Below are 57,671 nucleotides of genomic sequence, written 5' to 3' on the forward strand. Positions count from 1 at the left end.
TCAACAGGTGATGTATTTCGTTATAACATTAAGAATGAGACTGCTCTTGGAATGTTAGCTAAGTCTTATATGGATAAAGGAGAATTGGTGCCAGACCAAGTTACCATTGATATGCTTAATAAGGAAGTTGAAAAAAATGCCGATGCAAAAGGTTTTATTTTCGATGGTTTTCCAAGAACCAATGCACAAGCAAAAGCATTAGATAACTTAATGGAATCTAAAGATTCTCAAATTAATGCGATGGTAGCACTTGAGGTAGAGGATGAAGTATTAGTTGGTAGATTGTTAGAGCGTGGTAAAACAAGTGGAAGGGCTGATGATGCTGATGAGAGTATTATTAGAAATAGAATAAAGGAATACTACGACAAAACTGCAATTCTTAAAGACTACTATTCAGATCAAGACAAGTATTTTGGCGTTGATGGTGTTGGAAGTATTGAAGAAATTACTGTAAGGTTAAGTGGCGTTATAGATAAATTGTAGCCTGATGGATTTCATCACTCCAATAGGAGCTTTGATTTGGATTGTATTATCAATTCTATTTTTTCTATTGCCAATATTGGCATTAATAAGCATTTTGAGAAATAAGTTTCCGGATAATGATAAACTTATTTGGGTAATCGTAGTTTTGCTACTTCCATATTTTGGTTCAATTTTATACTTTATTATTGGTCGCAATAAGAAAATTCGGTAAACTTTAACTCCAACAAATAATTTAAATTTCCACTATCGTGGGATACTGACATGACAGAAGGAAATTTTGTAGACTACGTTAAAATGCATGTGGCCTCAGGTAATGGAGGCAAGGGATCTGCACATTTACATCGCGAAAAATATATTCAAAAAGGCGGGCCTGATGGTGGTGATGGTGGCCGTGGTGGTCATATAATAATTAAAGGCAATGCAAACCTCTGGACATTAATTCACTTAAAGTTTAAACGTCATATCAAAGCAGGTCATGGTGCACATGGTAGTTCAGGTAGAAGTACTGGAGCAGATGGTGAAGATGCAATTATAGAAGTGCCATTAGGAACCGTTGTTCGTGATACTGAAACTAATGACATACTTTTTGAAATTACCGAAGATGGCGAAGAGAAGATTGTCGCAGAAGGAGGTAAAGGTGGACGCGGAAACTGGCATTTTAAGAGCTCTACAAATCAAACGCCTCGTTATGCACAGCCTGGTATTCCTCTTGAAGAAAAGGAAATTACTTTAGAGCTGAAAGTCCTCGCAGATGTTGGGCTAGTTGGATTTCCTAATGCAGGTAAATCTACGCTATTGTCTGTATTAACTTCAGCAAAACCAAAAATTGCTGATTATGAGTTTACTACATTAAAACCAAATCTAGGTATTGTAAAATATCGCGATTATCAATCATTTGTTATGGCTGATATTCCTGGTATAATTGAAGGTGCGGCAGAAGGTAAAGGTCTTGGTTATTACTTTTTGAGACATATAGAGCGAAATTCAATATTATTATTCTTAATTCCTGCTGATGCTAAAGACATTGTAGAGCAGTATAACATATTGGTAGATGAATTAAGAAGATATAATCCCGAAATGTTGGACAAAGAGAGATTTGTTGTAATTTCAAAATCTGATATGTTAGATGATGAATTGAAGTCTGAAATTTCTACTATTTTAGATGAAGATCTGGAGGCTGATTATATGTTTATTTCTTCAGTAGCCCAACAAGGTCTAACAGAATTAAAAGATAAACTCTGGCAAATGTTAAATGAATAATTGTTAATTATTATGAAGGCTTACATAAAAAGTATTGTCGAATATAATAACAACAAGCTTAGCAGGAGCTTTGCTTTTTTCATTCAATTTTTAATTGTCCTTTCTGTCATAACATTTTCAATTGAGACCGTACCCAATTTAAAGCCTCAAACACGAGTAATATTAAATTCAATTGAGATATTTTGTGTTACCATTTTTACGATAGAATATATTGCAAGAATTTATGTGGCAGATAAAAAATTTAAATTCATTTTTAGTTTTTTTGGCTTAATTGACCTCTTTGCCATACTTCCTTTTTATTTATCCTTTGGTGTGGATTTAAGATCACTTAGAGTTTTAAGAATGTTCAGATTATTTAGACTCTTAAAATTAGTAAGGTATAATAAGGCTATGCGCCATTTTACAAAAGCAATGCTAATGGCAAAAGAGCAAATCATCCTTTTTATGGCCATAACATTGGTGCTAATCTATTTTGCTGCTGTAGGAATCTATTATTTTGAAAACGAAGCACAACCAGAACATTTCTCCTCCATTTTTGATAGTCTATGGTGGTCAATAATTACGCTTACAACTGTAGGTTATGGTGATGTTTATCCCGTAACTATGGGTGGGCGAATCTTCACTTTTTTTATACTTTTAATTGGTTTGGGAATTGTGGCAATTCCAACAGGTATAATATCTTCTTCTCTTACCAAAGTGTTTGATTTAACTGATGATGAAGAATAGTTAAAACACTTTAGTGCACTGTGCTTTTTTAGTATCTTTAAAAGAAAAATGAAAGTTTTTAAGTATCTGATTCTTTTTATAGTGGCAGTTTCCTGTGGGCCATTAGTATCATATGACTATGAAGAATCAACGGATTTTTCCAAATATAAAAGCTATAATTATTTTGATGATATGGAAACTGGTCTAAGTTTTTTTGATCAAAAACGAATGATAAGAGCAATTGATTCTCAACTCACAAAATTGGGTTTGGAGCGTAAGTACAATGCAGATTTTTATATAGATATAAGTTGTAAAGATGCACAGAATAGAACTAACTCGAGCTTTGGTATTGGTGTAGGAGGAACAGGCGGTAACGTTGGAGGTGCAATATCTGTTGGTGTACCTGTTACAAACAATTTGCGATCAAGAGAAGTGGTCATAGAATTTATTGATTTGAAACAGACCGAAAAATTAATATGGAAGGCAATTACCGAATCATATTATAAACCTAATGACACACCAGAAAATAGAGAGGAGCATTTCAATACAGTTGCTGAAAGAATTTTTAAAAGGTATCCACCGAAAAAATAAGTTAATCTACTGTTAATCAAAATAAACAGGGCGTATTTGTTGTTATATTTAATAAAACTAAGACTTCCAAAATATGACAACCAAGATCCATTCTATTGTATTTCTCATTATTTTTTCAATTTCAAATGTAACTGCTCAGATGGTTGTTAAACCGCCAAGAGGCTATTCTAATGATATTGGTAATATGATATCGATGCTTGATAATCTTAAGAGCAGGGTAGAAAGACACGTTGTTAATTTAGACCAACAAGGAACTGATTTTTTACTAGATGATAACGCAAATTCTCCGGGTGCTATAATTTATCATTTAGCTGCAACAGAGGCTTACTATCAAGTCTATACTTTTGAAGGTAGAGGCTTTAATGCAGAAGAAAAGGCTAAGTGGGAAACCGCATTAAATCTAGGTGTAAAAGCTCGAGAAGAATTTAAAAATAAACCCATAGATTATTACCTAAAAATATATGATGAAGTAAGGTCCAAAACCAAAAAACTTTTAAAAGAAAAGGATGATATTTGGTTTAAGAAAAAAAATGGCAATATGAGTAATCATTGGGCTTGGTTCCATGTTATGGAACATCAAGCAAATCATATGGGTCAACTCGCTCTTATAACAAAACGTATTTAATTAATCTTAATTCTTACACCGTCACTATGGCTGCTAAACTCTGGTGCATACATAGATTGAATTCTGCTAATTCCATTACTCATGTTACCTGCATTATTAACTCTTAAGTCGTACTCAAAAACAAATATGCCTTTAGGTAAATAATCAATAAAGAAATTGGTAGAAGCGTCTTTGGTACTTTCATAATATCCAAGTCCATCTTGCCATTTATATTGTGATAATACATTGATTGGCTCTAGGCCTGATGCTCTCATATCCTTTAGATGGATAAATTCCATTGAACGGTCAGTACTTAACTCTATACGAACGCGCACAAGGTCACCAACTTTTAATTCGGTACTATCCGTTATTTCTGATATTTCTTCACCTATATCTCTATTTGTTTTTAGAAATAGTTTTTTACTTAACTTTAAAGGAGATTCTGACGTGGTGATTTTATCTAAGTCTTCAAAATATTGCCAATACATTGCTCCCCAAGCTATACCATCGCCTTTTTTCGATACCGTAACGTAAGCCATTTTTTGAGTGATTTCTGGCCCAGACCATGATGTTTTATAATAACCCGTACCTGCTTCTAATTTCACGTCCTCAAGGGTTCTAGGTGAAATAGTCTCATTACCAACCTTTACATCCACCATGTCAGTGACATCTAACCAAGAACTGCCTTGCAACAATAAAGCATACACTGCTTCAGTGGTTGCTTTGGTAGTTTTCCACTGGTTAGTTTGTTTGTTTTTGAGTAACCAAATCTTCAGATTGTCAATTGTAGTAATATCATTATCAATTTCACTAAACGCTTCAATTAATAAGGCCTGTGTCTCAATAGGTGCCTGATACCAGTGCCAAGAATTGGTATTTTCTTTCCAGTACATGCCTAATTCATCAGAAGTAATACTGTTTTCTTTTAATGATTTCAATATGGCATTGCTAGTTTTTGAATCCTCCATTCTATGCATAGTTAAAGCCATTAATCCTTTAGCATATAATGATCGTTTTAACCAATACTTTTTTATTTGACCTTTATAATAAGAGATGATGTCTTTTACTTCGTTTGATGAAGGTGCCTCAGGATAAAAACTACGTACATACAAGTAATGTAGTTGCATGTAGGACAAATGGTCCTTTGATAAATCTATATTACTATTATACTTTTTAAGGTTTTTATACTCTTTTACAAATTCTGCATCTAAATATCTTAATGCCTTCATCACCATATCATGGTTGTCATGTTGTGTTAAGTTTACATTGAGTTGCTTTAGATGCCCAAATCCTGCTAATATATGCTGTGTTATATAGCGATTGTCTCTGCCACCATTAAACCAAGGCCAGGCTCCACTAGCAGATTGGTTGTTCTGTAACTTAAGTTTAGCAGATTGTAATTCGTTATTCATTTTATTCAAATCAAATAGCAATCCGATACGTTTCTTTTGCTCAGTTTCAGTTTGAGCATCTCTTAGCCAAGGTGTTTCTTGGATAAGAATATTTTTGAGCTCTTTGTTATTTTCTAAATTAGAAAGCAAGGCATCTGAGGATTTCCATTGATTAAAAACGGCTTCTATTTTTGTGTTAGATTGTACAATATGTTGTGCCAGTGCATTGGCATAATAGCGAGAAAACGTTTGTTCATTGCAGTCGTAAGGATATTCCATTAAATAGGGCAGTGCTTGTACAGCATACCAAGCTGGATTTGAAGTCATCTCTAAGGTTAACTTATAGTTGCTCAATGTCTTTGAGGTATAATCCTTAAGCTTGTCTAGAGTGAATGTTTTGCTTTGATTAGATCTTACCCACATTGGTAAGGTTTCTGTCACCAGCATTCGGTTGCTTAAAACGGGTAATGCATTTTGTTCACCATCACTAAATTCACCTGTTGTAGCTATGACCTTGTATTGAACTGCTTGAATATTTTCAGGAATAAACAATGTCCATGATACATTTGTATTACCCTTTGGGTCTACAGCAAAATTCTGATCAGTTAATTCTGTCATAACCGTGAAGTTGCGACCAGATTCACCTTTTAGTAATGTCGTTAAGAATTTTCCAGTTACAGGATCTGTCAGTTCTAAACGTACCATTCCTGTAAGCTCTTTCTCTGTGAGATTTGCAATTTTACTACCTATCGTTATTTCATCACCTTCTCGTAAAAATCGAGGTGCGTTAGGTATAACCATAAGTTCTTTTTGTGTAACCGTTTCCATTTGGGTTACGGTGCTTTCTAAGTTTTTAGTGTGTGCTAATAATTGCAATTTCCATTTAGTCAATGCCTCTGGTGCTTTAAAACTAAAATTCACATTTCCTTCGTTATCAGTCTTTAGCTGTGGAAAGAAAAAAGCTGTCTCATTCAAGTTTTTACGGATTTGGACTGTGGTTAAATCAGAATCCAGATCTTTTTTTGTATTTGAATCTAATTCTTGAATATTTGCATTGCCTGTGACGTTATATCCACCAACAACAACCTCTTCAAGATCCGCTTCATCTTCTGTTGCTATAAACGCATCAGAAACTACTGGTGCGACAAGTGCTTCGGGATAATCACCATCACGAGCCCGCATTTTTCTCATGGCATATCCAACATTTCCAAAATAAAAACCAAACCAATTTAACTTGTCATATAATTGTGGTGAAACGCCAGTTATACCATTAAATCTATTATGCAAATCAAAGGGTGTAACACCAAAACTATTTCTAGAATTTTTGTTTATTCTACTATAATATATTGGGTTATGAATTGGGTTGAAATACCAATTGTGTGGCGCAAATTCATCTAAAGATGCATCATACATGCTCGCGAGTAATTCAGCCGAGACCTTATCGCCTTTTGGACCTTTAATAGTGAAGCTCCAGGTTTCATCTTGTCCAGGTTGCAATTTGTCCCTAAAGGATTCTGTAATTATTTCTAGGTCTGAACTTCGATAAGGTACATTTACTCTATATGTGCGCGAGATATATTCGTTTGCAAATGCAAAACTGCAATGCACATCAAATCCACCAATGTCATCAGCCAAAACTGGAATACTGATACTTTCTTTTGAATTATTGAGTTCAATTAAATGCGTTACGATTATTTTCTTGTCTTTTTCTACTTCAACGGTAACCGAAATACCTTTTGCGCTAGACCCTAATGATAATTGAGCAACTTCGTTAGGTGCATATGATAGTTGGTTTAATTGACCCTCAAATAATTGATTGTCTGCTATGGTTTTGTCTTTGTCACTGTATACTGAAACAAAAACTTCGTCTTTAACACTCTGGCTAAACTTATCTTTACTTTCTGCAATAACAATGTATTTACCCGAATCCCATTTTCTTAATTTTTTTAAAGTGATGGACTTGTCTTTTTCTGTGTTGAATGTGGTGTTAAAAACTTCTTCTCCTTTGGTCCAGTTTTTAATATCATGTTCGTTATTGTAAGGATCATTGGGGAATATTTTTTTGAAATCTTCTTTTGAAATTACCTGAAAATCTGGAGCAGACCAAGGTCTACTGCGTAAAACGCTTTGAGGTGATTTTAATTTATATACTTTTAAGGTTCCTGTTGTAAAGATGGATTCACCATTAAGATTTTTGGAATCAATAGTTAGGTCTATTTCTTTTTTAGATTTCTCAATAGCTTCTGGTGAAATTATATTCAGAGTCATTGCGTGATAACCAACATTTACAATTGTGGTTGTACTTCTGGTTTCACCATTGATATCAGTTATATCGGCAGTAACTTCATAGTTAAAAATTGGAAGGTTATCTTTAGAAACAGTTTCATCTGGTATTGCCTTGAATGTAATTTCAAAGTCACCTTTTGAATCCGTTTTAGTTTCACCATAGGTTATTTCCTGTGGTTCAGAATTAAAATAAGGCCCTCTCCAATAATACCATCTTGGATATTGTATCATTCGTTTTACTCTATACACAACCTTGGCATCTGTTATATTACTTCCTGCAAATGCAATAGCTTTACCATTTACTGTAATACTATCGTTTACTTTAAAGGTGTCCGTAACTGGATTGAATTCTGGTTTGAACTTTGGCCGTTTGTATTCTTCAACAGAGAAACTTTGGTAGCCTCTGCCTAATTTATTAGAAAATGTTCTTATGCTATACTGTCCCGTTAATCCAGAATTTGGTAAAATAAATTCACCCTCTACAGACCCAAATTCATTAGTTGTTAATTCTAATACACTTAGTTTTTCTCCATTAACATTTTGTAATGTAATGGTAATAGATTCACCATCAACAACTGATGTTTTTTCGTTTTTTCTTTGTGAAACTATACCTTTAAAATAAACAGTTTGACCTGGTCTATATATACTTCTATCAGTGAATAAATAAGTTTGATAATCTATATCCTTTCTATTGTTTTCTCTATACTTTTTAGATAAATAATATTCACCAAAGTAAGCTGTTTCATCACCATTGTTCACTTTTATGGTGATATTTCTCTTGGCATTGTTGCCTTTTTCAAGTATAAACTTCCCATTCAGGTCTGTTGTAAATGATTTATTCCGAATATTACCATTATAGTTGATTGAATAGGATAGTTTAATGTTGGCATTATCAATTGGGTTCCCATTATTTCTGTCAATCAATTGATAGTAATGAATATCTTCCGTAGTACTTTCAATAAGTGCAAAATTTGAAACTTGTAAATGAGTTGTTGCAAATACATTTTCTTTAGAATTTGTTTTTGCTTCAATAATATATAAGCCGTTATAAAGTTTAGGTAATACAATTTCTGTACTGTGCTCCTGATAGTCTCCAATTGACTTTAAGGTACTTTCAAATGATTTTAGAGCCTTTAGTTTTTTAATATATTTCGCTTTGTCTTTTGGGTTGTAAATACTCTCAAAATCTACAAGTTGTTTTTGGGTTACTTTATAAATATTAAATGTGAGTGTATCTAAATTTTTATAATTAACCAATAAGCGAGATGGCAAACCATTAGGAATAAATTTTTCGGTTTGAAGTCTGACATTGGTCTGTTTAATGCGTTGCATTAAAACTTCACACTTTTTTGCACCGTCGCTTTTTGGAAATGCAAACACTACAGATTTACAAAGCTCAAAAGCCTCTTTTAGATACCACTGATATTGTAAATTTGAATTACTCTCTGCTGTGTTAGAAGTGTATTTTAATCCAAGCCCTCTTTTTATTTTTGCAATTTCATAATTATATAATGCTGATAATTCTGAAGCTTTCAAAGCTTCTGCATTCGATTCAAGTGCGTTGATTAGTAGGCCCTCCTTTTCATTATATGTCGCATTGTTAGTAACAAAATGAAGTCGCTCTATGTTATTGTAGACAAATGCTTTTGACTCTTTGTTTTTAATGTGAAACTTCAATAAGTTTTGATATATCTTCAGAGCATTTAATTGTAAAGACAGGGTATCTTTTGCGCCTAATTCTGCATTGATAAATTCTTCGCTTTTAGATAAATATTCAACATTGTCAATTGAAAATTTATAAGATGGTTTAGTTATAGAATTTTCATCTGTTTTATAGAATTCTAGTGCATTATGATTGATTAAATCAAAAAGCGTTGGTCTATAATCTTTAGAACCTTTTGACTCAACAAGTAAAGTTCTGTATTTGTCTAGTGGTTCTTGCTGTAAGATCAAACCATTTTTTAACGAACTTTGATAGTAGGTGTGAATTTCATTGAAAAGTGTTTGTAGATCCCATGTTCTAAAATCATCACTTACCTTTACTGAAGTTGTAGTTCTATTGTAAAATTGATACCTGTTTTGCTTAAAGTATTGCCAATAAAGCGTAGCAATCATATTTTCTAAAATACGCTTATCTATTACATTATTTGAGTTCTCAATTTCTTGCTTAAAAAGATTTATAATATTTAGCTGGGCTTCCTCTTCAAGAATCAGCATGTACTTGCTTTTATATAGTAATGCTTTAATTCGTTCTTGAGATAGGCCATCTTTCACAGCTGAATTGTAAATTTCATCTACTAGTTCTGATGCACTTTTGGTGAGCCCCTTTTCCTCAAGTTTAGTGACTTCTTTCCATTGCTTATCATTGTTGTTTTGTGCATTTGTAAAAGTAGCGAAGCATATCAGCATTATAATTGAAATAAAATTTTTCATGTAAGATTAAATTTTCAATAAATACCTTCAAAAGGCATTCCAAAAACAATGAAAAATAGTAAAACTACCTTTTCATTGAGGGAAGTTAAGCAATTTGCTAGTGAAACGAAACGTTAAGTTTATATGATTTTACGACTGATACTTTAATTGTATTTTTGTTATTGAAAGCCAGTTTGCTATGTTAAAATATATATGGATACTTTTCATTTCTTCAATATGCTTTTCACAAAGTTCTATAGACAAAGCAGAGATGTATATTTCATCAAAAAAGTTTGTTAGTGCCCAAAGCGAAATGCAAAATTATCTTGTGACTAACCCAGATCATGATAAGGCGATTGAACTTTTAGGTGATGCTTATGGTCATCAAAGAAAATGGGATAAAGCCATTGAACAATACAAAACTTTAAAGGAGAAAAATCCCAATAATGCGAATTATCACTATAAATATGGTGGAGCCCTTGGGATGAAGGCCAGAAGTATTAGCAAGATTAAAGCACTTGGGATTATTGGAGATGTGAAGCGTTCTTTTTTAACTGCAGCTCAGTTAGATCCTAAACATATAGATACGCGTTGGGCTTTAGTTGATCTATATGTGTCATTACCTGGCATAATAGGCGGAAGTTATTCTAAGGCCTTGAATTATGCTGATGAACTTGAAAAATTGTCTAAAGTAGATGGTTATTTGGCCAAAGGCTATGTTTACGAATATGATGACGAACCAGAATTAGCCGAAAAATATTATAGATTGGCAATAAAAGTTGGTGGCTCTGTAACCTGTTATGAAAAACTCACTAGCTTTTATGACAAGCAAAAGCAACCTGATAAGGCTATAGGGACATTAGAGGCTTCTCAACAAAAGAATCAACGTAATGCTATCCATTATCAAATAGGAAAGGTTTGTGCGGATTATAATATTCAATTAGAAAAAGGGGAAAAGTGTCTTAATGCTTATTTGGCGAATTATTCAGCCAAAGATGGTGTGCCCAAAGAGTGGGCCTATTATCGTTTGGCACAGATTTATAGACATAAAAAAGAAAAATCAAAAGCATTACTCTGGATCAATAAAGCGATCACTGGCTTACCAAAAATTGATGTGTTTAAGGAAGAAAAAGCCTTAATATCAAGACTTTAGATTTAATATATAAATATTATTTATAGATATTATCATTAGTAATAATAATACTAAATATTTGTTAAATGCGTAAAAATGATAGTATTACTATTATATTTGCGTTCAAATATCTTAATAATGATAAATCTACTTTCAAATTTAAAAATTCAGGTTCCTGACAAGATCTATATAAAAGATCCTGAGTCTTCTGATTTAGGAAAACGGATCATTCAGCATAGTATATTATTAATTGAAGAAATTGGCTTCGATAGTTTTACATTTAAAAAGCTCGGTGCTAAAATCGGTTCTAATGAAAGTTCTATCTATCGCTATTTTGAAAGTAAGCATAAGTTATTGCTTTATCTAACATCATGGTATTGGGCATGGATAGAATACCAATTGGTCTTTGCTACATTTAATATGCCAGATAAAAAGGAGCAACTCTTCAAAGCAATTGATGTGGTCACTAAAACTATTGAAGAAGATGTTGAATTTTCTCACATCAATGAGGTAGTGCTAAACAAAATTATCATTAACGAGTATTCAAAATCTTACTTAACTAAAGAAGTGGATAGTGAAAACAAAGAAGGTTATTTTGTTGTATATAAAAGACTCATTAAGAGATTGAGTGATATGATTTCTAATGTAAACAAGGATTACAAATACGCGTTGAGTTTGGCAAGTACTATAGTTGAAGGTGCACTTCACCAACATTTTCTAAAAGAACATTTTAGTTCAATAACGGATTGTAACAAGGATATTACACCAACAGAGTACTTTAAGGAATTAACCACTAAAGCTATTTCAAAATAAAATGAATAACAATAAAGAAATAATGTCTCCTTTGCAAAGGCTAGTAGGCCTATTGCGTTTAGAGAAGAAAGATTTATTACAGGTATTATACTACGCGATATTTTCTGGTCTATTGGCATTGACACTTCCATTGGGAATACAAGCAATTATTAATCTTATTCAAGGAGCTCAAGTGTCTACATCTTGGATTGTTCTGGTAATTCTAGTTACAACTGGTGTTGCTTTTGTAGGTGTATTACAGCTTATGCAAATTAGAATAATTGAAACCATTCAACAACGCATATTTACAAGAGCTTCATTTGAGTTTACGTATCGTTTCCCTAAAATTAAAATGAATGAATTACGTAATTATTATCCGCCTGAGTTGGCAAACCGTTTTTTTGATACATTAAATATTCAAAAGGGCCTTGCCAAAATATTGGTAGATATTCCTTCAGCAGTTTTACAGATAATATTTGCGTTAATACTGCTATCGTTTTATCACCCATTTTTTATTGCATTTGGCATTCTATTACTGATTCTTATTTATATAGTATTTAAGTTCACTGCGCAAAAGGGTATGGATACCAGTTTACAGGAGTCTAAGCATAAGTATAAAGTAGCGCATTGGATACAGGAGGTTGCGAGAGCTGTAGTAAGTTTTAAATTGTCGGGTAAAACGAGCTTGGCTATAAACAAAAATGATGAACTGGTTAAAGATTATTTAGAGGCGCGCGAAAGTCACTTTAGGATACTTGTGATTCAGTTTGTTCAAATGATTGGGTTCAAAGTTGTTGTAACTGCAGGGCTTTTACTTATCGGTGGATTATTAGTACTTAACCAAGAGATGAATATAGGTCAGTTTGTCGCTGCTGAAATCATTATTTTATTAGTAATTAATTCTGTAGAAAAACTAATTCTTGGCTTAGAGTCCTTTTACGATGTACTTACATCATTGGAAAAAATGGGACAGGTCGTTGATAAGGACTTAGAAATGCAGGATGGTGATAAACCTGAATTTAAAGAAAACTTCAGATTAGAATTAGACAATGTAGATTATAGAGTACCGCAAAAAGATAGGAATATACTTAAGAATATATCTTTAAAAATTGAGCCTAAGAGTCGCATATTGGTCCGTGGTGAAAGTGGTTCTGGTAAATCAAGTCTCTTAAGATTAATTGCTGGAGTTATTGAGCCTACACGTGGCAGTGTTTTTATAGATGATTACTCTTTGAAAAACATCAATCTAAATCACTACAGGTCTAAATTAGGATTATCTCTTGCAGATGAAACACCATTTGAGGGAACCATTAGAGAAAATATCACTTTTGGTAATGTAGATATCTCAGATGAGCAACTTCTATGGGCAATAGAAAAAGTTGGTTTAAATCAATTCATCAAAGAGAGTCCTAAGGGGTTAAATACAGTTCTATATCCTGAAGGAAAACAAATATCATTTACAGTTGCTAAAAAGATTGTATTAGCTAGAGCAATAGTCAGTAAACCCAAACTTTTGATTCTAGAAGATCCACTAGAGCATTTTGAGCCAGCAGAAGTGGATAGAATTATACAATTTTTAACGGATAGTTCTAACCCTTGGGCGTTAGTTGTTGTTAGTATTAGCAATGACTGGTCTAAAAACTGTACACAGGTTATTACACTTAAAAAAGGTGAAATTATTTAAAAAGAAAAGCAATGTTAAATATATCTCATAATCAACTTAATAAAACAGTTGATATTACTAAATCTAAATCAGGTAAACGTGTATTCCACGGTAAGTATTACAAGTACTTCAATAGGTTTTTAGGCGTGTTTGCCATTTTTGGAATTATTATTCTTTTTTTACCATGGACTCAGAATATTACTGGTAGAGGTGAAGTAACAACATTAACTCCAGATCAACGACCACAAACAATACAATCTCCAATTCCTGGAAGTATTAAGAAATGGTTTGTGATAGAGGGTGAGTACGTTAAAAAAGGAGATACTTTATTGCAGATAGAAGAAATTAAAAGCGAGTATTTCGATCCTAATTTAGTGCAACGCACATCCCAACAAAGAGATGCAAAGGCATTTGCAGTTAAATCATATGAGCAAAAGGTAAAAGCCCAAGATGTAAGAATAGGAGCCCTTAGAAATGAGCGTATGCTCAAGTTAGAACAAGCTCAGAATAAATTAATTCAATCCAGATTAAAGGTTGAGGCAGACAGTATTGATTTAGAAGCAGCAAAAATTAATTTAACTATTGCACAGACTAAGTATAACCGTGCCGATTCTTTATTTCAAGATGGTTTTACGGCTTTAAAAAAGGTTGAAGATGCTAGAGTGAAATTACAAGAAACGCAGGCAAAAAGGATTTCGCAAGAGGCAAAGTTATTGGCAAGTAAAAATGAAGTAATTAATTCACAGGTCGAAATTTCAAGAGTTAGGGCTGAATATGCGGATAAGATATCCAAAGCAGAAAGTGATAAGTTTTCTGCACAATCAAGCCAGTTTAACTCTGAGGCACAAGTACAGAAATTAGAAAATGAAGTGTCTAATTATACCATTAGAAATAGTTTAATGTTTATGACGGCACCTTACGATGGCTATATACAGACTGCGTTAAGAGGTGGTGTGGGACAAACCTTTAAGGAAGGTGAAGAACTTGTTGGTATAATTCCAGCGGAAGTAGACCTGGCAGTTGAAACATTTGTTGAGCCTATTGATTTGCCATTGATACATAAAGGAGAAAAAGTGAGAATACAATTTGATGGGTGGCCTGCAATAGTATTTAGCGGATGGCCAAACGTGTCATATGGTACTTATGGTGGTGAAGTTGTTGCCGTTGAGCGATTTATTAGTCCAAACGGAAGATTTAGAGTTTTGCTAAAACCAGATCCTGAGGACCATCCATGGCCAAAAGACGTACGTGCAGGTTCTGGTGCATTTACCATGGCATTGTTAGATGATGTGCCGATTTGGTTTGAGCTTTGGAGACAACTAAATGGTTTTCCGCCAAACTATTATCAACCAATTGAAGATTCAAAAACTAAAAAGAAATAAACATGCGATTTAGATTATTTATCATTTTTGTTTGTTTCGGTTTTTTAAGCAGTGCACAGACAGAAGAACTATCAAATGTATTGCGTTTTGACGAGTATTTGGGCTATGTAAAAAAATTTCATCCTATTGTGAAACAGGCAGAACTTGTTATAGATGAGAGTCAAGCAAAGCTTATGAAATCTCGCGGCGCCTTTGACCCTAAATTCGAAGTAGACTATGATCGTAAGAAGTTTAAGGGCACGGAATATTTTGATAGGCTTAATGGAACTTTTAAAATACCCACTTGGTTTGGGGTTGAACTAAAAGCTGCCTTTGAGGAAAATACTGGTGAATTTTTGAATCCTGAAGCCTTTGTGCCAGATGATGGACTTTACAGTGCTGGAGTTGCTGTTCCCTTAGGAAGAGGATTATTGATAAATGATAGAATGGCATCTTTAAAACAAGCTAAATTATTTAGAGAACAGGCAAATGCAGATAGAGATATTTTTGTCAATAATATCCTTTTTGAAGCATCATTGGTTTATTTTAATTGGCTGAAGGCATACAATGAACTAAGGCTTTTTAAAAACTTTTTGGTTAATGCAGAGTTGAGGTATCGTGGTATACTTCGTGGTGTAGAATTGGGAGAAAATGCACAAATTGATGCTACAGAAGCTCGTATTGCACTTAATAATCGAAAATTGAGCTTGGAGCAATCAAAGGTTAAGTTGATGAAAGCCACTTTAGAATTATCTACTTTTTTATGGTTAGAAAATAACACACCAGTAGAGTTACAGCCAAATGTGATTCCAGATATTAATACGGAACCTATTGTAGATGCAACATTCAATATCAATCAATTGCAAGAGGATGAAGCAATTATTGAAGCACATCCTAAAATTATATCGTTAGATTATAAAATTCAAGGTTTGGAGGTAGATACAAGACTAAAAGCGAATCGGTTATTACCAAGAATTGATGTCGAGTATAACTTTCTCACTGAGGTGCCAGAAGTGGCAAGAAGTTTAAATACTGCAGAATACAAAGGTGGACTCAACATTAGTTTTCCGTTGTTCTTAAGAAAAGAGCGAGGAGATTTAAAACTTGCAAGGATTAAACTATCTGATACTGAATTTGAGAGAGATGCAACGCGTGTAAATATTCAGAATAAAATTGATGCCTTAAAGCAAGAACTCAATTCTTACGTAGTACAGAATGAAATTACCAATCAAATGGTAACTGATTATGAAAGAATGCTAGAAGCAGAAGAACGTAAATTTCAATTAGGAGAAAGTTCATTGTTTTTAGTCAATTCACGCGAATCCAAGTTAATAGATGGGCAGTTAAAAGCGATATCAATTCAGAACAAATTTTTTAATACAAAAGCAAAGCTATTTAATAGTCTAGCGGTCAATCCAGATTTGTAAAAAGATAGTTTGTAATTAAGTTCATTGTTATTTGGAAATTGTACCATGTAGTTTGATATTTGTTACATGAATGTACATTTTATTGCTATTGGAGGTGCTGCAATGCATAACCTAGCCTTGGCTTTACACAATAAGGGTTATAATGTCACAGGAAGTGATGATACAATTTTTGATCCCTCTAGATCTAGGTTAGAGGCGAAGGGATTATTACCCGAAGAATTTGGTTGGTTTCCGGAAAAAGTATCCTCTAACTTGGATGCGATTGTGCTGGGAATGCATGCAAAAGCAGATAACCCTGAACTTCTAAAAGCTCAAGAGTTAGGCCTTAAAATTTACAGTTATCCAGAATTTCTATACGAGCAATCCAAGCACAAAACACGAGTAGTGATTGGCGGAAGCCATGGTAAAACGACGATTACATCCATGATTTTGCATGTTATGCACTATCATGATAGAGATGTAGATTATATGGTTGGTGCGCAGTTAGAAGGTTTTGATGTAATGGTTAAACTCACAGAAGACAATGACTTTATTGTTTTAGAAGGTGATGAATATCTGAGTTCTCCAATAGACAGGCGACCGAAATTTCATTTGTATAAACCTAACATTGCATTGCTAAGCGGTATAGCTTGGGATCATATCAATGTATTTCCAACATATGAGAATTACGTGGAGCAGTTTAGCATTTTTGTAGACTCAATTGTAACGGGAGGAAGTATCAATTATAATGAAGAAGATGAAGAAGTAAAGCGTGTTGTATTGGCATCAGAAAATCAAATACGCAAGTTACCGTATAGAACACCAGATTATTCTGTGGAAGACGGTGTTACTTTATTAGAAACACCAGAAGGGCCAATGCCAATTGAAGTCTTTGGTGCACATAACCTAAACAACCTTGCAGGTGCCAAATGGATTTGCCAGCATATGGGTATAGATGAAGATGACTTTTATGAAGCCATATCTACTTTCAAAGGTGCTAGTAAACGCTTAGAGAAAATTGCCGAAAGCTCAAATAGTGTGGCATACAAAGATTTTGCACATTCACCAAGTAAGGTAGAGGCTACAACTAAAGCTGTTAAAAGTCAATATAGCGATAGAGAACTAATAGCATGCCTAGAACTTCATACCTATAGTAGTTTAAATGCAGAATTTTTAAAAGAATACAAAGGTGCCCTTGATGCTGCGGATGTAGCAGTAGTATTTTATTCACCACATGCGGTTGAAATTAAAAAGTTGGAAGAAGTTACTCACGAGCAAATTGCAAATGCTTTTGAGCGAGATGATTTAATAATCTATACTAATCCTGAGGATTTTAAAAACTTCTTGTTCTCACAAAATTTTGAAAATAAATCATTGCTATTAATGAGTTCTGGTAATTATGGAGGCTTAGATTTTGATGAGGTAAAAACATTGATTACTTAGTTTTTAATCGATTTTTTAAAATATTGAAAGGGATATAATTATTTTTTTTGGTTTTAACAAAGGATACTTTTGGTTCGAAATAATTTATAGTATTTTATGAGTTAAACTCAGAATTGAATTCATTCAGATTTGACACTGTTTATAAGATTAAATTCTGTTAGTTGTAGCAGTATATAGACTATATTTGGATTTCTTAGCCCTAAGGGTATGATTTAAAACAACTTGCAGAAATTAAAAACCTTTAATTATGAAAAAAAGTAAAATAATTATACCTCTTGATTTTAATAAGGAAGATCTGGCAACAATATTCTCATATTCCGAGAAGCGATATATTGTGAAGGATGGTCAAGGCAAAGATTGTCAGTTAACAACCTTGTCTTCGTATATAGCACATTATTTTGATCAAACTTTACTTCGTGATCATCATAAAGGTGCTTGGTCACAAGTTTTACTTAATAATAAAGGTGAATATTTTTTAAAAATGTTTTGCGAACATGCCGATTTGAGTCCATATGAAAAGCTAGTTCCTGAGATGCTAAAGGTAGCCAAGATAGGAGTTGAAATATTTAAAAAAGAGGTAGTTGGAGACCAAGTAGATTGTCCAGTAGAATTTTTACTTCCATTTGGTTTAAGTATGGCAAATACTAAATCTGTTCAGTTATTGCATTATCCACCATTGGAATCCTTAGTATATTTAGATTATTTGTATTCACCAACTAACAGAAGATGGGAAAATCTTTTAGGCTTTAATGCTGAACACCAAAATAATTTTAGTGAATTGGAAACAATAATTGATATCGTGCCTCTTGCTGCACCTGGAGATGACGGTAAAGACTTAGAAACATACACTCATACTTTCACTGATTATATAAAAGCGATGCTTCGAATCAAATTAAGTTCCGCTGATAATAAGACGCAACCTCTTGTAGCATATGGTGGTCCAGTAAGAAGTTGGTTATGTGGGAATGATGCATATGGAGATCAAATTAATGAAGATTTAAAGGTATTGTCTTTGCTTAATTTGAATATTTTAGAAGACGGAAGTATTACTCCCGTTCTTTGTGCAAATCATCCTAGTCAATATTTATATATGACTGACCAAGGTTCGTCCCAAACAAAAATTGATGTAATGACTCAAGATTTGATAGTTGCGGGTTGGCAATTGGAAATGTCTAATAATCCACATTTAAATGCTAAGAGAGTATTAAAAGAAATGATTAAATATTGGAATAATAACCTAGATAAAGTTAAAGAAATTATGGATATCCAAGACAAAGAATATGGATATGACGGGATGCAGACTGAGATTGATTATTATGCTTCACAAAAATAACTCGTTCACAATAGTATTTGAGAACTTTGTTTAAATTAATTAAGAGTTCAGATAATAATGGAGGTTTTGAATTTGATGAGGTAAAAGAGTTGGTTTATGGTTCGATATACTGAATTTTATAGATGTCAAACATTTTTTTTAAATAATGAACACTACCAATTACTCCAAGTTTTCCCTCTGCTCCAGAAACAATTCCAACTAAATAGCCATTTTTATCAATAATTGGAGAACCACTGGTGCCAATTTGAGAAATATCTGGAGATAAATTCTTTGCATAGTAATAATTACCTAAATTATCTACACATTGTAGTTTTGTTTTTTGTGGCAAAGTATTGTCTTTTTGAGTTTTTCCCCAGCCAATAGCATAGACAATTTCATTTTTCTTAATTGGAGAATATCTAATTTTCAATGGATAGATTAATTCTTCGTTCCTATCAATATTAAAAATAATCCAATCTCTATCTTTTAGAGTGTTGTATTGCGCAATTTGTTCATTTTTATTTGCATTTATCAGTTTATCAAATGATACGATCTTGTCATTATTATTCTTCGGATATAAATTCCAATATTTAAATTCAGGTCCTAAGTCTATGCTTTTTAAACCAATCCGATTTTGAAATACCATAAATATGTGTTTACATGATACACCAATGGTATCGACACCAGTATCAACAAGAAATGAATTTGCTAGATCAGTAAAGGTCGTGTCCGTGAAGCTGATCTTATTTGTTAATGCAAAGGTTGGCCATACTGACATGGGTCTTTCCATCCATCCTTCTTTAATGATTTCTTTTTCCTCATTGCATGCGTAGAAAACAAAGAATAAGAAAATAACAACTATATACCTTAATGACATATTTATAAGAGATCAATAAATTTATAATTCTAAGATTTTAAATGTTTCTTAAAAAACTTAATTGTGCGATCCCATGATAAATTGGCGGCTTCTTTGTCGTAACGTGGCGTAGTATTATTGTGAAATCCATGATTTACACCAGGATATATATAGGCCTCATAATCTATTTTGTTTTCCTTCAAGACTAATTCAAAAGCTGGCCAACCTGCATTTACACGCTTGTCCAATTCTCCATATTGCAGTAATAACGGAGCTTTTATTTTTTTTGCATCTTCAGCTTCAGGTTGTCTACCATAATATGGCACTGCAGCACCTAAGTCAGGCAATCTTACGGCCATCATATTAGATATCCAACCACCAAAACAAAAGCCAACTACACCAACGCTGCCATTACAGTCCTTATGGTTTTTTAAATGGTTATATGCTGCAATAAAATCTTCTAGCATTTCATTTCTATCTCGTGTCTTTTGCATTGTTCTACCATCATCATCATTACCAGGATATCCTCCCAAAGGTGAGAGAGCATCTGGTGCTAGAGATATGAATCCAGCCTTGGCAGCTCTGCGACCAACATCTTCAATATAAGGGTTTAAGCCTCTGTTTTCATGAACCACGATTATGCCTGGTAATTTTTTATCTAAGTTTTTTGGCTTAGACAATAATCCTTTAATTGTGCCTCCACCATTTGGCGAGTCATAATTAATATATTCAGAATCTAAAGTTGGATCATTAGGTTTAACCAATAATGTGTCAACATAGTTGGGAGACATAAAACTTAACAGAGATGAAACTGTAAGTCCTCCCACTGCATAAATAGATAGTTTCTCTACAAATTGCCTTCTGTTTAATTTGTTGTGGGCATAATCATCATACAAGTCAAAAACTTCTTGTTGGATATCTTCTTTTTTAATGTCTTTCATGTCTCTATTATTTAAAATTTATTGCTGAAATTAAAATACTTTATCCAAAAACTGTCTAATACTTTCTTGATTTGCTCTGATTAATTCTTCTCTTGCGAATTGGGTATCGCTAGGTTTTTTGTCTTGTGACAGTTTAAATTTTCCTTCCCAATGAGTTATGGTTATTTCAAACATTTCAATGTAATTGAGATTCCTGTCAAGACGTGGGTTATCTGGTTCTAATACATACTTATGGTCAGGTGCTTCTAAAAATTCTGTCATGGAAATTAAGGATTGCTTTAAGGCTTCTTTACTTTCAATAGCCTCTACAGTTCCTTTTAAATGTACCTTAATATAATTCCAGGTTGGTAATTGGGTTGTGCCATAAACACTAGGTGAGATATAACATTCTGGTCCAGAAAATAATATGGTAACTTCATTATTGTCTTTCAGTAGCTTAGCTTGTGGATTATAGATATCAATATGGCCAATGAGCTTGTTATTATCAAAAATCAAAGGTAAGTGTGTGATTAATGGAGAGTTGTCACTAACTGAAATAACAGTGGCCAATGGATATGTCTTGATAACATCAACCATATGATTGATGCTATTGTCTTGGTGGTGTTTTGGAGGATATTTCATTAAACGCCAAATTGTCTAAAGTGATGATCTAAGTGCTTATATTGCATTTTTCCCCATTGATCTTTAGAAAGTTTTCCAAAAGCAGGATGTGGTTGCCAATCGTTACGATTTCTTTGGTTGTTAAGCTCTTCAATTAGCTTAGTGAATTCTTGTTTCTCCTTTTCAAAATTTTTCTTGTCAGAGATTTTAAATCCTGGTGCTGTTGGCAAATTTTTTCGCCATAATTTATCACTGTACATTGACTTTTTAAACAAAAAATTTACAAGCCAGTTTGGTTTTACACCATAATCTTCTTTTTCTAAAATTATATTTAATGGCATTTTGCAGTGATGTAACATTTGACCTGCATTCATTTTTCCCCATTTTGGTTGGGTCTCCTCATTTATCTTATTTAATCTGGAGGTAATTTCTTCATAAACACCATCTTCGAAAAATGATTTCATAATTCTTGTGATTTAATTGATTCTGAAAATTACAATTTTTTATCTTTAGTCCATGTCAGAAAAACCGAGTTCGTTTTCAATTAAAAATTGGTCGCAAGATGATCAACCACGTGAAAAATTAAGAGATAAAGGGAAAACTGTATTGAGTGATGCGGAGTTATTGGCAATTTTGATTGGGTCAGGAAACAGGGAAGAAAGTGCAGTTGATCTTTGCAAGCGTATTTTAGCAAGTGTAGATAACAATTTAAATGCTCTTGGCAAGTTAACTATTAAGCAATTAATGTCCTTTAAAGGAATAGGTGAGGCAAAAGCAATAAGTATAGTTGGAGCTCTGGAGCTAGGAAGGCGACGCAGATTGGAGGATGCCATTTCTTTAGAAAAAATAACTTCTAGCAAGACAGTTTTTGAGACCATGCAACCAATTGTTGGCGAATTACCACATGAAGAATTTTGGATTCTCTACTTAAACAATTCTAACAAGATCATTAAGAAAAATCAATTGAGTAAGGGTGGAATTACAGGTACTTTAGTTGATGTGCGATTGGTGCTGAAGACTGCATTAGAGTATGGGGCAACGTCATTAATTTTGTGCCATAATCATCCTTCAGGTACATTAAAGCCCAGTCAGGCAGACAAAGACATAACACAAAAATTAAAGAAAGGAGCACAGAGTTTGGATATTAAAGTTTTAGACCATTTAATTATAACTGAACAGTCTTACTTTAGCTTTGCAGACGAAGACTTATTATAATGCTATTAGTTTACACACATAAAATTACACCACGCTTAAAATATACCTTTAAGCATATTTGCAAGCGTATATTAGGTCTAGAGGTGAAATTCACTTCCAAAGTTGAAGATTTTATAGCTCATGATAGTTTAAAAATGTCTTATACAAAACAACCATTAAGTAATGAGTTATTTGTGAGAAGCCATTCTTTACTTTTTGAACAAGGATTATCTGACTTAGATATAAACGTACAATCATGGGATAATACAAAAGGATTTTTTCTTGCTGGTGAACGTAGTGATCTACCGTATGATATTTTTGCGGCATCTTTCTATTTATTGAGCAGATATGAAGAATATCTTCCTCATGTAAAGGATGAGTATGGACGTTTTATGGCCAAAGAGAGCATCGCTTATACAAACTGGTTTTTAAATCAACCTGTTGTGGATATTTGGGCCTATAAATTAAGAGACGTACTACAGCAGAAGTTTCCAGAATATAATTTTAATGAACGGCATTATGAGGTAAATCCAGTAATAGATGTGCCAATGGCCTATTATTTTAGACAAAAGGGATTGTTAAGGACAATTGGTGGATCCTTAAGTGATATAGGCCGTTTTAAACTAAAACAATTATATCAAAGATATTCTGTTTTAATGGGTTTTAAGAGAGATCCTTACGACACTTTTAAATGGATAATTACCAAACAAAAACAGTTTAAGAAAAAATTCATGGTTTTGTTTTTATTAGGAGATTATTCTACCTATGATAAAAACATAAACACAAACAAAAAGGAATTTATTTCACTAATTAAATCTGTAGCGGACTATTGTGATGTGGGTATTAAAGCCTCTTATTTTGCTCTAGATGATCTTACAATACTAAAAAAGGAAAAGCTAAAAATAGAAGTTATTACTAATAGAGTTTTAGAAGCGGTAAGAAATTCGTTTTCTAAATTAAACCTACCAACGTCTTATAGAAATTTTGTTGAGCTCGAAATTCATCAAGATTATTCAATGGGTTATGTAGATACTTTGGGTTTTAGGGCTGGTACTTGTACGCCGTTTCAATTTTATGATTTAGATTACGAAGTACAAACACCATTACAAATTAATCCATATCACTGCATGGATTTTGCACTTCTAAAATATCAATCACAATTAGATAAAACAGAACATCTTCAAAAACTTATAGATGAAATAAAAGCCGTAAATGGTACCTTTACACCAATATTTCATAATTACACTTTTAGTGATTCTGAACGGTGGGAAGGGTTTAGATCATTATTCAATTTAATACTAGAATCAGCTGAATGAACAACGGAATAAAACATGTCTTCTTTGATTTAGATCATACTCTTTGGGATTTTGATAAAAATTCTGGTCTAACGTTTAAAAAAATATTTGAACTCAACAATATAAATATTGAATTGGGTACTTTTTTGGAAGTTTATGAACCTATCAACCTCAAATATTGGAAATTGTACAGAGAGGAACGTGTCAGTAAACCTGATTTGCGCTATGGGAGATTAAAGGAAGCTTTTGATACTGTAGGAGTTTCGGTTAACGATGATATGATTAACCATCTGTCTGTGGCATATATAGACTACTTGACGACATTTAATCATTTATTTGAAGGAACTATTGAGGTACTTGAATATTTGCAATATAAATATCATTTGCACATTATAACAAATGGGTTTGAAGAGGCCCAGGAAAGGAAGATGCAAAATTCAAAAATAAGATCATACTTTAAAACTGTAACGAACTCTGAGATGGTTGGTGTAAAGAAGCCAAATCCAAAAATATTCAATTTTGCTCTAAATAGTGCTGAAGCTAACCCTAATGAAAGTATGATGATTGGTGATAGTTTAGAGGCTGATATAGAGGGTGCTCAAAAGGTTGGAATGCGAACTATTCATTTTGACTACAAGGACAGACATAATGGTGATGACCAGGTTAGAGTAACACAGTTAAAGGCATTAATTAATCATTTGTAATATGAATAAATGGCTTTAATACCTATTTTTGTTTAAAATCTTATAAGATTAAATACATTATAACTTCAATGAAAAAAATATTCTCCCTACTCTTAATATGCTGTTTTGGATTGCTTAAAGTTAATTCGCAAACAGAAGTTAATTCATATAAGTATATAATTGTACCACTTCAGTATAAGTTTTTAAAAGGTGAAAATAAATACCGCCTAAATACTTTGACTAAGCAATTGTTCTTAAAGAGTGGTTATGAGGTGTATTACGATAAGCAGTTATTTCCAGCCGATTTGTTTGAAGACAGATGTTTGGCAATGTATGCAGATGTGAACGAGATTGATCGTGGATTCAGAATAACTAATTTAGAGATTGAATTGCGTGACTGTAAAGGAGAATTAATTTTAAAATCTGACTTAGGTAGGTCAGGCATCAATAATCATGAGAAGAGATTTACAACTGCATTAAGAAATGCTTATGATACTTTTAGTGATAGGCTTTTCTATCAAGAGACAGCGAAATCAACTAGTACTGAAGAAAAAGTTGTGGATAATAAAACTAGTGATAAACCATTAGTAAAATCAGCTGTCGCACTAGAAGTCTCTACAAATTCAAATAAGGTTGTAGAAACCAAAGACACAACTGAAAAGGAAGCCGAGAAGACTACTGAAGTAACAGCTGTTGAGAAGGAAACCGTTGAAGAAGCAAGTGGTAATGAAATTTTGTATGCACAAGAAGTTGATAATGGATATCAATTGGTTAATTCAGAACCAAAAGTTGTGATGGTTCTTTTAAAGACTGGATTGGATGATGTTTTTAATGTAAAAGGAAACGATGCGATTGTATTCAAGAAAAATGGTGTTTGGATGTATTCCGAAAATAAAGAGAATGGGGTGAAACTAAAACCTTTAAACATTAAGTTTTAATATCCATATTTTTTATTCCACAAACCTCTAAGGTATTTCCGTTGAGCTTCTTCTCTTGCATTATTGCCTGGATTATAAAGCTTTGTGTTTTTAATTTCCTCTGGTAAGAATTCGTGTTCAGCAAAATTATTCTCGTAATTATGGGCATATTTGTATTCGTCCCCATAACCTAATTCTTTCATTAATTTTGTTGGTGCGTTTCTAATAGATAGTGGTATTGGTAAATCACCAGTTTCTTTAACAATTTGTTGTGCCTTATTTATAGCGTCATAAGCGGCATTGCTTTTCGGTGAGCTTGCCAAATAAGTAGCACACTGGCTCAAAATAATTCGTGATTCAGGATTCCCAATTACAGAAACGGCTTGAAATGTGTTATTGGCTATTACCAAAGCCGTTGGATTTGCATTTCCAATATCTTCACTTGCCAAGATGAGTAATCGTCTCGCTATAAATTTAACGTCTTCACCACCTTCTATCATGCGTGCCAAATAATAGACTGCAGCGTTAGGGTCGCTGCCTCTTATAGATTTAATAAATGCCGAAATAATATCATAATGTTGGTCACCCGCTTTGTCATACCTAACAGCCTTGTTCTGAACTTGCTTCATTACCAATTCATTAGTAATGGTAATTGTGTCCTCATTAATAGATGTAACAATGAGTTCGAATATGTTTAGTAATTTTCTAGCATCACCACCTGAAAGTCTCAATAAAGCTTCAGTTTCTTTTAATTCAATATTTAGTTTAGATAATACTTCGTCTTTTTCAATAGCTCGCTTAATTAAGGCTTCCAAATCTGATTTATTGAACGCATTAAGTGTATAAACTTGACAACGAGATAACAAGGCAGAAATAACTTCAAAACTCGGATTTTCAGTAGTTGCTCCTATTAAAGTCACCCAACCTTTTTCAACAGCTTCTAATAAAGAATCTTGTTGAGATTTACTAAACCTATGAATTTCATCAATAAATAGGATGGGGTTTTTTGCAGTAAATAGACCACCGCTTTTTTTTGCTTTATCTATAACTTCTCTAATATCTTTTACACCAGAATTTATAGCACTGAGCTTAAAAAAAGGACGTTCAGATTCATTGGCGATTATGTTTGCCAATGTGGTTTTACCTATTCCTGGTGGTCCCCAAAGTATTAAAGAAGGAATTACTCCACTTTTAATTTGCTGATACAACATGCCATCTTTACCCACTAAGTGTTGTTGACTTAGATAGTCATTTAGTGTCTTTGGTCGCAGTCGTTCCGCAAGAGGTGTATTCATACCTTAAAAGTACAAAATGACATTGAAAAGGACATGGTGATAAACATATGAGTTATGACAATATTTCATGATAGTGAAATTTGGTTTTAAATTTGGTGTACTGATAATAAACCATACATGGCAAAAGACCAACAATTTAAATATTCTACAGGTGTAATTTTATACCCCTTAGTTATGCTATTTGCTGTTTGGTTGGTTTTTTGGTATCAGGTAAGAATAGATCATAGTATTAAATCCTTTGGTATAAGACCACAAAAAGTTGAAGGGCTAATGGGCATTTTTACTAGTCCATTTCTACACGGAGACATTAATCATTTATATAATAATTCAATACCACTGTTTGTATTGTCCTTAGCACTATTTTATTTCTATAAAAAAATTGCATGGAAAGTTATAGTATATGGTATTTTACTCTCTGGGCTTTTGACATGGACTATTGCTAAATCTGGTAATCATATAGGTGCTAGTGGTTTAATTTATGTCTTGGTAAGCTTTATATTTTTTAAGGGTATTTTCGCAAAACATTACAGGTTAATTGCTCTGTCCCTAATGGTTGTGTTTTTATATGGAAGTTTAATCTGGTATGTGTTTCCGGTAAAAGCTGGTATGTCTTGGCAAGGGCATTTAGGAGGTTTAATATCAGGATTTATTTTTGCTTTAATCTTTAGAAAGCAAATTGCTAAACCTGAGCGCTATAAATGGGAAGATCCCGATTATGATGAAGAGAATGATCCATTTATGAAGCATTTTGATGAGAATGGAAATTTCATCGAATTAGAACCTGAAGTTGATCAAAATTCTAATTTAGAATCTAATGAAGGTGTTGAAATAAGGTATGACTATAAAGAAAATAAAGACTAACTACGCTGTCTTACTGCTTCATATAAAAATGCACCACACGCTACAGAGACATTAAGTGATTCAATCTCTCCTAGTATTGGTAATTTTGCCTTGGTATCTACCGCTTTTAGAACAGAAGGATTTATTCCTCTACCTTCAGACCCCATAATTATTGCACATGGATCTTTAAATGAAATGTCATAGAGCAAATCGTCTGCTTTTTCAGTGGCTGCAATTACTTTTATACCAGATGATTGTAAATGATAAACTGCATCTTTAATATGATCTACTTTGCAAATAGGTATTTTAAAAATAGCACCAGCACTAGTTTTAATTGTATCGCCATTTATTGGAGCACCACCTTTTTTTTGGATTATAATACCTGAAACTCCAGTACATTCTGCCGTACGGACAATTGCACCAAAATTTCTAACATCACTCAGTTGGTCTAATAGTAAAAATAAAGGGGTCTTACCAGATTCGATTACATTTAATACCAAGTCATCAATATCATGAAATTCTATTGGAGAAATTTGTGCAATTGCACCTTGGTGATTTCCCCTAGACAAACGATTTAGTTTTTCTACAGGTACATATGAGGAGCTAATACCTTCTGATCTTAATAAGTATTCTAACTCTTGGAACAACTCGCCTCTAGTACCTTTTTGAAGAAAAACCTTATCAATGTTTTTACCTGATTTTATGGCTTCAATAATTGCTCTTATACCAAATATGGTTGTTTCATTTTTCATGCGGTAAAGGTAAGTAAAGCTATTTGTTATTGTGAATTCATTGAAATAAAATAATATCCTAATTTTTAGTGTCCAATAATAGTTCCATCATTTGTGTCGCGGCTATATTCCCAATTAATTCTATATTTTCTTTAGGAGTTTTGTCGCCAATTTCAAAAGTTATGCCTACAGCATTGTGTGCCTTTAAGAACCAACCTTTAGATACGGGTTTTAATGAATTACCAGAGGCTTCTTTTACTTTATAATTAGGGTAATTAGCTTCAATACCTTCAAACCATTCACTTACAAAATTCGGTAATGTTGTACTAGCACGCTCTTTATTTGTATAAAAAACGTCATACCATGTTGAATGAAAATCTAAGCCTATTATTACTCTTGAATGATTTTTTTTAACGTATTTATTAATATACTTTACAGTTTGTTTAATTTCTTTTTGATTGTACCTTGACCAGTCCCTATTTGTGTCTACTCCATTGGCATTGTGTCTCCAGTGACCTTTTTCAACACCGTCAGGATTTAATATTGGGAAGGCAAGGATTTGATATTTGTCAAAAAATTGTTTTGAAAGATTGTTTTCCTTAATTAATGAATTGATAAAATGCTGAAATGCGTAGTAACCAGTAACTTCAGGTGGATGCTGACGCGTTAATAATACAATTACGTCCTTATTTTTTGTTCCACCATTGTTTAATTTTAGTATCGGTAATTTTCTTTTCTCTGAGGATTCTCCATAGTAGTCAAAATGAACTAGATTTGAGTTTTTTTCGTCCAAAGTTTTACTCCAACTAATTACGCTATTGTAGTCTTCGATTTGCTGCGCAGCAACAATTTGAGGTGAATTATTTAGGCTTAATTTTATTGAGGTCTTGTTATTTTGTTCAATGATATTTAGTGAGTCTAAAATAGTCCAAGAATTATTCTTATAAATCTTAGGGATATACCTATGATTGTATTCTTCGGGATAGTCAAAATTAACATAATAGGTCTTGGGTGATTTAGACCAAATTTTAAAAGCGTAATAGGCGCTATTATTGATAGGTTCATTCTCAGGATTAATAACTACTCTTACTGTAGAATCATTAATTTTTTCAAAGTCATTAATTCTAGCTCCACTGAATTCATTACTTACAAATACCTCTTGATCTTCTGAATAAAAGGTTTGTTTCTTTTGTTCATTAATAAGTTTGTCCGTTGTGTCAATATAATTTTCAAAACTTACATGTTTCGTGTTTCCACAGCTATAAATAATCAGGAAACTAAATAATAGTTGAAATGGTCTTTTCATATTATTGGTATTAAAAAGGCCACTTAGAAAAGCGGCCTTTTATCAATTTTAAGAAACTAACTTGTTATATGATTAATTAATTGGAGTTGGGTCAAATAACGTCGGTAGAGGAGAAGGAATATTAGGATTCGCATCTACTTCTATCTGAGGATAAATAAACCTTTGCGGAATTGTAGCACCAGTTTTTGGTGGTACATTAAGCATATTACCTGTTCTTCTAATATCATGGAATGGTTGTAATTCACCAATTAAAGTGATATACTTCTCTTCAACTATCTCCATCAACAATGCGTTACTACCAGATGCGGATGTTGTTGCAGGGAAGCTACTACCATATTCAGTTGCTAAAAATGCTCTTACTTCATTAAATGCTGTAACGTCTCCTGCATCGTTAGTACGATTTGCAGCCTCAGCTTCAATTAATTTAACCTCTTCATAAGAGATGATGTTCATAGGTGCAGTTTCTGCAAAAACACCATCATTAGTAACATTAGGAGCATGTCCTGTTCCATCACTATAAGCAGTGAAATAAAAATCGAAACGTTCTGCATCACCTGGTGTTGCAATCGTTCTAGCTACAGTACCATCTAAAAGGTTTTTTAAGTGAGAATCAGTTGCACCCAAATATCCGTCACGCTCATCAACCATAAATTGGTAATATAAATTTTCCGAATTTAAAGCAGTTGTATGTTGCGTAATTAGACTTTTTTCTGGAGTATCAATTCCATTTCTAGCACTAATCAAGGCATTTGGATAATCCTTAGCAATCAGATAGTATCTCGCTTTCAATGAGTGAGCTATTTCAGCCCAAGTTGCAGCACTAGATAATCTATTACCAGCATAAGTAGATGCAGATAAATCACCTACATTAGTTATCGCCTGATCTAAAATTGTCTGAATTCCAGATAACACGCTAGCTTGGCTATCATACTCTGGAGTCGGGAACTCATCAATATTATTAGCTTGTGAGAACGGAATGTCTCCAAAAAGAGCAGCCATTTCACCAAAAATTGCAGCCTCACAAATTTGTGCGATTCCAGCTAACTGCAGGTTACCTGATTCTAAAGCTAAATCTCTAGTTAATTGTGCTTGTTCGATTCCACGTACATACGCATCTTCCCAAGTATCATCATAATCCGCAGCAGTTGTTGAATATTGATTTACTGTTACATATTGACGATCCTCACCAGTAAAGTGGTTCATAAATATTCCTGCATATCTTGCACTGTTACTAGTGGCAAGTTGCATCCAACCTAACTGTGCTTGACCAATAATTAATTCTGGTGGCGCAGTCGTAAATTCATTAGGATCTGTGTTGATATCTTCAGTGTATGACTCACACGAAGCAACAAACAGAATAAGTATAAATAATTTTGAAATTGTTTTCATTTTGTCTTTTTTTTGAGTCTATTAGAATGAAAGTCTTATAGTAGTTATAAATGATTTTGTTCCAGGATTACTAAAATATTCTAATCCACGACCTTTTGACGCACCTGTTAAATTGTTATCAGGGTCAAATCCTTCAATATCTGTCCATAAAATTAAGTTACGACCAGTAATACCTATTTGAGCATTGGTTAATCCAATCTTAGAGATTATGTCCTTTGGTATATCGTAAAATAATGATAATTCTCTCAATCTCGTCCAAGATGCATCTTCGTAGAATGGCTCACCAACATCACCGAAACCACCACCGTTTCCAGTCCACCATGCTGCGTCTACTGCAACTGGTCCTCCTCCGAAATCTTGTTCGAAACCTCTAAAGGTAGTTCCTGCTGGGATTAGGTCTCCATCAGCATTTAATAAATCTTGAGAAGCTACAGATTCTACTGCAGTATCAGGGTGGATACCAAAGAAATTTAATACACCTCTTGTTCCATTCCATACATCGTTACCTTGAGACGTTTCAAAAAGAGCCGATAAAGTAAATCCTTTATACTGTACAGTTGTACCTAGACCACCTCTCCATTCTGGATTAGGATCTCCTAAGAAACTTTCTGTTGGAGAAGCTGTTGGGAATCCATTAGCATTTAAAATAAAATCTCCATTTGCATCTCTATCATATGCTGTACCTCTAAGTACTGCAAATGGTTGACCTTCCGCAACACCAGATGAATTTGATGTAAATCCATTTAATATAAAATAAGAACTTCCAGCCATATCTTCAACTAAACTTACGTTTCTAGTATAGTTGATGTTCATATTCCACTGTAAATCTGCGTTATCAATAATCTTACCTGATAAGTCTATTTCAACCCCTTTGTTACTGATTGTAGCAGCATTTACTAATTGGTTAGCAAAACCTGAAGAAGATGGTAAAGGTAATTCTAATAATACATCTTCAGAAGTACGATCATAATATGTAGCAGATAGACTTAATCTGTTATCTAAGAATCTTGTATCAAAACCTACTTCAAACTCTTTAATACGCTCTTCTTTTAAATCAGGATTTCCTCTTGTTGCAGATTGAGTTAATGGATTTCCATAAAGAGCACCTTCATAACCATCACCCCAACCAGAGAATACACCTCCTGTTGAAATATAAGTCTCAGTAGAGTATGGTGCTGGTTCAATACCTACTTCACCATAAGAAACTCTTAATTTACCGAAAGAAAATGCATTTGAATTTTCTACATATTTAGTGAAATTCCAACCTGCAGAAGCACTTGGATAGAATATCATACCTGCGTTAGGTAAACTAGATACATATTCACCTCTTCCTGTAAGTTCAAGTAAGAATTCATTTTTGTAATCAAAATTTAAGACTGCAAATCCACCAGCTTTTCTAGTCAAAGAAGTAAAGTCACTCACATTTGAGTTTTGTGATGTAGCATTACCAAAATTTAAGAAAACTTCGTCTGGATTTGTAAAGTTGGTTTCCTCACCAGATAGTCTTCTATACTTGTTTTGGAAGAATTGTGTACCAACTGTAAATCCTAAATTTAAATCTTCGATTAAGTTATAATTACCTGTTGCAAAAACATTAATGTTTTGATTGCTTTCAGTAATTCTATCTTCAAAAAACAAACCGTTAGTACCATCCCCTGCAGAACCTGCTGGCTCATAGTTTGTTCTATTATCTTGGTAGTAATCTAAACTATAACGACCAATTAATGTAATATTATCGTTAACTTTAAAACTAATTTCTGGCGCAACAATAAAACGATTTACATCATTTAAGTTCTTTTGTTCACTAGTCGTCCATAACGGGTTGTTATAAGCAGGTGAGTTGTAACTGAATGTCCCTGTCTCAGCATTAAATACCCTTGAAGAACCTAATTGCTGTCTGTATCCTCTATGTGAATTAGGTGTTGGTACACCATCAGCATTAAAATATGTTCCTTTGTAATCTCTAATATCAAAATCAGGGGATGTTCTTAGGTATCCAAGATAGAGACCGTTAAGGTTAGAACCTGTTTGAACCCTGTTAGATTCAATATTTACATAAGTAGAAGATAACTTCAATGTGAGTTTATCTGAAAAATCTACATCAGAGTTAAGTCTTACACTTGTTCTGTCATAATCAGAGGCACCGTTATAAATACCTTCTTGGTTCCAATTTGAAACACTGACAAATGTTCTTGAGGATTCACCTGAATGGCTAAAGCTAATATTGTTTTCTAATGTTACACCAGTTTGGAAAACTGCATCTCTATTAGCTTTGTTATATACAGCTGTAGAGTTCTTTTGTGTAATTGGGTAGTATAGCGTACCATTATCCGCTTCAAAGTATGCTCCGGTTGTATCTACTGTATCTGGTCCGCCAGATCTTGCATCAATTCTACCACCATATGAGAAACCAGTATTTGATTGCCCAGAACCTGTAAGGTGATCAACACCTCCAAATCCCTGTCCAAATATACCTTGCTTATCCCATTCCACGTTTATTTGGTCAAAAGAGATAGTGTTTTTGTAATCAATTTTCCACTTTTTACCTCCTCTTGTTCCTCTTTTTGTTTTAATCACGATAACACCGTTTGCTGCACCAGTACCATAAACAGCGGCAGCAGATGCACCTTTTAAAACAGATATAGATTCTATATCTTCTTGGTTAATATCATTTAAACGAGATTGTTGTACAACACCGGCAGTACCACCACCAATAGAGTTGTTAGAAACAATAGCACCATCAATTACAATAAGTGGACTACTATCACCTAATATGGTGTTTTGTCCACGAATTTGAATGTAGGCACCAGCACCTGGATCACCAGAGTTTCTGGTAATGTTAACACCAGATGTTTTACCTGATAAGGCTTGTAGAACACCAGCTTCACCAGATTTCTTAAGTTGATCTACTTTTACAATAGAAGTAGAACTTAAGTCATCGTCTTTCTTTTTCTCAAGACCTAATGCTGTAATAACAACTTCATCTAAAACAGAAGCGTCTTCAGCCATTGTCACGTTAATTGTGTTAGAGTCTTTAACAACAATTGATTGGGTTGCAAATCCTAAATACGAAAAGACTAAAGTGTCTCCTGTACTAGCACTAATGGAATATTTACCATCAATATCAGATTGTGCACCTGATGAAGTACCTTTAATAATAATGTTTACACCTGGTAATGGCAGGCCTGCCTCATCAGTAATTGTACCCGTAATTGTTTTGTTTTGGGCAAAAGAAATCTGAATAAATAACGCAAAAAGTAGCGTTAAAAATCCTTTTAATTTGATTTTCATAATTATAAAAAATTGAATAGTTAGTGAACCAAAAATCTTAATTATATGTTAAGAATCAAAATTTATTTGTTAATAAATTTTAAAATTTTTGAAGAAAATCAAAAATATGTGGTTTTCCCGTAATCAATTAAAAATAAAAATCTATTGCTTAATGACTTTCTTAACCGATTGACCATTAGAAGTATATACTTTTACCAAATAAAGTCCTGGTGGGTAATTTATTAAACTGATTTTAGTTGATTTAGACTGCAAAATCTTTTGACCACTTGTAGTATAAACTTCTAGTTTGAGAATTTCTTCATTTGTATTCAAGTAAACTTCATCCTTTGTTGGATTTGGGTAAAGAGTCACCGTGTTGAAATCAAAATCCTCGATACTAAGATTGTTACAAGGTGTTAGGTCCGGATTTATTTCTATAGGTAAACCTGGTGTCAAATCTCTTCCGATAAAAGCAGGATAGTCAGGATTATATTTCACTGCTCTAAACGTAAGATTTCCTGCTGCCTCTTCTCCTTGTTCAGTTATCGCTCCAGTACCGTTACTTACGGGATTTATATATTCCCAAACTTTATTGTTGTTAGAATCTAATTCAAAAACATATCCTTGATTACCCTCACATACAAGAATATTTCCATTTGGTAATTGTTGGGCATTACTTACAATTACAGAAAATAGGCTTGATGGGTCAGAACCAGATTCAGAATAAGTGTAATCAGTTGCTAATGGACCGTAGGCCGTACCTGGAGTATAATCAAAGACACCTAAAATAGTCTCAGGAGGAGAAATTATGTCTACTTGCGAGAATTCTGGTGATCTCTGAAAACCATTGTTAAATAATATGATTTTATCTTCATTAGGTAAGCCATCTGGTATGAAATAGGCAGAATGTTGTCCGAATAATGTTCTTTCTGTTTCAGTGCCTTGTCGGTAAGCTTGTGGATTGCCCCATCGATATAATAAATCACCACCTTTTCCATAAGTACCTCCTGAGCCAGTTGCCGCTTCGGCAGTTGTCGTTGAGTGGTCTATAACCCATATCTCACTAACTCGTCTTGCACTTAGTACAATTTGGTCTCGTTCTTCGTTATATTGAACTGAGTTTATATGCAGCCAATTATTACCACCAGTGTCATTATTAATAAAATTGATATCCAATTTTTCTGGACTTGTAGCAACGTTACCAAAATTTTGTTTTGTATTATCAAAATCCTGAATCAGATGATCAAAAATATTCCATTCCCAAACTATGTTTCCATTGGTTGTACCTAAAATAGGTTGTACTTCAATTAATTGCTCATTGTACAATTCATTGTCCGGTAATAAGGAAGGGTCTCTACCAAGATCTATTGCGTCTGCTCCAGACACAACAGTTGCTGCCAAAATTAATACGTTTCCATTCGGCAATGGATGAGCTTCATGATGCTGTCTATATTGATTTGTACTGTACGTGTAGGACCAAATGATATTACCGTCCCAATCAAACAGTTCAATAATACCACCTTGCCCACCAAAACCAATATCGCTACTGCCATCCTCAAGTCTTCCAGCCCTAAGTAAATTACCGTTGGGTAATAAATAAACTGAACTACCAGGTCTATATGCACTGTCCCATTCATTAATCACTTCTCCACAATTATTAATTAAATATGCCTTGTTATGGACACTGAAAAGAGTATAGCCATCATTCACATCATTGGTAATGGAAATGGTGCCAACCGTATTTTGACCGAAAGTATAAAATGGTGCTAAGAATAAAAGTAACAGTAATTTTTTTAGCATAGGAGCAGTTTTTTGAGCATAAATATAAACTAATCCATGATATATTTAGAATGTAGCAGTAAGGCTAATATGAACCTTGGAATCAGAAAATCTAAATTGCCTGTTCTCAGATTTTCCGCTAGAGTAGTTTAGTCTAAATAGACCTGCATTAGTGAGCAGGCCAAATCCAAATCCAAAACCAAATAGTTTTTCTTTGCTTTCCGTTAAGTCGTTTTCAAAATATGCCGCGTCTAAAACAGAGTGAACATATATTGTATTACTAAGCCTATAGCGATATTCTGTATTGATTACACCATAGAGATTAGCAACTATACTATTTTCTTCAAATCCTCTTATTGAATTTATGCCTCCAAATCTGAAAAGTTCATTGTCTAAATAATCATCAGAAATAAGAATGGCACTATTTATTCTCGTGTAGATACTATTTCTATTATTAAGATTAAAAATTTTGTAAGTGTTCAACTGGTAAAAGCTCTGATCTATTTCACCTTGATTATTGCTTCTATTTCCGAATCCAGAAGAAAATTCTAACCAAAAATTATATGGGAATAATGGGTCATAAAATTGAGGTTTGTTAAAATTATAATTTGCAGTAATATAACTAGAGGTATAATCATTTAAAATTGAGGTGTCGTTATCCAGTAGATTACTAGAATTAATTGCATTTATTCCGATACCTATTTTATGTAGTGCATTTATTCGGTAATTGATATTAGCGCGCTGGGTTACGTTAACAAATGTTGAGTCTTTTCTGAAAATATTTAACCCAATTTCTAATCCAATGGGAGAATTAAATAAAAATGGTAATGTTGCATCTACTCTAAAAGTCTGCTGATCGATCTCATCACTTTTATAGAATAGATTTAAAGATTCACCGAAGTTTAAATTATTAATTAATCTTAAATCTAGATAACCATCAAACTCTAGTTTGTTTGTATTTTCATTGGTTCCAAATCCTAAAAAACCATCAAAATTGTTAGTTTTAACCTTATCGATATAAAGGTATAAGGTGGTGGAGTCTTTTGTGAATAAAACCTCTGGATCTTTTATTTTGTTTGCAAACCTTAAATCTTGAAGCAATTCTACTCGCTCCTTTATTCTATTTAATCTAAAGGATTGGCCCTCTTTTAATTTTAAAAAATACTTTGTGTAAGACTTGGGGAAATTCTCGTATCCTTTTATTATTATTTTATCGATGCGCCGTTCTTGGTTTTTAATAACTTCTAGGTTAGCACCGATTAAATCAGAATTTAATTTAATAATATTAAAAAGTTGAAGCTTAGAAAATGGATCACCTTTCTCAGAGATTAACCTGTTTAATTGTGTAAGAGTAGTTTCAAGGGATTCTACATTAACTTCAAAATAATTTTCACCAGGATTATGTGGTATATTATTAAGGAGTTCTGTATTAAAATCAGTACTGTAGTTTATTCTAATGGTGTTTATTTTATTTCCTAAATAAAACAGAGCTTCAAATAGAGTATCATTTTGTTTTGAAATACTCTCTAATTTGGAATCAATAAAACCACTTTTATTTAGTTTCTTTTTTAAATCTAAAATTTCATTTTCTAGTGATTTGTACTCAGAGAAGGATTTATTATAACCAATAGAATCAATTCTAAATGTTTCGGATTTAGATTTCGAAATCACCCTCAAATTAATGGACTGTGCATTTAACTGTTGAAGTAAAATCGAAGTTATAATTAAAAGAATAAAACTCTCAAATTTTTTCATTAAAGAAAATGCAGGATTTTTGATTTAATAACGTAAAAATAGACCTTAATATATATGTATGAAACGAAAGTTGAATTTTCTTCGCAAAATTAATCCAATAGTGTTTGAATAATTAATATATATTTCTACCTTTGCAGCCCTCAAAAGTGAGGGTTAATAAATTTTTTTATAGAAATATATGCCAACAATTTCACAATTAGTACGAAAAGGAAGAGCCAAAATAACCAAGAAGAGTAAATCGGCTGCTTTAGATTCGTGTCCGCAAAGACGTGGTGTATGTACTCGTGTTTATACAACAACACCTAAGAAACCAAACTCAGCAATGCGTAAGGTAGCAAGGGTACGTTTAACAAACGGAAACGAGGTTAATGCATACATCGGTGGAGAAGGTCACAATCTGCAGGAGCACTCGATAGTATTGGTTAGAGGTGGAAGGGTAAAAGATTTACCAGGTGTTAGATATCACGTTGTTCGTGGAGCTTTAGATACAGCAGGTGTATCAGGTAGAACGCAACGAAGATCTAAGTATGGTGCAAAACGCCCTAAAAAGTAATTTAAAACTTTAAGAAGAAGACATGAGAAAAAGACAAGCGAAAAAAAGACCGCTTTTACCAGACCCGAAATTTAATGATCAGTTAGTGACACGTTTCGTTAACATGATGATGTGGGATGGTAAAAAGTCTGTGGCGTTTAAAGTATTCTACGATGCTATTGATATAGTTGAGGAGAAAAAGAATGATGACGAAAAAACAGCTTTAGAAATCTGGAAAGAAGCTTTATCTAATGTAATGCCTCACGTAGAAGTACGTAGTCGTCGTGTGGGTGGTGCTACATTTCAAATTCCAATGCAGATTCGTCCAGACCGTAAAGTTTCAACAGCAATGAAATGGTTAATAGGTTATGCTCGTAAGAGAAATGAAAAGTCTATGGCCCAAAGATTGGCTGCTGAGGTTTTAGCTGCTGCTAAAGAAGAAGGTGCTGCTGTTAAGAAAAGAGTAGACACTCACAAAATGGCAGAAGCAAACAAAGCATTCTCACACTTTAGATTTTAATTAAAATGGCACAAAGAGATTTAAAATATACAAGAAATATAGGTATTGCTGCGCATATTGATGCTGGTAAAACCACTACTACAGAACGTATCCTTTATTATACTGGTGTTTCTCATAAAATTGGTGAGGTACATGATGGAGCGGCTACTATGGACTGGATGGAGCAAGAACAAGAAAGAGGTATTACTATTACTTCTGCTGCTACTACTTGTACATGGAATTTCCCATTAGAAAACGGTCAGCCAACTAACGAAACTAAAGGATATCATTTTAATATTATCGATACTCCTGGTCACGTTGATTTTACCGTTGAGGTAAATCGTTCATTACGTGTACTAGATGGTTTAGTATTCTTATTTAGTGCAGTTGATGGTGTAGAGCCACAATCTGAAACTAACTGGAGACTAGCAGACAATTACAAAGTACCACGTATTGGATTTGTGAATAAAATGGACCGTCAAGGATCTAATTTTATGGGAGTTTGCCAACAGGTAAAAGATATGTTAGGTTCTAACGCTGTACCAATTGTAATGAACATTGGTGACGAAATGGACTTTAAAGGTATTGTTGACTTGGTTAAGAACCGTGCAATTGTATGGCACGATGAAACTCAAGGAGCAACTTTTGATGTTATTGATATCCCAGAAGAATTAAAAGAAGAAGCAGCTGAATTAAGAGCTAAGCTTATTGAAGAGGTTGCAAGTTATGATGAAAATCTTCTTGAGAAATTCATGGAAGATGAGGATTCTATAACTGAAGATGAAGTGCATGCTGCACTTAGAGCTGCTGTAATGGACATGTCTATCATTCCTATGATTTGTGGTTCTGCTTTTAAAAATAAAGGTGTTCAATTCTTATTAGATGCAGTTTGCCGTTACTTACCTTCTCCTGTAGATAAGGAAGCTATTATCGGTACAGAGCCTGGAACTGATAACGAAATTGCACGTAAGCCAGATGTTAAGGAACCATTTTCTGCATTAGCGTTTAAGATTGCTACTGATCCTTTCGTAGGTCGTCTAGCATTCTTTAGAGCTTATTCTGGTCGTTTAGATGCAGGTTCTTATGTGTTGAACAATCGTTCAGGCAAAAAAGAACGTATTTCACGTATTTACCAAATGCACTCTAACAAGCAGAATGCAATTGAATATATAGAAGCTGGAGATATTGGAGCAGCCGTAGGATTTAAGGATATTAAAACTGGAGATACATTATCAGCTGAGAAACATCCAATTGTTCTAGAATCTATGGATTTCCCTGACCCAGTAATCGGTATAGCTGTTGAGCCAAAAACTAAGGCAGATGTTGATAAATTGGGTATGGCTTTAGCTAAGTTAGCAGAAGAAGATCCAACATTTACTGTAAGAACAGACGAAGCCTCAGGTCAGACTATTATTTCTGGTATGGGTGAGCTTCACTTAGATATTATTGTAGACCGTCTTAAGCGTGAGTTTAAGGTAGAGGTTAACCAAGGTCAACCACAGGTAGAATATAAAGAGGCTATTACACAAGTTGCACAACACAGAGAAGTTTATAAAAAACAATCTGGTGGTCGAGGTAAGTTTGCAGATATAGTATTTACTCTTGAGCCTGCCGAAGAAGGTAAACAAGGTCTTGAGTTTGTTTCTTCAATTAAAGGTGGTAACGTTCCAAAGGAATTTATCCCTTCAGTTGAGAAAGGATTCAAAATGGCAATGGTTAACGGTCCATTAGCAGGATACGAAGTAGATGCAATGAAAGTTACATTAACTGACGGTTCTTACCATGATGTAGATTCTGATCAGTTGTCATTCGAATTGGCTGCTAAACTAGGATTTAAAGCAGCGGCTAAAGCAGCTAAAGCGGTAATCATGGAGCCAATCATGAAATTAGAAGTGTTAACTCCTGAAGAAAGTATGGGAGATATTGTAGGAGACCTTAACCGTCGTCGTGGTCAAGTAAATGACATGAGCGATAGAGCAGGTTCTAAAGTTGTTAAGGCTAACGTGCCATTATCAGAAATGTTTGGATATGTAACATCATTAAGAACGTTATCATCTGGTAGAGCAACATCAACTATGGAATTCTCACACTATGCTGAAACGCCTACAAATATTTCGGAAGAAGTTATAAAGGCAGCGAAAGGAGTTGAAGCTTAAATTTTAAGAAAATGAGTCAAAAAATTAGAATAAAATTAAAATCTTACGATCATAATCTAGTAGATAAGTCTGCTGATAAAATCGTAAAAACAGTAAAAAGTACAGGTGCTGTAGTAACGGGTCCAATTCCATTACCAACACACAAGAAAATTTTCACTGTATTACGTTCACCACACGTAAATAAGAAGTCAAGAGAACAGTTTCAATTAAGTTCTTACAAGAGATTATTGGATATCTATTCTTCTTCTTCAAAAACTATTGATGCTTTAATGAAGCTTGAATTACCAAGTGGAGTTGAAGTTGAGATTAAGGTGTAAGTAAGATTAACATGTCCCACCGATGCGGTCGAGGGAAAAACGGTAAAAATACAATTCAAGGCTGAAGCGTATTTTCAGCCTTGAGTTTTAAATAACAAAAAGTAAATAATTAATAAATAATAAATATGTCTGGGTTAATTGGAAAAAAAGTCGGTATGACCAGCATTTTCGATGAGAATGGAAAGAATATTCCATGTACAGTAATCGAAGCAGGTCCATGTATCGTTACCCAAGTCAGAACTGAAGAAGTTGATGGCTATAATGCACTTCAACTAGGTTTCGATGACGCGACAGAAAAAAGCGCTACTAAGGCGGCCTTGGGCCATGCCAAAAAAGCGGGTACTTCTGTAAAACGCAAAGTCGTAGAATTCAAAGGTTTTGATGAGGAGTATAAATTAGGTGATGCTGTAACAGTAGAGCATTTCATTGAAGGAGAGTTTGTTGATGTATCAGGTACATCAAAAGGTAAAGGATTCCAAGGTGTTGTTAAACGTCATGGTTTTGGTGGTGTTGGTCAAGCAACTCACGGTCAACATAACCGTTTAAGAGCTCCTGGTTCTATTGGTGCTGCTTCATATCCTGCAAGAGTTTTCAAAGGAATGAAAATGGCAGGAAGAATGGGTGGTGAAACAGTTAAAGTTCAAAATTTAAGAGTTTACAAAGTAGTTCCAGAAAAGAACTTACTAGTAGTTAAAGGTTGTGTTCCAGGACACAAAAACTCTTATGTAATTATTGAGAAGTAATGAAAGTAGCAGTTTTAGATATAAACGGAAAAGACACTGGTAGAAAAGCTGAGCTTTCTAAAGAAGTGTTCGCTATTGAGCCTAACAACCATGCTGTTTATTTAGATGTTAAGCAATACTTAGCAAATCAAAGACAGGGTACGCATAAGGCTAAAGAAAGAGCAGAAATTACAGGAAGTACACGTAAGATAAAGAAACAAAAAGGTACAGGTACCGCGAGAGCAGGTAGTATCAAGTCTGGTGTATTTAAAGGTGGTGGTCGTATGTTTGGACCAAGACCAAGAAATTACGGGTTTAAGCTAAACAAAAATGTTAAGAGATTAGCTCGTAAATCTGCATTAAGTATCAAGGCAAGTGACAAGTCAATTGTAGTATTAGAAGATTTTAATTTCGATGCTCCAAAGACTAAAAACTTCGTTGATGTTTTAAAGGCACTAGAGATAGAAAACAAAAAATCTCTGTTTGTATTGGGTGACACAAATAATAATGTATATTTGTCGTCGCGCAATTTGAAAGGTTCTGAGGTTGTAACTACTTCAGAATTAAGCACTTATAAAATAATGAATGCGAATAAAGTAGTATTATTAGAAGGTGCGTTAGAAGGAATAGAATCGAATTTAAGTAAATAGAAGCACGATGAGTATCTTAATAAAACCTATCATCACAGAAAAAGCAACAACACAAAGCGAGTTGCTTAATGCTTATGCATTTGAAGTGAGTACAAAGGCGAACAAGGTAGAAATCAAAAAAGCAGTTGAGGCTGCTTATGGAGTTTCTGTTGAAAAAGTTCGTACAATAAATGTCCGTCCAGAAAGAAGAACACGTTATACAAAAACGGGTATTCAACATGGTAAAACAAATGCTGTTAAAAAAGCAATTGTACAACTGGCGGAAGGTGAGACAATAGATTTATACGCTAACATGTAATTAGACGAAAATGTCAGTTAGAAAATTAAAACCGATCACATCAGCCCAGCGTTTTAGAGTAGTTAATGGATTTGACGCCATTACTACTGATAAGCCGGAGAAAAGCTTGCTTGCTCCGAAAAAAAGGTCTGGTGGTAGAAACAGTCAAGGAAAAATGACTATGCGCTATAAAGGTGGTGGTCATAAGAAGAAGTATCGTATTATTGATTTTAAACGTAACAAAACTGGTATTCCAGCAGAGGTTAAGTCAATTGAGTACGATCCAAACAGAACAGCATTTATTGCACTACTTAATTATCAAGACGGTGAGAAGCGTTATGTTATCGCACAAAATGGATTGCAAGTAGGGCAAAATATAGTTTCTGGTAAAAGTGGTGTAGCACCTGAAATAGGGAATGCAATGCCTTTAAGTGAAATTCCATTAGGTACAATAGTTTCTTGTATTGAGTTACATCCTGGTCAAGGTGCTGTTATGGCACGTAGTGCAGGTGCATTTGCTCAATTAATGGCAAGAGACGGAAAGTTTGCAACAATTAAATTACCATCTGGTGAAACTAGAATGGTATTGTCAACTTGTATGGCAACAATTGGAGTTGTATCTAACTCAGATCATCAATTAATTGTATCAGGTAAAGCTGGTAGAAGTAGATGGTTAGGAAGACGTCCACGTACAAGACCAGTAGTAATGAACCCTGTAGATCATCCAATGGGTGGTGGTGAAGGTAAGTCTTCAGGTGGTCATCCAAGATCTAGAAACGGAATACCTGCTAAAGGTTATAGAACGCGTTCTAAGACGAAAGCGAGTAATAAGTATATTGTAGAACGTAGAAAGAAATAAGTAAGATAGTATGGCACGTTCATTAAAAAAAGGACCTTATATCCATTATAAATTAGAAAAGAAAGTTGCAGAAAATGTAGCTTCTAATAAAAAGACTGTAATCAAAACTTGGTCTAGAGCTTCAATGATTTCTCCAGATTTCGTTGGTCAGACAATCGCTGTTCACAACGGTCGTCAATTTGTACCAGTTTATATTACTGAGAATATGGTAGGTCATAAATTAGGAGAATTTTCACCAACAAGATCATTTAGAGGTCATGCAGGTGCAAAAAATAAAGGTAAAAAATAAGAATCATGGGAAGTCGTAAAAAACAAATGGCTGAAGCTATTAAGGCGGAGAAGAAGCAAGTTGCTTTTGCAAAGCTAAATAACTGTCCTACATCTCCAAGAAAGATGCGTTTAGTAGCGGATTTAGTGAGAGGTCAAAAGGCAGAGAAAGCTCTTCAGATTCTTAGATTTAGCCAGAAGGAAGCATCACGTAGATTAGAAAAACTTGTTATGTCTGCAATTGCAAATTGGCAAGCAAAGAACGAAGATGCAGACGTTGAGGAAGCTGATTTATTTATTAAAGAAATCAGAGTAGATGGCGGTACAATGTTAAAAAGATTGCGTCCAGCACCTCAAGGTAGAGCACATAGAATTAGAAAAAGATCAAATCACGTAACTGTGGTAATTGATTCATTAAACAAAACACAAAGCTAAGATAGAGATATGGGACAAAAGACAAATCCAATCGGAAATCGCTTAGGAATTATCAGAGGATGGGAATCTAACTGGTACGGAGGAAACGATTATGGTGATAAACTTGCCGAAGACGATAAGATTAGAAAATACGTTCATGCTCGTTTATCAAAAGCTAGTGTGAGTAGAGTAATTATTGAGCGTACGCTTAAACTTGTAACCGTTACTATCACTACTGCCAGACCTGGTATAATTATCGGTAAAGGTGGTCAAGAGGTAGATAAGTTAAAAGAAGAGCTTAAAAAGATTACTGGTAAAGAAGTTCAGTTGAACATCTTTGAGATTAAAAGACCTGAACTAGATGCACATTTAGTAGCAGCAAGTGTTGCACGTCAGATAGAAAGCCGAATTTCTTACAGACGAGCAATTAAAATGGCTATCGCTGCAGCTATGCGTATGAATGCTGAAGGAATCAAAATTCAAATTAGTGGTCGTTTAAACGGTGCTGAAATGGCGCGTTCTGAGCACTATAAAGAAGGAAGAATTCCATTATCTACATTTAGAGCTGATATTGATTATGCTCTTGTTGAAGCACATACTACTTATGGTAGATTAGGTGTGAAAGTGTGGATTATGAAAGGTGAAGTTTATGGAAAAAGAGAACTTTCTCCATTAGTTGGTCTTTCAAAGCAAAAAGGAAAAGGTGGACGAGGTGGAAAAAACCAACGTCGTAGAAAGTAATTTTTTAAAGAAAAGAAAAAATGTTACAGCCTAAAAGAACAAAATTTCGTAAGCAGCAAAAGGGTCGTATGAAGGGTAATTCCGGGAGAGGTCATTTGTTAACAAATGGTACATTCGGTATTAAGTCATTAGATTCTAAATTTATAACTGCTCGCCAAATAGAAGCGGCTCGTATCGCTGCAACTCGTTACATGAAGAGGGAAGGTTCAATCTGGATTAAAATATTTCCAGACAAGCCTATCACTAAGAAACCTCTAGAAGTACGTATGGGTAAAGGTAAAGGTGCCGTTGAATACTGGGCAGCTGTTGTAAAACCAGGACGTGTATTATTTGAAGTTAGTGGTGTACCAATTGAAGTAGCTCAAGAAGCACTTCGTTTGGCAGCGCAAAAACTTCCTGTAAGAACTAAGTTTATCATAGCTAGAGATTACGAAGCTTAATAAAAAGATATTATGAAGCAATCAGAAATTAAACAGCTTTCAGTAGCTGAGTTACAAGAAAAACTTGGTGAGACTAAAAAGAGTTATGCAGACCTGAAAATGGCTCATGCGATTTCTCCTTTAGAAAACCCAATTCAGTTACGTAACGTTAGACGTACAGTAGCTAGATTGGCAACTGAATTAACTAATAGAGAAGGACAATAATTGTATTCTGCTGAAAGATGGAAAAAAGAAATTTAAGAAAAGAACGTATAGGAGTAGTTACTAGTAACAAAATGGAGAAATCTATTGTTGTTGCCGAAGTTAAAAAAGTAAAGCACCCTATGTATGGAAAGTTCGTGTTAAAGACTAAGAAATATGTCGCACACGATGAAACAAACGACTGCAACGAAGGAGATACTGTAAAGATCATGGAAACTAGACCTTTAAGTAAATCTAAGTGTTGGAGATTAGTAGAAATAATTGAAAGAGCGAAGTAATTATGGTACAACAAGAATCAAGATTAAAAGTAGCTGATAACACTGGTGCAAAGGAAGTATTAACTATCCGTGTATTAGGTGGAACAAAGAAGCGTTATGCTTCAGTAGGAGATAAAATAGTAGTTTCTGTTAAAGATGCAACTCCTAACGGAAGTATTAAAAAAGGAGCTGTTTCTACAGCGGTTGTTGTACGTACTGCCAAGGAAGTAAGACGTCCAGACGGATCTTACATCAGATTTGATGATAACGCATGTGTACTATTAAATCCGCAAGGAGAAATGAGAGGAACACGTGTATTTGGTCCTGTAGCTAGAGAACTTCGTGATAAACAATTCATGAAAATTGTATCATTGGCACCTGAAGTGCTTTAATTGATAAAAAAGATGACAAAGCTTAGAATAAAATCAGGAGATACAGTACAGGTAATTGCTGGAGACCACAAAGGGTCTGAAGGTAAGGTGCTTAAAGTATTAAGAGATAAGAACAAAGCCATCGTAGAAGGTGTGAATATGGTTAAGAAACATACTAAACCAAGTGCACAGAATCCTCAAGGTGGAATTGTAGAGAAAGAAGCATCTATCCATATTTCTAATTTGTCTTTACTTACAGGTAAAGGTGAAACAACAAGAGTTGGTATAAGAATGGATGGTGATAAAAAAGTAAGATTTTCTAAAAAATCTAATGAAGTAATTTAGTTATGGCTTACGTTTCAAGATTAAAAAAAGAGTATAAGGAAAAAGTAATTCCTGCTCTTACAGAAGAATTTGGATATAATAATGTAATGCAAGTACCTAAGCTAGAAAAGATAGTTTTATCTAGAGGTGTAGGTGCAGCGGTTGCAGATAAAAAATTAATTGATCACGCAGTTGATGAATTAACGAAGATTACAGGACAAAAAGCTGTAGCGACGATTTCTAAGAAAGACGTTGCTTCTTTTAAGTTACGTAAGGGTATGCCAATTGGTGCCAAGGTAACTTTAAGAGGCGAGCGTATGTATGAGTTTTTAGATCGTTTAGTTACCTCAGCTTTACCACGAGTTAGAGATTTTAATGGTATCAGAGCAACAGGTTTTGATGGTAGAGGAAATTATAACTTAGGTGTAACAGAACAGATTATATTCCCAGAGATTGATATCGATAAAATCAATAAAATTTCAGGTATGGATATAACATTTGTGACTTCTGCGGAAACAGATAAAGAAGCAAAGTCATTATTAACAGAACTAGGATTACCATTTAAAAAGAATTAAATATGGCTAAAGAATCAATGAAAGCTCGTGAGGTGAAGCGTGCAAAAATGGTTGCTAAATATGCTGAGAAAAGAAAAGCTTTAAAAGAAGCTGGAGATTACGAAGCATTACAAAAGTTACCAAAAAACGCATCACCAATACGTATGCACAACCGTTGTAAACTTACAGGAAGACCAAAAGGTTATATGAGACAATTTGGAATCTCTCGTGTAATGTTTAGAGAAATGGCTAACAAAGGGTTAATTCCTGGTGTGAAAAAAGCAAGTTGGTAAAATTGAGGAAGCGAATTAGCTTCTGTACAATTATCAATATAATTATTGTATAATCGGGATTTAGGTTCGAAAAATTCGAAAACCACTTCCTAAAATTTAAAACTATGTACACAGATCCAATAGCGGATTATTTAACGCGAGTTAGAAATGCAGTGAAAGCAAACCACAGAGTTGTGGAGATTCCAGCATCTAACTTAAAAAAGGAGATAACTAAAATATTGTTCGATCAGGGCTATATTTTAAGTTATAAATTCGATGACTCTTCAGTTCAGGGCTCAATCAAAATAGCTTTGAAATATAACAAAGACACAAAAGAGTCTGTCATCAAAAAAATTCAAAGAATCAGTAAACCAGGTTTACGTAAATATGCTGGTGCTAACGAAATGCCAAGAATCTTAAATGGTCTTGGTATCGCAATTGTTTCTACTTCTCATGGAGTTATGACAGGTAAACAAGCGGAAAGAGAAAACGTTGGTGGAGAGGTATTATGTTACGTATACTAAAAACAGGAAATTATGTCAAGAATAGGTAATAATCCAATAACAGTTCCTGAAGGCGTTACAGTTGAGATAAAAGACAACTTAATAACTGCAAAAGGTAAATTAGGTGAGTTAACTCAAGAGTATTCAGATGTTGAAATAAAAATAGAAGACGGTACAATTACATTGTCACGTAATTCTGAAAAGAAAGATCACAGAGCAAAGCACGGTTTGTATAGAGCCTTAATTGCTAATATGATAGAAGGTGTTTCTAACGGTTGGACTAAAGAATTAGAATTAGTCGGTGTTGGTTATAGAGCATCAAATCAAGGACAGAAATTAGATTTAGCTATTGGTTTCTCACACAATATAGTAATGAGCATTGCTCCTGAAGTTAAAGTTGAGACAATTTCTGAAAAAGGAAAAAACCCAATAGTAAAATTAACATCACACGACAAGCAATTAGTTGGTCAGGTGGCTGCTAAGATCCGTAGCTTCCGTAAGCCAGAGCCTTACAAAGGGAAAGGTATTAAGTTTGTTGGTGAAGAAATTAGAAGAAAAGCAGGTAAATCAGCTTAATAATTAAGTTATGGCATTGACAAAGAACGAAAGAAGAACAAGAATCAAAAACAGAATCCGTAAGGTAGTATCTGGTACTGAAGTAAGACCAAGATTATCTGTTTTTAGAAGTAATAAAGAGATTTATGCTCAAGTCGTGAATGATGTAACTGGTGAAACAATAGCTGCTGCATCTTCAAGAGACAAAGACTTAGCAAAGTCTAAAGGAAACAAAACAGAAATTGCCGCTTTAGTTGGTAAGGCTGTTGCTGAAAAAGCTTTAAAAGCTGGTGTTGAAACTATTTCTTTTGATAGAGGTGGTTATTTATATCATGGTAGAGTAAAATCGTTAGCTGAAGGAGCTAGAGAAGCAGGACTTAAATTTTAAGACATTATGTATCAAAAATATAAAAACGCAGAGCTTGTTAAACCAGGCGGATTAGAATTAAAAGATCGCCTAGTTGGTGTACAGCGTGTAACTAAGGTAACTAAAGGTGGTAGAGCATTTGGTTTTTCTGCTATAGTAGTAGTAGGTGACGAAGCTGGTGTTGTTGGTCACGGATTAGGTAAATCTAAAGATGTTGCAACAGCAATTGCAAAGGCAGTTGAAGATGCAAAGAAGAATCTTGTGAGAATTCCTATTGTTAAAGGAACATTACCACATGAGCAAAAAGGTAAATATGGTGGTGCTAGAGTAAATATTATTCCTGCTGCACCTGGTACCGGAGTTATTGCTGGTGGAGCTGTGAGATTAGTGCTTGAAGCAGTTGGTGTACACGACGTATTATCGAAATCTCAAGGTTCATCTAACCCTCATAACGTTGTAAAGGCAACTTTTGATGCCTTGTTGCAATTACGAGATGCAAAATCTGTTGCAAGAGAACGTGGTATTTCACTTGAAAAAGTATTTAACGGATAATCTATAGGATAAGATGGCAAAGATTAAAGTAACGAAAGTAAAAAGTGCAATCAATCGTACTAAAAGACAAAAGCTGACATTAGAAGCTTTAGGTTTAAAAAAGATTGGTCAAGTTGTAGAGCACGATGCCACACCAAATATCCTTGGTATGGTTAAGAAAGTTGAACATTTAGTTTCTGTAGAGGAAGCTTAAAAATATAAACTTAAAAATGGATTTAAGTAATTTAAAACCTGCAGAAGGTTCAGTAAAAAATCAAGGAAAGCGCGTTGGGCGTGGTCAAGGATCAGGTAAAGGCGGTACTGCGACAAGAGGACACAAAGGTGCAAAATCGCGTTCTGGATATTCTAAGAAATTAGGATTTGAAGGTGGTCAGATGCCATTACAAAGACGTGTTCCTAAATATGGATTTAAAAACATTAACCGTGTTGAATACCAAGGTGTAAACATTGATACTTTACAACAATTGGTTGATGATAAGAAAGTAAAAGGAACTGTTGATTTTGAAACACTTGTTTCGTTAGGTTTAGCTGGTAAGAATGAACTAGTTAAAATCTTAGGAAGAGGAGAATTAAAAGCAAAATTAACTGTTACCGCTCATAAATTTACTGCTACAGCAAAGGCTGCTATAGAGGCTGCTGGTGGTGAAGCTGTAACTTTATAAGAAATAAAGGATGAAGATAATAGAAACATTAAAAAACGTTTGGAAAATCACCGAACTTAAGGATAGAATAATTCTTACCTTAGGATTATTGTTAGTGTATCGTTTTGGTGCTCAGGTTGTATTACCTGGTATCAATATTAATGCATTAGGTGGTTTGCAAGCTGGAACTGATAGTGGAATATTAGGTTTATTAAATGCTTTTACAGGAGGTGCGTTTGCAAATGCTTCTGTATTTGCACTTGGTATTATGCCTTATATCTCTGCATCTATTGTTGTTCAGTTAATGGGTATTGCGATTCCTTATTTGCAGAAACTACAAAAGGAGGGAGCTAGTGGTCAAAAGAAGATTACGCAGATAACACGTTGGTTGACAATTGGTATTTGTTTGGTGCAAGCACCTGGTTATTTAGCTAGTGTACCTGCATTATCTGGTGCACCTTCAATGAGTACGCTTTTAGTACCAGGGTTTAATGAGAGCATATTCTATTTCTCATCTGTAATAATTCTAGTAACGGGTTGTGTATTTGCAATGTGGTTGGGTGAAAAAATTACAGACAAAGGAATAGGTAATGGTATTTCATTATTAATAATGGTCGGTATCATCGCAACCTTACCTCAGTCGTTTATGCAGAATGCATTATCTAGAACTGAAGGTAATGGTGGATTTATGATGATCCTTATAGAATTAGTAATTTGGTTCTTAATCATTTTAGCATCGGTATTCTTGGTAATGGCAGTAAGAAAAATTGCTGTGCAATATGCAAGAAGAACAGCATCAGGAGGCTATGAAAAGAATGTGTTTGGATCTAGACAATTCTTACCATTAAAGCTTAATGCTTCAGGTGTAATGCCAATCATTTTTGCACAAGCAATTATGTTTGTTCCAAGTTTAATAGGAGGATCTTCTTTATTGAAAGAGACTACTACTGGACAATGGATGCAAACTAACTTTTCAGATATATTTGGATTTTGGTACAACCTAGTATTTGCATTATTAATTATTGTATTTACATATTTCTATACTGCGATTACAGTACCTACAAATAAAATGGCTGACGATTTAAAACGCAGTGGTGGATTTATACCAGGTATTAGACCAGGTTCTGAAACATCTGAGTATTTAGATAAGATCATGTCGCAAATAACATTACCAGGTTCTATATTCTTGGCTCTAATAGCTGTGTTCCCAGCGTTTATTGTTAAGCTTATGGGTGTTCAACAAGGTTGGGCATTGTTTTTCGGTGGTACATCATTATTAATTATGGTAGGTGTAGCTATAGATACTATGCAACAGATTAATTCTTATTTATTAAATAAGCATTATGACGGCTTGATGAAAACTGGTAAAAACAGAAAAGCGGTTGCACAATAAATTAATATTATGGCAAAGCAAGCAGCAATAGAACAAGACGGAACAATTATAGAAGCATTATCAAATGCTATGTTTCGTGTAGAATTAGAAAATGGTCACATTGTGACTGCACATATTTCTGGTAAGATGCGTATGCATTACATTAAGTTGTTACCAGGCGATAAGGTAAAATTAGAAATGAGTCCATATGATTTAACAAAGGCTCGTATAACTTATAGATACTAATAATTAGTATTTAAAAACTAATACAGATGAAAGTAAGAGCATCAGTAAAGAAAAGAAGCGCAGACTGTAAATTAGTACGACGCAAAGGAAGACTTTACGTAATTAACAAAAAGAATCCAAGATTCAAACAAAGACAAGGGTAATTATGGCAAGAATTGCAGGTGTAGACATACCAAAACAAAAAAGAGGAGTTATCTCTTTGACTTATATCTATGGAATAGGTAGAAGTAGAGCGAAAGAAATTTTAGCAACTGCTAAAGTAGATGAAGGCACTAAAGTTCAAGATTGGACAGATGATCAGATAGGAGCAATCCGTGAAGCGGTTGGTTCTTATAAGATTGAAGGTGAATTACGTTCTGAAACACAATTGAACATTAAGCGTTTAATGGATATTGGATGTTACAGAGGTATTCGTCATAGAGCTGGTCTTCCTTTAAGAGGTCAACGTACTAAGAATAACTCTCGTACTAGAAAAGGTAGAAGAAAAACAGTTGCTAACAAGAAAAAAGTAACTAAGTAATAATTAAAGACATTAGTCATTAGTAATTAGAAGTTAGATGAATCTGTCTGAAATGTAAAAGTTTAGGATTCTAACAACTAAAAGCTAACAACTAGAAACTAAAAAACATGGCAAAGTCAAGTACAAAAAAACGTAAAGTAATTGTTGATGCAATAGGAGAGGCGCATATCACAGCATCTTTTAACAACATCATCGTTTCTTTAACAAACAAAAAGGGTGACGTAATTTCATGGTCATCGGCTGGTAAAATGGGCTTTAGAGGTTCTAAAAAGAATACTCCTTATGCAGCTCAGTTAGCAGCAGAAGATGCAGCGGCAGTAGCAAAAGAAGCTGGATTGAAGAAAGTAAAGGTTTATGTAAAAGGTCCTGGTAACGGTAGAGAATCTGCTATCAGATCAATTCATAATTCAGGTATAGAAGTTTCAGAAATCATTGATGTAACTCCATTACCACATAATGGTTGTCGTCCACCTAAAAGACGTAGAGTATAAGGTAGGCTAATTCACATTTAATGTGTAATTTTGCAGACTGAAAAAAATAATCAAGTATAACTGAGAGATTAACGATTGTAAGAGGATAAGCTTAAGACCTTAATTTTACAGTCACTCTCAAATTAAATTTAAAATGGCAAGATATACTGGTCCTAAAACTAAAATAGCTAGAAAATTTGGTCAAGCTATATTCGGAGAAGACAAAGCCTTCGATAAAAGAAACTATCCTCCTGGTCAACATGGCCCAAACAAAAGAAGAGGTAAAAAATCTGAGTATGCTATCCAATTAATGGAGAAGCAAAAAGCAAAATATACTTATGGTATATTAGAAAAGCAGTTCAGAAATATGTTCAAGAGAGCAACTGCAGCTCCCGGTATTACTGGTGAGGTATTACTTCAATTTTGTGAATCTCGTTTAGATAACGTGGTATATAGAATGGGTGTTGCTCCAACAAGAAGTGGTGCAAGACAATTAGTATCTCATAGACACATTACTGTGAATGGTGAAAAGGTGAATATTCCTTCTTATCAATTAAAAGCAGGGGATGTTGTTGGTGTTAGAGAGAAGTCAAAATCACTAGAAGCTATTCAACATTCATTAGCTAACTCAAGCAATGTTTACGAATGGATCACTTGGAACAATGATAAAATGGAAGGAACTTATGTTTCTGTTCCAGCAAGAATCCAAATACCAGAGCAAATCAACGAACAATTTATCGTTGAACTTTACTCTAAATAATAAAACTAATCACATTGGTATTTAGCCAAAGGGTTTATTAGTCTTCTTCAAACTAATATTCCGCGCAACTAAATAACAATTAAAACGAAGACAAAATGGCAATATTAAATTTTCAGAAGCCCGACAAAGTAATCATGATTGATTCTACTGATTTCGAAGGTAAATTCGAATTCAGACCATTAGAACCTGGTTATGGTTTAACAGTAGGAAATGCATTAAGAAGAGTTTTATTATCTTCTTTAGAAGGATTCGCAATTACATCAGTTAGAATAGAGGGTGTAGATCACGAATTTTCTACAATCTCTGGTGTTGTTGAGGATGTTACTGAAATGATTTTGAACTTAAAGCAAGTTAACTTTAAGCGTCAAATAGATGAAATTGATAACGAAACAGTTACAATTTCAATTTCAGGACAAGAGCAAATCACTGCCGGTGATTTTCAGAAGTTTATTTCTGGGTTCCAGGTATTAAATACAGATTTAGTGATTTGTAACTTAGATCCAAAAGTTAATATCAATATGGAACTTACTATCGAAAAAGGTAGAGGATATGTTCCTGCTGAAGAAAACAAAAAGGCATCTGCACCTGTAGGTACAATATTTACAGATTCTATCTACACGCCAATTAAAAATGTTAAGTATAGCATTGAGAATTTCCGTGTAGAGCAGAAAACGGATTACGAGAAATTAATTTTCGAAATCATTACAGATGGTTCAATTCATCCAAAAGATGCTTTAACAGAAGCTGCAAAGATTTTAATTCACCACTTCATGTTATTCTCTGATGAGCGTATAACTTTAGAAGCTGATGAAATTGCACAGACGGAAACTTATGATGAAGAATCACTTCACATGAGACAATTATTGAAGACTAAATTAGTTGACATGGATCTTTCTGTACGTGCATTGAATTGTTTAAAAGCTGCAGAGGTAGATACTTTAGGAGATTTAGTATCATTCAATAAAAATGATTTAATGAAATTCAGAAACTTTGGTAAGAAGTCTTTAACTGAACTAGAAGAATTAGTTAACGTTAAGGGACTAAATTTCGGAATGGATTTAAGCAAATATAAATTAGATAAAGATTAATTATAAACTCCTTTATAATTTGCTCCTCATAAGGGTTGAAGCAAGATAAAGGTTTAAAACAAGAGTCATGAGACACGGAAAAAAATTCAACCATTTAGGAAGAAAGACTGCGCATAGAAAAGCTATGTTGGCAAATATGGCATGTTCACTTATTGAACATAAGCGTATTAATACAACAACGGCTAAGGCTAAAGCATTAAAGCAGTTTATCGAGCCAATGATCACAAAGTCTAAAACAGATACAACTCATAACAGACGTATTGTTTTTTCTAGGCTAAGACAAAAGGAAGCTGTAGCAGAATTGTTTAGAGATGTAGCAGCAAAGGTTGGCGATCGTCCAGGTGGTTATACACGTATTATTAAGTTGGGTAACAGACTTGGTGATAATGCAGATATGGCAATGATTGAATTAGTAGATTACAACGAGCTTTATAACGCTGGTAAACCTGCTAAGAAAACGACTCGTAGAAGTAGAAGAGGTGGTAAGAAGGCAACAACTGCTGTTCCACCAGTTGATACTAATGCTTCAAACGAAGAAGAATAAATGTTAATAAGCATTAATAAATATCAAGGATAAACTTTTTAGGTTTATCCTTTTTTTTTGGAATTTTGTGAAAATCAAAATATGAGGGTTTCTATAATTATTATTTTCTTAATTGTACTCACTTCAGGAGCACAAAATCTACCTGCTGTAGATATAGTTAGTGAATCTGGTTTTGTTGTTAACGATGCCAATTCTGATCTTGGAATTGAAGGAACTGTCTATCTCAATGAAAACTGGGATAGTGTTGCAGAAGTTATAACTCATGATGATAAAAACTATACAGTAGAAGCTATTAATTATAATGTAAAATTAGAAACGTTTGTTGTAAAATCTTCAGAAGGTAAATTGCTCACGTTAAATAAGGACAGAGTAAAATATATAAAGTATAACTCATCGATTTTTGAGATCATTAATGGTAAGTATTTGGAGCAATTCTCAACGGGTGAGGTCGAAATTTACAAAGAATATTACTTAGCTATTATATCTGGTGCAATAGACCCAATGACAAAAGATAAACTTACTAATGATAAATATGATATTAAGGCTAGATACTACCACAAAGAAGGTAACGATATCATAGAGTTTAAACCAACAAAAAAAAATATCTTCAATCTCTTTGAGAAAGATAAAGCTGGTAAGGTGAAAACCTATATCAAAAAACAGAACCTTTCCATAAGGGATGAAGATGATTTAAAACAAATATTAAAGTATTATTCAACCCTATAATAATTGAACTAGAAAAAAGAAAACAGATGAAATACAAATCGAGAAAAAAAGCGCTTATATTATTAGCTGATGGCACTATTTTTTATGGAAAATCAATAGGTAAAGAAGGTAGTGCATTTGGTGAAGTGTGTTTTAATACTGGTACAACAGGTTATCAGGAAATTTTTACGGATCCCTCTTATTATGGTCAGTTAATGGTGACTACCAACGCGCATATTGGAAATTATGGTACAAAAGAAGATGAAAACCAATCAGACACTGTAAAAATAGCTGGTTTGATTTGTAAAAATTTTAGTTTCGAATATTCTCGACCTGGTGGTGATGCCTCTTTAGAAGATTACTTTGAAAAACACAATACGCTTGCTATTTCAGATGTTGACACGAGAGCACTAGTTAGTTATATTAGGGATAATGGAGCCATGAATGCTGTTATATCTACCGATGTTGATAATATAGAAGGATTAAAAAAGCAGTTGGCAGAGCAACCAAATATGGAAGGTTTAGAATTAGCTTCCCAAGTATCTACAAAAGAACCTTATTACTTTGGTGATGAAAATGCAACTTATAAAATTTCAGCTTTAGATATTGGTATTAAAAAGAATATCCTTGTAAACTTGGCAACAAGAGATGCCTATATAAAGGTATTTCCGCATAATTCAAAGTTTGAAGATCTTGAAGCATTTAATCCTGATGGGTATTTTATTTCAAATGGACCTGGTGATCCAGAGCCATTGGTAGAAGCTCAGGACGTGGCTAGAGAAATCATAAAAAGGGATAAGCCATTATTTGGTATTTGTCTAGGCCACCAGGTAATAGCCTTGGCTAACGGCATTTCTACTTATAAAATGCACAATGGGCATAGAGGAATTAATCATCCTGTAAAAAATCTAATTACAGGAAAGGGCGAAATCACTTCTCAAAATCACGGATTTGCAATCAATAGAGAAGAAACTGAGGCAAATCCAAATGTTGAGATCACGCATTTACATTTAAATGACGATACAGTTGCAGGCATAAAAGTAAAAGGGAAAAATTGTTTTTCTGTGCAATATCATCCAGAGGCAAGCCCAGGCCCAAATGATTCCATTTATTTGTTTGATCAGTTTATAGAGAATATAAAGAATGCATAAAGAAGAAAAAACGCAAAAAATCAAACGATTAATTGCGTTTTTTTTTATACGAAAACATTATAGTAAATATTAATCGTAAATATGATTTTTGTTCTGTTTTACGCCTCATATTTTCGTAATTTTGAACAATTAAATATTAAAAAAATAAGACAATGAGCATTATAATTAATGTACACGCAAGACAAATTTTAGATTCGAGAGGAAATCCTACTGTAGAGGTTGATGTAGTAACCGAAAGTGGTATAATGGGAAGAGCAGCGGTTCCTTCTGGAGCATCTACTGGTGAGCATGAAGCTGTTGAGTTAAGAGATGGTGGTGACACTTACATGGGTAAAGGCGTTTTAAAAGCTGTTGAGAATGTAAATTCTGTAATTGCTCAAGAATTGTTAGGTATATCTGTATTCGAACAAAACATGATCGATCAATTAATGATTGAGATTGATGGTACTTCAAATAAAGGTAAGTTAGGTGCAAATGCTATTTTAGGAGTTTCTTTGGCGGTAGCAAAAGCAGCAGCCAATGAATTAGGTATGCCATTGTATAGATATGTTGGTGGTGTCTCTGCAAATACATTACCGTTGCCTATGATGAATATTATCAATGGTGGTTCTCATAGTGATGCACCAATTGCATTTCAAGAATTTATGGTAAT

The 57,671-nt window shown here is 33.9% G+C and carries 65 protein-coding genes (2 of these 65 cut by a window edge); 53 read left to right on the forward strand and 12 right to left on the reverse strand.

What is annotated here, in order from left to right; all coding sequences use genetic code 11:
- The 6 genes from LBV24_RS12225 to LBV24_RS12250 form a co-directional block, all read left to right on the forward strand.
- Positions 1-483 carry the end of an adenylate kinase gene (locus LBV24_RS12225; RefSeq protein ID WP_224478961.1) on the forward strand. 627 nt of this gene lie to the left of the window's left edge, so only the last 483 of its 1,110 coding nucleotides appear in the window; its start codon lies off the left edge, out of view; its stop codon occupies positions 481-483.
- A 4-nt stretch (positions 484-487) separates the two neighbouring features.
- A complete protein-coding gene (locus tag LBV24_RS12230) occupies positions 488-694 on the forward strand; it encodes a PLDc N-terminal domain-containing protein (protein WP_224478962.1) in 207 nt (68 codons plus the stop codon).
- 50 nt (positions 695-744) lie between these two features.
- Complete coding sequence (gene obgE / locus LBV24_RS12235) at positions 745-1,743, forward strand: GTPase ObgE (RefSeq protein WP_224478963.1); 999 nt, start codon at positions 745-747, stop codon at positions 1,741-1,743.
- Between the two features lie 12 nt (positions 1,744-1,755).
- Entirely contained in the window at positions 1,756-2,469 is a 714-nt protein-coding gene (locus tag LBV24_RS12240; protein WP_224478964.1) for an ion transporter, read from the forward strand.
- A gap of 48 nt (positions 2,470-2,517) precedes the next feature.
- A complete protein-coding gene (locus LBV24_RS12245) occupies positions 2,518-3,039 on the forward strand; it encodes a DUF4136 domain-containing protein (protein ID WP_224478965.1) in 522 nt (173 codons plus the stop codon).
- A gap of 73 nt (positions 3,040-3,112) precedes the next feature.
- Positions 3,113-3,664 (forward strand): mycothiol transferase, encoded by a 552-nt coding sequence (locus tag LBV24_RS12250; protein WP_224478966.1) that lies wholly within the window; start codon positions 3,113-3,115, stop codon positions 3,662-3,664.
- On the opposite strand, the gene LBV24_RS12255 is transcribed toward LBV24_RS12250, so the two are convergent.
- The gene (locus LBV24_RS12255; RefSeq protein WP_224478967.1) at positions 3,661-9,753 is read right to left on the reverse strand and encodes an alpha-2-macroglobulin family protein; all 6,093 of its coding nucleotides are present in this window, start codon (positions 9,751-9,753) and stop codon (positions 3,661-3,663) included. The genes LBV24_RS12250 and LBV24_RS12255 overlap by 4 nt on opposite strands.
- Before the next feature lie 178 nt (positions 9,754-9,931).
- Here LBV24_RS12255 and LBV24_RS12260 point away from each other — a divergent pair, with 178 nt between their 5' ends.
- The 7 genes from LBV24_RS12260 (at position 9,932) to LBV24_RS12290 (ending at position 18,862) form a co-directional block, all read left to right on the forward strand.
- The gene (locus LBV24_RS12260) at positions 9,932-10,885 is read left to right on the forward strand and encodes a tetratricopeptide repeat protein (protein ID WP_224478968.1); all 954 of its coding nucleotides are present in this window, start codon (positions 9,932-9,934) and stop codon (positions 10,883-10,885) included.
- 117 nt (positions 10,886-11,002) lie between these two features.
- On the forward strand, positions 11,003-11,677 hold the full coding sequence (locus LBV24_RS12265; protein WP_224478969.1) for a TetR/AcrR family transcriptional regulator: 675 nt from the start codon (positions 11,003-11,005) through the stop codon (positions 11,675-11,677).
- Between the two features lies 1 nt (position 11,678).
- Positions 11,679-13,340, forward strand: coding sequence for a peptidase domain-containing ABC transporter (locus LBV24_RS12270; protein WP_224478970.1), 1,662 nt, complete (start codon positions 11,679-11,681; stop codon positions 13,338-13,340).
- An 11-nt stretch (positions 13,341-13,351) separates the two neighbouring features.
- Positions 13,352-14,701, forward strand: coding sequence for an HlyD family secretion protein (locus tag LBV24_RS12275; protein WP_224478971.1), 1,350 nt, complete (start codon positions 13,352-13,354; stop codon positions 14,699-14,701).
- A 2-nt stretch (positions 14,702-14,703) separates the two neighbouring features.
- Positions 14,704-16,107, forward strand: coding sequence for a TolC family protein (locus LBV24_RS12280; RefSeq protein ID WP_224478972.1), 1,404 nt, complete (start codon positions 14,704-14,706; stop codon positions 16,105-16,107).
- Between the two features lie 66 nt (positions 16,108-16,173).
- On the forward strand, positions 16,174-17,529 hold the full coding sequence (locus tag LBV24_RS12285; RefSeq protein WP_224478973.1) for a UDP-N-acetylmuramate--L-alanine ligase: 1,356 nt from the start codon (positions 16,174-16,176) through the stop codon (positions 17,527-17,529).
- Between the two features lie 247 nt (positions 17,530-17,776).
- Positions 17,777-18,862 (forward strand): hypothetical protein, encoded by a 1,086-nt coding sequence (locus LBV24_RS12290; RefSeq protein ID WP_224478974.1) that lies wholly within the window; start codon positions 17,777-17,779, stop codon positions 18,860-18,862.
- 94 nt (positions 18,863-18,956) lie between these two features.
- Here LBV24_RS12290 and LBV24_RS12295 read toward each other — a convergent pair whose 3' ends face one another.
- The 4 genes from LBV24_RS12295 to LBV24_RS12310 are packed head-to-tail and all read right to left on the reverse strand — an operon-like array spanning position 18,957 to position 21,702.
- On the reverse strand, positions 18,957-19,718 hold the full coding sequence (locus LBV24_RS12295) for a trypsin-like serine protease (protein ID WP_224478975.1): 762 nt from the start codon (positions 19,716-19,718) through the stop codon (positions 18,957-18,959).
- A gap of 29 nt (positions 19,719-19,747) precedes the next feature.
- Entirely contained in the window at positions 19,748-20,638 is an 891-nt protein-coding gene (locus LBV24_RS12300; protein WP_224478976.1) for a dienelactone hydrolase family protein, read from the reverse strand.
- A 30-nt stretch (positions 20,639-20,668) separates the two neighbouring features.
- Complete coding sequence (locus LBV24_RS12305) at positions 20,669-21,259, reverse strand: FMN-binding negative transcriptional regulator (RefSeq protein ID WP_224478977.1); 591 nt, start codon at positions 21,257-21,259, stop codon at positions 20,669-20,671.
- On the reverse strand, positions 21,259-21,702 hold the full coding sequence (locus LBV24_RS12310; RefSeq protein ID WP_224478978.1) for a DUF1569 domain-containing protein: 444 nt from the start codon (positions 21,700-21,702) through the stop codon (positions 21,259-21,261). Before LBV24_RS12310 ends, LBV24_RS12305 begins: the two co-directional genes overlap by 1 nt.
- Positions 21,703-21,754: 52 nt before the next feature.
- Between LBV24_RS12310 and radC the strand changes: the two genes are divergently transcribed.
- From radC to LBV24_RS12330, 4 genes are all read left to right on the forward strand, one after another.
- The gene (gene radC, locus LBV24_RS12315) at positions 21,755-22,453 is read left to right on the forward strand and encodes a RadC family protein (protein ID WP_224478979.1); all 699 of its coding nucleotides are present in this window, start codon (positions 21,755-21,757) and stop codon (positions 22,451-22,453) included.
- Positions 22,453-23,748: a polysaccharide deacetylase family protein gene (locus tag LBV24_RS12320; protein WP_224478980.1), complete on the forward strand. Its 1,296-nt coding sequence runs from the start codon at positions 22,453-22,455 to the stop codon at positions 23,746-23,748. Before radC ends, LBV24_RS12320 begins: the two co-directional genes overlap by 1 nt.
- Entirely contained in the window at positions 23,745-24,431 is a 687-nt protein-coding gene (locus LBV24_RS12325) for a YjjG family noncanonical pyrimidine nucleotidase (RefSeq protein ID WP_224478981.1), read from the forward strand. Before LBV24_RS12320 ends, LBV24_RS12325 begins: the two co-directional genes overlap by 4 nt.
- 68 nt (positions 24,432-24,499) lie before the next feature.
- Entirely contained in the window at positions 24,500-25,348 is an 849-nt protein-coding gene (locus tag LBV24_RS12330; protein ID WP_224478982.1) for a hypothetical protein, read from the forward strand.
- Here LBV24_RS12330 and LBV24_RS12335 read toward each other — a convergent pair.
- The gene (locus tag LBV24_RS12335) at positions 25,345-26,622 is read right to left on the reverse strand and encodes a replication-associated recombination protein A (RefSeq protein ID WP_224478983.1); all 1,278 of its coding nucleotides are present in this window, start codon (positions 26,620-26,622) and stop codon (positions 25,345-25,347) included. The two genes, LBV24_RS12330 and LBV24_RS12335, sit on opposite strands and share 4 nt — an antisense overlap.
- A gap of 117 nt (positions 26,623-26,739) precedes the next feature.
- Between LBV24_RS12335 and LBV24_RS12340 the strand changes: the two genes are divergently transcribed.
- Positions 26,740-27,483, forward strand: a complete 744-nt coding sequence (locus tag LBV24_RS12340) for a rhomboid family intramembrane serine protease (protein ID WP_224478984.1) — start codon at positions 26,740-26,742, stop codon at positions 27,481-27,483.
- Here LBV24_RS12340 and rlmB read toward each other — a convergent pair.
- From rlmB to LBV24_RS12370, 6 genes are all read right to left on the reverse strand, one after another.
- Positions 27,480-28,214 (reverse strand): 23S rRNA (guanosine(2251)-2'-O)-methyltransferase RlmB, encoded by a 735-nt coding sequence (gene rlmB / locus LBV24_RS12345; protein ID WP_224478985.1) that lies wholly within the window; start codon positions 28,212-28,214, stop codon positions 27,480-27,482. The two genes, LBV24_RS12340 and rlmB, sit on opposite strands and share 4 nt — an antisense overlap.
- A 58-nt stretch (positions 28,215-28,272) precedes the next feature.
- Positions 28,273-29,499: a M14 family metallopeptidase gene (locus tag LBV24_RS12350; RefSeq protein ID WP_224478986.1), complete on the reverse strand. Its 1,227-nt coding sequence runs from the start codon at positions 29,497-29,499 to the stop codon at positions 28,273-28,275.
- A gap of 72 nt (positions 29,500-29,571) precedes the next feature.
- Positions 29,572-30,888 (reverse strand): SusD/RagB family nutrient-binding outer membrane lipoprotein, encoded by a 1,317-nt coding sequence (locus LBV24_RS12355; RefSeq protein ID WP_224478987.1) that lies wholly within the window; start codon positions 30,886-30,888, stop codon positions 29,572-29,574.
- Between the two features lie 21 nt (positions 30,889-30,909).
- On the reverse strand, positions 30,910-34,179 hold the full coding sequence (locus LBV24_RS12360) for a SusC/RagA family TonB-linked outer membrane protein (protein WP_224478988.1): 3,270 nt from the start codon (positions 34,177-34,179) through the stop codon (positions 30,910-30,912).
- Between the two features lie 141 nt (positions 34,180-34,320).
- Complete coding sequence (locus tag LBV24_RS12365; protein ID WP_224478989.1) at positions 34,321-35,958, reverse strand: aryl-sulfate sulfotransferase; 1,638 nt, start codon at positions 35,956-35,958, stop codon at positions 34,321-34,323.
- A 45-nt stretch (positions 35,959-36,003) separates the two neighbouring features.
- Entirely contained in the window at positions 36,004-37,692 is a 1,689-nt protein-coding gene (locus tag LBV24_RS12370; RefSeq protein WP_224478990.1) for a BamA/TamA family outer membrane protein, read from the reverse strand.
- 178 nt (positions 37,693-37,870) lie between these two features.
- Here LBV24_RS12370 and rpsL point away from each other — a divergent pair, with 178 nt between their 5' ends.
- The 35 genes from rpsL to eno form a co-directional block, all read left to right on the forward strand.
- On the forward strand, positions 37,871-38,245 hold the full coding sequence (rpsL, locus tag LBV24_RS12375; RefSeq protein ID WP_114299995.1) for a 30S ribosomal protein S12: 375 nt from the start codon (positions 37,871-37,873) through the stop codon (positions 38,243-38,245).
- Between the two features lie 22 nt (positions 38,246-38,267).
- A complete protein-coding gene (gene rpsG / locus LBV24_RS12380) occupies positions 38,268-38,744 on the forward strand; it encodes a 30S ribosomal protein S7 (RefSeq protein WP_224478991.1) in 477 nt (158 codons plus the stop codon).
- A 5-nt stretch (positions 38,745-38,749) separates the two neighbouring features.
- Entirely contained in the window at positions 38,750-40,879 is a 2,130-nt protein-coding gene (fusA, locus tag LBV24_RS12385; RefSeq protein WP_224478992.1) for an elongation factor G, read from the forward strand.
- An 11-nt stretch (positions 40,880-40,890) separates the two neighbouring features.
- Positions 40,891-41,196: a 30S ribosomal protein S10 gene (rpsJ, locus tag LBV24_RS12390; protein WP_007650482.1), complete on the forward strand. Its 306-nt coding sequence runs from the start codon at positions 40,891-40,893 to the stop codon at positions 41,194-41,196.
- A gap of 125 nt (positions 41,197-41,321) precedes the next feature.
- Complete coding sequence (rplC, locus tag LBV24_RS12395) at positions 41,322-41,939, forward strand: 50S ribosomal protein L3 (protein ID WP_224478993.1); 618 nt, start codon at positions 41,322-41,324, stop codon at positions 41,937-41,939.
- The gene (gene rplD, locus LBV24_RS12400; protein ID WP_114300002.1) at positions 41,939-42,568 is read left to right on the forward strand and encodes a 50S ribosomal protein L4; all 630 of its coding nucleotides are present in this window, start codon (positions 41,939-41,941) and stop codon (positions 42,566-42,568) included. Before rplC ends, rplD begins: the two co-directional genes overlap by 1 nt.
- A 7-nt stretch (positions 42,569-42,575) precedes the next feature.
- Positions 42,576-42,866 carry a 50S ribosomal protein L23 gene (gene rplW, locus LBV24_RS12405; protein WP_114300004.1) on the forward strand — a complete coding sequence of 97 codons (291 nt, stop codon included), beginning with the start codon at positions 42,576-42,578 and terminating at the stop codon, positions 42,864-42,866.
- A gap of 10 nt (positions 42,867-42,876) precedes the next feature.
- On the forward strand, positions 42,877-43,704 hold the full coding sequence (gene rplB / locus LBV24_RS12410) for a 50S ribosomal protein L2 (protein ID WP_224478994.1): 828 nt from the start codon (positions 42,877-42,879) through the stop codon (positions 43,702-43,704).
- Positions 43,705-43,714: 10 nt separating this feature from the next.
- Positions 43,715-43,993, forward strand: coding sequence for a 30S ribosomal protein S19 (gene rpsS / locus LBV24_RS12415; RefSeq protein WP_111685493.1), 279 nt, complete (start codon positions 43,715-43,717; stop codon positions 43,991-43,993).
- Between the two features lie 5 nt (positions 43,994-43,998).
- Positions 43,999-44,406 (forward strand): 50S ribosomal protein L22, encoded by a 408-nt coding sequence (gene rplV / locus LBV24_RS12420; protein ID WP_114300008.1) that lies wholly within the window; start codon positions 43,999-44,001, stop codon positions 44,404-44,406.
- 9 nt (positions 44,407-44,415) lie between these two features.
- Positions 44,416-45,126, forward strand: a complete 711-nt coding sequence (gene rpsC, locus LBV24_RS12425) for a 30S ribosomal protein S3 (protein WP_114300010.1) — start codon at positions 44,416-44,418, stop codon at positions 45,124-45,126.
- 20 nt (positions 45,127-45,146) lie between these two features.
- A complete protein-coding gene (gene rplP / locus LBV24_RS12430; RefSeq protein WP_224478995.1) occupies positions 45,147-45,566 on the forward strand; it encodes a 50S ribosomal protein L16 in 420 nt (139 codons plus the stop codon).
- A 12-nt stretch (positions 45,567-45,578) separates the two neighbouring features.
- Positions 45,579-45,770, forward strand: a complete 192-nt coding sequence (rpmC, locus tag LBV24_RS12435) for a 50S ribosomal protein L29 (protein WP_224478996.1) — start codon at positions 45,579-45,581, stop codon at positions 45,768-45,770.
- A gap of 17 nt (positions 45,771-45,787) precedes the next feature.
- Positions 45,788-46,045 carry a 30S ribosomal protein S17 gene (gene rpsQ, locus LBV24_RS12440; protein ID WP_114300015.1) on the forward strand — a complete coding sequence of 86 codons (258 nt, stop codon included), beginning with the start codon at positions 45,788-45,790 and terminating at the stop codon, positions 46,043-46,045.
- Positions 46,046-46,047: 2 nt separating this feature from the next.
- Positions 46,048-46,416, forward strand: a complete 369-nt coding sequence (gene rplN / locus LBV24_RS12445) for a 50S ribosomal protein L14 (protein ID WP_094969253.1) — start codon at positions 46,048-46,050, stop codon at positions 46,414-46,416.
- Between the two features lie 12 nt (positions 46,417-46,428).
- A complete protein-coding gene (gene rplX, locus LBV24_RS12450) occupies positions 46,429-46,740 on the forward strand; it encodes a 50S ribosomal protein L24 (protein WP_224478997.1) in 312 nt (103 codons plus the stop codon).
- 2 nt (positions 46,741-46,742) lie between these two features.
- Positions 46,743-47,294, forward strand: a complete 552-nt coding sequence (gene rplE / locus LBV24_RS12455; RefSeq protein WP_224478998.1) for a 50S ribosomal protein L5 — start codon at positions 46,743-46,745, stop codon at positions 47,292-47,294.
- A gap of 2 nt (positions 47,295-47,296) precedes the next feature.
- A complete protein-coding gene (gene rpsN, locus LBV24_RS12460) occupies positions 47,297-47,566 on the forward strand; it encodes a 30S ribosomal protein S14 (protein ID WP_114300021.1) in 270 nt (89 codons plus the stop codon).
- Between the two features lie 104 nt (positions 47,567-47,670).
- Positions 47,671-48,069, forward strand: a complete 399-nt coding sequence (rpsH, locus tag LBV24_RS12465) for a 30S ribosomal protein S8 (protein WP_114300023.1) — start codon at positions 47,671-47,673, stop codon at positions 48,067-48,069.
- Between the two features lie 12 nt (positions 48,070-48,081).
- Positions 48,082-48,624: a 50S ribosomal protein L6 gene (rplF, locus tag LBV24_RS12470; RefSeq protein ID WP_224478999.1), complete on the forward strand. Its 543-nt coding sequence runs from the start codon at positions 48,082-48,084 to the stop codon at positions 48,622-48,624.
- Positions 48,625-48,634: 10 nt separating this feature from the next.
- Complete coding sequence (rplR, locus tag LBV24_RS12475; RefSeq protein ID WP_114300027.1) at positions 48,635-48,991, forward strand: 50S ribosomal protein L18; 357 nt, start codon at positions 48,635-48,637, stop codon at positions 48,989-48,991.
- Between the two features lie 6 nt (positions 48,992-48,997).
- A complete protein-coding gene (gene rpsE, locus LBV24_RS12480; protein ID WP_114300029.1) occupies positions 48,998-49,522 on the forward strand; it encodes a 30S ribosomal protein S5 in 525 nt (174 codons plus the stop codon).
- Positions 49,523-49,535: 13 nt separating this feature from the next.
- Complete coding sequence (gene rpmD, locus LBV24_RS12485) at positions 49,536-49,715, forward strand: 50S ribosomal protein L30 (protein ID WP_114300031.1); 180 nt, start codon at positions 49,536-49,538, stop codon at positions 49,713-49,715.
- A gap of 16 nt (positions 49,716-49,731) precedes the next feature.
- Positions 49,732-50,184: a 50S ribosomal protein L15 gene (rplO, locus tag LBV24_RS12490; RefSeq protein ID WP_224479000.1), complete on the forward strand. Its 453-nt coding sequence runs from the start codon at positions 49,732-49,734 to the stop codon at positions 50,182-50,184.
- Positions 50,185-50,194: 10 nt separating this feature from the next.
- Positions 50,195-51,556: a preprotein translocase subunit SecY gene (gene secY, locus LBV24_RS12495; RefSeq protein ID WP_114300035.1), complete on the forward strand. Its 1,362-nt coding sequence runs from the start codon at positions 50,195-50,197 to the stop codon at positions 51,554-51,556.
- Positions 51,557-51,565: 9 nt separating this feature from the next.
- The gene (infA, locus tag LBV24_RS12500) at positions 51,566-51,781 is read left to right on the forward strand and encodes a translation initiation factor IF-1 (protein WP_007094967.1); all 216 of its coding nucleotides are present in this window, start codon (positions 51,566-51,568) and stop codon (positions 51,779-51,781) included.
- 26 nt (positions 51,782-51,807) lie between these two features.
- A complete protein-coding gene (gene ykgO / locus LBV24_RS12505; protein WP_008269159.1) occupies positions 51,808-51,924 on the forward strand; it encodes a type B 50S ribosomal protein L36 in 117 nt (38 codons plus the stop codon).
- Between the two features lie 2 nt (positions 51,925-51,926).
- Complete coding sequence (gene rpsM, locus LBV24_RS12510; RefSeq protein ID WP_114300037.1) at positions 51,927-52,301, forward strand: 30S ribosomal protein S13; 375 nt, start codon at positions 51,927-51,929, stop codon at positions 52,299-52,301.
- 107 nt (positions 52,302-52,408) lie between these two features.
- On the forward strand, positions 52,409-52,792 hold the full coding sequence (rpsK, locus tag LBV24_RS12515) for a 30S ribosomal protein S11 (protein WP_114300039.1): 384 nt from the start codon (positions 52,409-52,411) through the stop codon (positions 52,790-52,792).
- Positions 52,793-52,925: 133 nt separating this feature from the next.
- Positions 52,926-53,531, forward strand: a complete 606-nt coding sequence (rpsD, locus tag LBV24_RS12520; RefSeq protein WP_114300041.1) for a 30S ribosomal protein S4 — start codon at positions 52,926-52,928, stop codon at positions 53,529-53,531.
- Between the two features lie 95 nt (positions 53,532-53,626).
- Positions 53,627-54,619 carry a DNA-directed RNA polymerase subunit alpha gene (locus LBV24_RS12525; protein WP_224479001.1) on the forward strand — a complete coding sequence of 331 codons (993 nt, stop codon included), beginning with the start codon at positions 53,627-53,629 and terminating at the stop codon, positions 54,617-54,619.
- A gap of 67 nt (positions 54,620-54,686) precedes the next feature.
- Positions 54,687-55,163: a 50S ribosomal protein L17 gene (gene rplQ, locus LBV24_RS12530; protein ID WP_224479002.1), complete on the forward strand. Its 477-nt coding sequence runs from the start codon at positions 54,687-54,689 to the stop codon at positions 55,161-55,163.
- Positions 55,164-55,244: 81 nt separating this feature from the next.
- Positions 55,245-55,889 (forward strand): hypothetical protein, encoded by a 645-nt coding sequence (locus tag LBV24_RS12535; RefSeq protein ID WP_224479003.1) that lies wholly within the window; start codon positions 55,245-55,247, stop codon positions 55,887-55,889.
- A gap of 26 nt (positions 55,890-55,915) precedes the next feature.
- On the forward strand, positions 55,916-57,019 hold the full coding sequence (gene carA, locus LBV24_RS12540) for a glutamine-hydrolyzing carbamoyl-phosphate synthase small subunit (protein WP_224479004.1): 1,104 nt from the start codon (positions 55,916-55,918) through the stop codon (positions 57,017-57,019).
- Between the two features lie 152 nt (positions 57,020-57,171).
- Positions 57,172-57,671, forward strand: the 5' portion of a protein-coding gene (gene eno / locus LBV24_RS12545) for a phosphopyruvate hydratase (RefSeq protein ID WP_224479005.1). The gene runs 790 nt beyond the window's last position; only the first 500 of its 1,290 coding nucleotides appear in the window; the start codon lies at positions 57,172-57,174; its stop codon lies off the right edge, out of view.

Origin of the sequence: Winogradskyella vincentii (genome assembly GCF_020166345.1) — a bacterium.
Lineage (GTDB): Bacteria > Bacteroidota > Bacteroidia > Flavobacteriales > Flavobacteriaceae > Winogradskyella > Winogradskyella vincentii.

Coding starts and splice junctions, on each gene's coding strand:
- LBV24_RS12230 (WP_224478962.1), top strand. CDS start 488: ATGGATTTCATCACTCCAATAGGAGCTTTGATTTGGATTGTATTATCA.
- obgE (WP_224478963.1), top strand. CDS start 745: ATGACAGAAGGAAATTTTGTAGACTACGTTAAAATGCATGTGGCCTCA.
- LBV24_RS12240 (WP_224478964.1), top strand. CDS start 1,756: ATGAAGGCTTACATAAAAAGTATTGTCGAATATAATAACAACAAGCTT.
- LBV24_RS12245 (WP_224478965.1), top strand. CDS start 2,518: ATGAAAGTTTTTAAGTATCTGATTCTTTTTATAGTGGCAGTTTCCTGT.
- LBV24_RS12250 (WP_224478966.1), top strand. CDS start 3,113: ATGACAACCAAGATCCATTCTATTGTATTTCTCATTATTTTTTCAATT.
- LBV24_RS12255 (WP_224478967.1), bottom strand. CDS start 9,753: ATGAAAAATTTTATTTCAATTATAATGCTGATATGCTTCGCTACTTTT.
- LBV24_RS12260 (WP_224478968.1), top strand. CDS start 9,932: ATGTTAAAATATATATGGATACTTTTCATTTCTTCAATATGCTTTTCA.
- LBV24_RS12265 (WP_224478969.1), top strand. CDS start 11,003: ATGATAAATCTACTTTCAAATTTAAAAATTCAGGTTCCTGACAAGATC.
- LBV24_RS12270 (WP_224478970.1), top strand. CDS start 11,679: ATGAATAACAATAAAGAAATAATGTCTCCTTTGCAAAGGCTAGTAGGC.
- LBV24_RS12275 (WP_224478971.1), top strand. CDS start 13,352: ATGTTAAATATATCTCATAATCAACTTAATAAAACAGTTGATATTACT.
- LBV24_RS12280 (WP_224478972.1), top strand. CDS start 14,704: ATGCGATTTAGATTATTTATCATTTTTGTTTGTTTCGGTTTTTTAAGC.
- LBV24_RS12285 (WP_224478973.1), top strand. CDS start 16,174: ATGAATGTACATTTTATTGCTATTGGAGGTGCTGCAATGCATAACCTA.
- LBV24_RS12290 (WP_224478974.1), top strand. CDS start 17,777: ATGAAAAAAAGTAAAATAATTATACCTCTTGATTTTAATAAGGAAGAT.
- LBV24_RS12295 (WP_224478975.1), bottom strand. CDS start 19,718: ATGTCATTAAGGTATATAGTTGTTATTTTCTTATTCTTTGTTTTCTAC.
- LBV24_RS12300 (WP_224478976.1), bottom strand. CDS start 20,638: ATGAAAGACATTAAAAAAGAAGATATCCAACAAGAAGTTTTTGACTTG.
- LBV24_RS12305 (WP_224478977.1), bottom strand. CDS start 21,259: ATGAAATATCCTCCAAAACACCACCAAGACAATAGCATCAATCATATG.
- LBV24_RS12310 (WP_224478978.1), bottom strand. CDS start 21,702: ATGAAATCATTTTTCGAAGATGGTGTTTATGAAGAAATTACCTCCAGA.
- radC (WP_224478979.1), top strand. CDS start 21,755: ATGTCAGAAAAACCGAGTTCGTTTTCAATTAAAAATTGGTCGCAAGAT.
- LBV24_RS12320 (WP_224478980.1), top strand. CDS start 22,453: ATGCTATTAGTTTACACACATAAAATTACACCACGCTTAAAATATACC.
- LBV24_RS12325 (WP_224478981.1), top strand. CDS start 23,745: ATGAACAACGGAATAAAACATGTCTTCTTTGATTTAGATCATACTCTT.
- LBV24_RS12330 (WP_224478982.1), top strand. CDS start 24,500: ATGAAAAAAATATTCTCCCTACTCTTAATATGCTGTTTTGGATTGCTT.
- LBV24_RS12335 (WP_224478983.1), bottom strand. CDS start 26,622: ATGAATACACCTCTTGCGGAACGACTGCGACCAAAGACACTAAATGAC.
- LBV24_RS12340 (WP_224478984.1), top strand. CDS start 26,740: ATGGCAAAAGACCAACAATTTAAATATTCTACAGGTGTAATTTTATAC.
- rlmB (WP_224478985.1), bottom strand. CDS start 28,214: ATGAAAAATGAAACAACCATATTTGGTATAAGAGCAATTATTGAAGCC.
- LBV24_RS12350 (WP_224478986.1), bottom strand. CDS start 29,499: ATGAAAAGACCATTTCAACTATTATTTAGTTTCCTGATTATTTATAGC.
- LBV24_RS12355 (WP_224478987.1), bottom strand. CDS start 30,888: ATGAAAACAATTTCAAAATTATTTATACTTATTCTGTTTGTTGCTTCG.
- LBV24_RS12360 (WP_224478988.1), bottom strand. CDS start 34,179: ATGAAAATCAAATTAAAAGGATTTTTAACGCTACTTTTTGCGTTATTT.
- LBV24_RS12365 (WP_224478989.1), bottom strand. CDS start 35,958: ATGCTAAAAAAATTACTGTTACTTTTATTCTTAGCACCATTTTATACT.
- LBV24_RS12370 (WP_224478990.1), bottom strand. CDS start 37,692: ATGAAAAAATTTGAGAGTTTTATTCTTTTAATTATAACTTCGATTTTA.
- rpsL (WP_114299995.1), top strand. CDS start 37,871: ATGCCAACAATTTCACAATTAGTACGAAAAGGAAGAGCCAAAATAACC.
- rpsG (WP_224478991.1), top strand. CDS start 38,268: ATGAGAAAAAGACAAGCGAAAAAAAGACCGCTTTTACCAGACCCGAAA.
- fusA (WP_224478992.1), top strand. CDS start 38,750: ATGGCACAAAGAGATTTAAAATATACAAGAAATATAGGTATTGCTGCG.
- rpsJ (WP_007650482.1), top strand. CDS start 40,891: ATGAGTCAAAAAATTAGAATAAAATTAAAATCTTACGATCATAATCTA.
- rplC (WP_224478993.1), top strand. CDS start 41,322: ATGTCTGGGTTAATTGGAAAAAAAGTCGGTATGACCAGCATTTTCGAT.
- rplD (WP_114300002.1), top strand. CDS start 41,939: ATGAAAGTAGCAGTTTTAGATATAAACGGAAAAGACACTGGTAGAAAA.
- rplW (WP_114300004.1), top strand. CDS start 42,576: ATGAGTATCTTAATAAAACCTATCATCACAGAAAAAGCAACAACACAA.
- rplB (WP_224478994.1), top strand. CDS start 42,877: ATGTCAGTTAGAAAATTAAAACCGATCACATCAGCCCAGCGTTTTAGA.
- rpsS (WP_111685493.1), top strand. CDS start 43,715: ATGGCACGTTCATTAAAAAAAGGACCTTATATCCATTATAAATTAGAA.
- rplV (WP_114300008.1), top strand. CDS start 43,999: ATGGGAAGTCGTAAAAAACAAATGGCTGAAGCTATTAAGGCGGAGAAG.
- rpsC (WP_114300010.1), top strand. CDS start 44,416: ATGGGACAAAAGACAAATCCAATCGGAAATCGCTTAGGAATTATCAGA.
- rplP (WP_224478995.1), top strand. CDS start 45,147: ATGTTACAGCCTAAAAGAACAAAATTTCGTAAGCAGCAAAAGGGTCGT.
- rpmC (WP_224478996.1), top strand. CDS start 45,579: ATGAAGCAATCAGAAATTAAACAGCTTTCAGTAGCTGAGTTACAAGAA.
- rpsQ (WP_114300015.1), top strand. CDS start 45,788: ATGGAAAAAAGAAATTTAAGAAAAGAACGTATAGGAGTAGTTACTAGT.
- rplN (WP_094969253.1), top strand. CDS start 46,048: ATGGTACAACAAGAATCAAGATTAAAAGTAGCTGATAACACTGGTGCA.
- rplX (WP_224478997.1), top strand. CDS start 46,429: ATGACAAAGCTTAGAATAAAATCAGGAGATACAGTACAGGTAATTGCT.
- rplE (WP_224478998.1), top strand. CDS start 46,743: ATGGCTTACGTTTCAAGATTAAAAAAAGAGTATAAGGAAAAAGTAATT.
- rpsN (WP_114300021.1), top strand. CDS start 47,297: ATGGCTAAAGAATCAATGAAAGCTCGTGAGGTGAAGCGTGCAAAAATG.
- rpsH (WP_114300023.1), top strand. CDS start 47,671: ATGTACACAGATCCAATAGCGGATTATTTAACGCGAGTTAGAAATGCA.
- rplF (WP_224478999.1), top strand. CDS start 48,082: ATGTCAAGAATAGGTAATAATCCAATAACAGTTCCTGAAGGCGTTACA.
- rplR (WP_114300027.1), top strand. CDS start 48,635: ATGGCATTGACAAAGAACGAAAGAAGAACAAGAATCAAAAACAGAATC.
- rpsE (WP_114300029.1), top strand. CDS start 48,998: ATGTATCAAAAATATAAAAACGCAGAGCTTGTTAAACCAGGCGGATTA.
- rpmD (WP_114300031.1), top strand. CDS start 49,536: ATGGCAAAGATTAAAGTAACGAAAGTAAAAAGTGCAATCAATCGTACT.
- rplO (WP_224479000.1), top strand. CDS start 49,732: ATGGATTTAAGTAATTTAAAACCTGCAGAAGGTTCAGTAAAAAATCAA.
- secY (WP_114300035.1), top strand. CDS start 50,195: ATGAAGATAATAGAAACATTAAAAAACGTTTGGAAAATCACCGAACTT.
- infA (WP_007094967.1), top strand. CDS start 51,566: ATGGCAAAGCAAGCAGCAATAGAACAAGACGGAACAATTATAGAAGCA.
- ykgO (WP_008269159.1), top strand. CDS start 51,808: ATGAAAGTAAGAGCATCAGTAAAGAAAAGAAGCGCAGACTGTAAATTA.
- rpsM (WP_114300037.1), top strand. CDS start 51,927: ATGGCAAGAATTGCAGGTGTAGACATACCAAAACAAAAAAGAGGAGTT.
- rpsK (WP_114300039.1), top strand. CDS start 52,409: ATGGCAAAGTCAAGTACAAAAAAACGTAAAGTAATTGTTGATGCAATA.
- rpsD (WP_114300041.1), top strand. CDS start 52,926: ATGGCAAGATATACTGGTCCTAAAACTAAAATAGCTAGAAAATTTGGT.
- LBV24_RS12525 (WP_224479001.1), top strand. CDS start 53,627: ATGGCAATATTAAATTTTCAGAAGCCCGACAAAGTAATCATGATTGAT.
- rplQ (WP_224479002.1), top strand. CDS start 54,687: ATGAGACACGGAAAAAAATTCAACCATTTAGGAAGAAAGACTGCGCAT.
- LBV24_RS12535 (WP_224479003.1), top strand. CDS start 55,245: ATGAGGGTTTCTATAATTATTATTTTCTTAATTGTACTCACTTCAGGA.
- carA (WP_224479004.1), top strand. CDS start 55,916: ATGAAATACAAATCGAGAAAAAAAGCGCTTATATTATTAGCTGATGGC.